The sequence below is a fragment of the Roseibium sp. FZY0029 genome, assembly GCF_036350355.1.
Taxonomy (GTDB): Bacteria; Pseudomonadota; Alphaproteobacteria; order Rhizobiales; family Stappiaceae; genus Roseibium.
This window is the reverse complement of the sequence record NZ_JAZDVZ010000008.1, coordinates 115,344-173,014: the sequence shown is the minus strand read 5'-3', so window position 1 is coordinate 173,014 and position 57,671 is coordinate 115,344. Positions and strand designations below refer to the sequence as shown.

Annotated in this window: 46 protein-coding genes (2 of these 46 cut by a window edge); 26 read left to right on the top strand and 20 right to left on the bottom strand. The window is 59.6% G+C overall.

The features are described from left to right. Both V1T76_RS21980 and V1T76_RS21975 read left to right on the top strand, forming a co-directional pair. On the top strand, positions 1–543 hold the 3' portion of the coding sequence (locus V1T76_RS21980) for an ATP-binding cassette domain-containing protein (RefSeq protein ID WP_330562827.1). The gene continues 249 nt to the left of window position 1, outside the view; the window shows 543 of its 792 coding nt (coding positions 250–792); the start codon falls outside the window, past its left edge; its stop codon occupies positions 541–543. 38 nt (positions 544–581) lie between these two features. After that, positions 582–1,577: a zinc-binding alcohol dehydrogenase family protein gene (locus V1T76_RS21975; RefSeq protein ID WP_442970161.1), complete on the top strand. Its 996-nt coding sequence runs from the start codon at positions 582–584 to the stop codon at positions 1,575–1,577. Between the two features lie 59 nt (positions 1,578–1,636). Here the strand turns inward: V1T76_RS21975 and V1T76_RS21970 are convergent, their stop codons facing one another. The 5 genes from V1T76_RS21970 to V1T76_RS21950 are packed head-to-tail and all read right to left on the bottom strand — an operon-like array spanning position 1,637 to position 6,948. Next, a complete protein-coding gene (locus V1T76_RS21970) occupies positions 1,637–2,548 on the bottom strand; it encodes an SMP-30/gluconolactonase/LRE family protein (protein WP_330562825.1) in 912 nt (303 codons plus the stop codon). Then, positions 2,545–3,507, bottom strand: a complete 963-nt coding sequence (locus V1T76_RS21965; RefSeq protein WP_330562824.1) for an ABC transporter permease — start codon at positions 3,505–3,507, stop codon at positions 2,545–2,547. The genes V1T76_RS21970 and V1T76_RS21965 overlap by 4 nt, the downstream gene beginning before the upstream one ends. After that, positions 3,500–4,441: an ABC transporter permease gene (locus tag V1T76_RS21960; RefSeq protein ID WP_330562823.1), complete on the bottom strand. Its 942-nt coding sequence runs from the start codon at positions 4,439–4,441 to the stop codon at positions 3,500–3,502. Before V1T76_RS21960 ends, V1T76_RS21965 begins: the two co-directional genes overlap by 8 nt. Further along, complete coding sequence (locus tag V1T76_RS21955; protein WP_330562991.1) at positions 4,438–5,889, bottom strand: sugar ABC transporter ATP-binding protein; 1,452 nt, start codon at positions 5,887–5,889, stop codon at positions 4,438–4,440. The genes V1T76_RS21960 and V1T76_RS21955 overlap by 4 nt, the downstream gene beginning before the upstream one ends. Before the next feature lie 42 nt (positions 5,890–5,931). Continuing rightward, positions 5,932–6,948, bottom strand: a complete 1,017-nt coding sequence (locus tag V1T76_RS21950) for an ABC transporter substrate-binding protein (RefSeq protein ID WP_330562822.1) — start codon at positions 6,946–6,948, stop codon at positions 5,932–5,934. Between the two features lie 257 nt (positions 6,949–7,205). On the opposite strand from V1T76_RS21950, the gene V1T76_RS21945 reads away from it, so the two are divergent. Together V1T76_RS21945 and V1T76_RS21940 are read left to right on the top strand one after the other, a co-directional pair. Continuing rightward, entirely contained in the window at positions 7,206–8,444 is a 1,239-nt protein-coding gene (locus V1T76_RS21945; RefSeq protein ID WP_330562821.1) for a GAF domain-containing sensor histidine kinase, read from the top strand. Continuing rightward, complete coding sequence (locus tag V1T76_RS21940) at positions 8,441–9,184, top strand: response regulator transcription factor (RefSeq protein WP_006938475.1); 744 nt, start codon at positions 8,441–8,443, stop codon at positions 9,182–9,184. Before V1T76_RS21945 ends, V1T76_RS21940 begins: the two co-directional genes overlap by 4 nt. A gap of 76 nt (positions 9,185–9,260) precedes the next feature. Here the strand turns inward: V1T76_RS21940 and V1T76_RS21935 are convergent, their stop codons facing one another. Continuing rightward, positions 9,261–10,190 (bottom strand): LysR family transcriptional regulator, encoded by a 930-nt coding sequence (locus tag V1T76_RS21935; protein WP_330562820.1) that lies wholly within the window; start codon positions 10,188–10,190, stop codon positions 9,261–9,263. Positions 10,191–10,274: 84 nt separating this feature from the next. Between V1T76_RS21935 and V1T76_RS21930 the strand changes: the two genes are divergently transcribed. Beyond that, on the top strand, positions 10,275–11,189 hold the full coding sequence (locus V1T76_RS21930) for a PhzF family phenazine biosynthesis protein (RefSeq protein ID WP_330562819.1): 915 nt from the start codon (positions 10,275–10,277) through the stop codon (positions 11,187–11,189). Positions 11,190–11,242: 53 nt separating this feature from the next. On the opposite strand, the gene V1T76_RS21925 is transcribed toward V1T76_RS21930, so the two are convergent. After that, on the bottom strand, positions 11,243–12,421 hold the full coding sequence (locus tag V1T76_RS21925) for a PAS domain-containing protein (protein ID WP_330562818.1): 1,179 nt from the start codon (positions 12,419–12,421) through the stop codon (positions 11,243–11,245). 689 nt (positions 12,422–13,110) lie between these two features. Further along, positions 13,111–13,488, bottom strand: a complete 378-nt coding sequence (locus V1T76_RS21920; RefSeq protein ID WP_330562817.1) for an ArsR/SmtB family transcription factor — start codon at positions 13,486–13,488, stop codon at positions 13,111–13,113. 50 nt (positions 13,489–13,538) lie between these two features. Here V1T76_RS21920 and V1T76_RS21915 point away from each other — a divergent pair, with 50 nt between their 5' ends. Both V1T76_RS21915 and V1T76_RS21910 read left to right on the top strand, forming a co-directional pair. Next, positions 13,539–13,985 (top strand): SRPBCC family protein, encoded by a 447-nt coding sequence (locus tag V1T76_RS21915; RefSeq protein ID WP_330562816.1) that lies wholly within the window; start codon positions 13,539–13,541, stop codon positions 13,983–13,985. Positions 13,986–14,012: 27 nt separating this feature from the next. Continuing rightward, complete coding sequence (locus V1T76_RS21910) at positions 14,013–14,345, top strand: hypothetical protein (protein ID WP_330562815.1); 333 nt, start codon at positions 14,013–14,015, stop codon at positions 14,343–14,345. Between the two features lie 95 nt (positions 14,346–14,440). On the opposite strand, the gene V1T76_RS21905 is transcribed toward V1T76_RS21910, so the two are convergent. Together V1T76_RS21905 and V1T76_RS21900 are read right to left on the bottom strand one after the other, a co-directional pair. Beyond that, entirely contained in the window at positions 14,441–15,187 is a 747-nt protein-coding gene (locus V1T76_RS21905; RefSeq protein WP_330562814.1) for a LytR/AlgR family response regulator transcription factor, read from the bottom strand. After that, on the bottom strand, positions 15,175–16,317 hold the full coding sequence (locus V1T76_RS21900) for a sensor histidine kinase (RefSeq protein ID WP_330562813.1): 1,143 nt from the start codon (positions 16,315–16,317) through the stop codon (positions 15,175–15,177). Before V1T76_RS21900 ends, V1T76_RS21905 begins: the two co-directional genes overlap by 13 nt. A 281-nt stretch (positions 16,318–16,598) precedes the next feature. On the opposite strand from V1T76_RS21900, the gene V1T76_RS21895 reads away from it, so the two are divergent. Beyond that, positions 16,599–23,234, top strand: a complete 6,636-nt coding sequence (locus V1T76_RS21895) for an autotransporter outer membrane beta-barrel domain-containing protein (protein ID WP_330562812.1) — start codon at positions 16,599–16,601, stop codon at positions 23,232–23,234. 74 nt (positions 23,235–23,308) lie between these two features. Here V1T76_RS21895 and V1T76_RS21890 read toward each other — a convergent pair whose 3' ends face one another. Next, positions 23,309–24,151, bottom strand: a complete 843-nt coding sequence (locus V1T76_RS21890) for a universal stress protein (protein ID WP_330562811.1) — start codon at positions 24,149–24,151, stop codon at positions 23,309–23,311. A 251-nt stretch (positions 24,152–24,402) separates the two neighbouring features. Here V1T76_RS21890 and V1T76_RS21885 point away from each other — a divergent pair, with 251 nt between their 5' ends. Beyond that, positions 24,403–27,099 carry a cation-translocating P-type ATPase gene (locus V1T76_RS21885; RefSeq protein WP_330562810.1) on the top strand — a complete coding sequence of 899 codons (2,697 nt, stop codon included), beginning with the start codon at positions 24,403–24,405 and terminating at the stop codon, positions 27,097–27,099. A gap of 91 nt (positions 27,100–27,190) precedes the next feature. Here the strand turns inward: V1T76_RS21885 and V1T76_RS21880 are convergent, their stop codons facing one another. Both V1T76_RS21880 and V1T76_RS21875 read right to left on the bottom strand, forming a co-directional pair. After that, positions 27,191–27,664 carry a fasciclin domain-containing protein gene (locus tag V1T76_RS21880; protein ID WP_442970158.1) on the bottom strand — a complete coding sequence of 158 codons (474 nt, stop codon included), beginning with the start codon at positions 27,662–27,664 and terminating at the stop codon, positions 27,191–27,193. A 253-nt stretch (positions 27,665–27,917) separates the two neighbouring features. Next, positions 27,918–28,469, bottom strand: coding sequence for a Crp/Fnr family transcriptional regulator (locus V1T76_RS21875; protein WP_330562809.1), 552 nt, complete (start codon positions 28,467–28,469; stop codon positions 27,918–27,920). A 64-nt stretch (positions 28,470–28,533) separates the two neighbouring features. Here V1T76_RS21875 and V1T76_RS21870 point away from each other — a divergent pair, with 64 nt between their 5' ends. After that, the gene (locus V1T76_RS21870) at positions 28,534–29,115 is read left to right on the top strand and encodes a hypothetical protein (protein ID WP_330562808.1); all 582 of its coding nucleotides are present in this window, start codon (positions 28,534–28,536) and stop codon (positions 29,113–29,115) included. Positions 29,116–29,146: 31 nt separating this feature from the next. Here the strand turns inward: V1T76_RS21870 and V1T76_RS21865 are convergent, their stop codons facing one another. Together V1T76_RS21865 and V1T76_RS21860 are read right to left on the bottom strand one after the other, a co-directional pair. Beyond that, entirely contained in the window at positions 29,147–30,463 is a 1,317-nt protein-coding gene (locus tag V1T76_RS21865; RefSeq protein ID WP_330562807.1) for an APC family permease, read from the bottom strand. A gap of 66 nt (positions 30,464–30,529) precedes the next feature. Next, positions 30,530–30,736 (bottom strand): heavy-metal-associated domain-containing protein, encoded by a 207-nt coding sequence (locus V1T76_RS21860; RefSeq protein WP_040440994.1) that lies wholly within the window; start codon positions 30,734–30,736, stop codon positions 30,530–30,532. 159 nt (positions 30,737–30,895) lie between these two features. Here V1T76_RS21860 and V1T76_RS21855 point away from each other — a divergent pair, with 159 nt between their 5' ends. From V1T76_RS21855 to V1T76_RS21845, 3 genes are all read left to right on the top strand, one after another. Continuing rightward, complete coding sequence (locus V1T76_RS21855) at positions 30,896–33,403, top strand: heavy metal translocating P-type ATPase (protein ID WP_330562806.1); 2,508 nt, start codon at positions 30,896–30,898, stop codon at positions 33,401–33,403. 453 nt (positions 33,404–33,856) lie between these two features. Then, positions 33,857–34,966 carry a hypothetical protein gene (locus V1T76_RS21850; RefSeq protein ID WP_330562805.1) on the top strand — a complete coding sequence of 370 codons (1,110 nt, stop codon included), beginning with the start codon at positions 33,857–33,859 and terminating at the stop codon, positions 34,964–34,966. 222 nt (positions 34,967–35,188) lie between these two features. Next, positions 35,189–37,684: a DNA translocase FtsK gene (locus V1T76_RS21845; protein WP_330562804.1), complete on the top strand. Its 2,496-nt coding sequence runs from the start codon at positions 35,189–35,191 to the stop codon at positions 37,682–37,684. 72 nt (positions 37,685–37,756) lie between these two features. Here V1T76_RS21845 and V1T76_RS21840 read toward each other — a convergent pair whose 3' ends face one another. Continuing rightward, a complete protein-coding gene (locus tag V1T76_RS21840) occupies positions 37,757–38,215 on the bottom strand; it encodes a MarR family winged helix-turn-helix transcriptional regulator (RefSeq protein ID WP_330562803.1) in 459 nt (152 codons plus the stop codon). 122 nt (positions 38,216–38,337) lie between these two features. On the opposite strand from V1T76_RS21840, the gene V1T76_RS21835 reads away from it, so the two are divergent. From V1T76_RS21835 to V1T76_RS21800, 8 genes are read left to right on the top strand one after another with little or no spacing between them, the layout of a single operon-like run. Then, entirely contained in the window at positions 38,338–39,270 is a 933-nt protein-coding gene (locus tag V1T76_RS21835; protein WP_330562802.1) for a PDR/VanB family oxidoreductase, read from the top strand. Between the two features lie 27 nt (positions 39,271–39,297). Then, a complete protein-coding gene (locus V1T76_RS21830) occupies positions 39,298–40,608 on the top strand; it encodes an aromatic ring-hydroxylating dioxygenase subunit alpha (RefSeq protein WP_330562801.1) in 1,311 nt (436 codons plus the stop codon). Continuing rightward, entirely contained in the window at positions 40,608–41,081 is a 474-nt protein-coding gene (locus V1T76_RS21825) for an aromatic-ring-hydroxylating dioxygenase subunit beta (RefSeq protein WP_330562800.1), read from the top strand. The genes V1T76_RS21830 and V1T76_RS21825 overlap by 1 nt, the downstream gene beginning before the upstream one ends. Beyond that, positions 41,078–42,691: an AMP-binding protein gene (locus V1T76_RS21820; protein WP_330562799.1), complete on the top strand. Its 1,614-nt coding sequence runs from the start codon at positions 41,078–41,080 to the stop codon at positions 42,689–42,691. The genes V1T76_RS21825 and V1T76_RS21820 overlap by 4 nt, the downstream gene beginning before the upstream one ends. Further along, positions 42,691–43,866 (top strand): thiolase family protein, encoded by a 1,176-nt coding sequence (locus V1T76_RS21815; protein WP_330562798.1) that lies wholly within the window; start codon positions 42,691–42,693, stop codon positions 43,864–43,866. The genes V1T76_RS21820 and V1T76_RS21815 overlap by 1 nt, the downstream gene beginning before the upstream one ends. Beyond that, on the top strand, positions 43,863–45,119 hold the full coding sequence (locus V1T76_RS21810; RefSeq protein ID WP_330562797.1) for an SDR family NAD(P)-dependent oxidoreductase: 1,257 nt from the start codon (positions 43,863–43,865) through the stop codon (positions 45,117–45,119). Before V1T76_RS21815 ends, V1T76_RS21810 begins: the two co-directional genes overlap by 4 nt. Then, positions 45,116–45,889: a cyclase family protein gene (locus V1T76_RS21805; protein ID WP_330562796.1), complete on the top strand. Its 774-nt coding sequence runs from the start codon at positions 45,116–45,118 to the stop codon at positions 45,887–45,889. Before V1T76_RS21810 ends, V1T76_RS21805 begins: the two co-directional genes overlap by 4 nt. Continuing rightward, positions 45,886–46,611, top strand: a complete 726-nt coding sequence (locus V1T76_RS21800; RefSeq protein ID WP_330562795.1) for an SDR family NAD(P)-dependent oxidoreductase — start codon at positions 45,886–45,888, stop codon at positions 46,609–46,611. The genes V1T76_RS21805 and V1T76_RS21800 overlap by 4 nt, the downstream gene beginning before the upstream one ends. Before the next feature lie 61 nt (positions 46,612–46,672). On the opposite strand, the gene V1T76_RS21795 is transcribed toward V1T76_RS21800, so the two are convergent. Beyond that, positions 46,673–47,101 carry an acyl-CoA thioesterase gene (locus V1T76_RS21795; RefSeq protein WP_157140044.1) on the bottom strand — a complete coding sequence of 143 codons (429 nt, stop codon included), beginning with the start codon at positions 47,099–47,101 and terminating at the stop codon, positions 46,673–46,675. A 380-nt stretch (positions 47,102–47,481) separates the two neighbouring features. Between V1T76_RS21795 and V1T76_RS21790 the strand changes: the two genes are divergently transcribed. The 5 genes from V1T76_RS21790 (at position 47,482) to V1T76_RS21770 (ending at position 54,718) form a co-directional block, all read left to right on the top strand. Beyond that, positions 47,482–48,498: a TRAP transporter substrate-binding protein gene (locus V1T76_RS21790; protein ID WP_330562794.1), complete on the top strand. Its 1,017-nt coding sequence runs from the start codon at positions 47,482–47,484 to the stop codon at positions 48,496–48,498. A gap of 53 nt (positions 48,499–48,551) precedes the next feature. Further along, on the top strand, positions 48,552–49,049 hold the full coding sequence (locus V1T76_RS21785; RefSeq protein ID WP_330562793.1) for a TRAP transporter small permease: 498 nt from the start codon (positions 48,552–48,554) through the stop codon (positions 49,047–49,049). After that, a complete protein-coding gene (locus V1T76_RS21780; RefSeq protein ID WP_330562792.1) occupies positions 49,042–50,355 on the top strand; it encodes a TRAP transporter large permease in 1,314 nt (437 codons plus the stop codon). Before V1T76_RS21785 ends, V1T76_RS21780 begins: the two co-directional genes overlap by 8 nt. A gap of 113 nt (positions 50,356–50,468) precedes the next feature. Next, entirely contained in the window at positions 50,469–52,817 is a 2,349-nt protein-coding gene (locus tag V1T76_RS21775; protein ID WP_330562791.1) for a cytochrome P450/oxidoreductase, read from the top strand. A 428-nt stretch (positions 52,818–53,245) separates the two neighbouring features. Beyond that, entirely contained in the window at positions 53,246–54,718 is a 1,473-nt protein-coding gene (locus tag V1T76_RS21770; RefSeq protein WP_330562790.1) for a methyl-accepting chemotaxis protein, read from the top strand. Positions 54,719–54,877: 159 nt separating this feature from the next. Here V1T76_RS21770 and V1T76_RS21765 read toward each other — a convergent pair whose 3' ends face one another. The 3 genes in view from V1T76_RS21765 to V1T76_RS21755 are tightly spaced (at most 14 nt apart) and all read right to left on the bottom strand, a layout consistent with a single transcriptional unit that may run on beyond the window. Continuing rightward, positions 54,878–56,398, bottom strand: coding sequence for a tripartite tricarboxylate transporter permease (locus tag V1T76_RS21765; RefSeq protein WP_330562789.1), 1,521 nt, complete (start codon positions 56,396–56,398; stop codon positions 54,878–54,880). 14 nt (positions 56,399–56,412) lie between these two features. Continuing rightward, a complete protein-coding gene (locus V1T76_RS21760; protein WP_330562788.1) occupies positions 56,413–56,850 on the bottom strand; it encodes a tripartite tricarboxylate transporter TctB family protein in 438 nt (145 codons plus the stop codon). Further along, positions 56,847–57,671 carry the 3' portion of a tripartite tricarboxylate transporter substrate binding protein gene (locus V1T76_RS21755; RefSeq protein WP_330562787.1) on the bottom strand. The gene runs 126 nt beyond the window's last position, so 825 of the gene's 951 nt are visible here — the last part of the coding sequence; its start codon lies beyond the right edge, outside the window — the gene reads right to left on this strand; it ends in the stop codon at positions 56,847–56,849. Before V1T76_RS21755 ends, V1T76_RS21760 begins: the two co-directional genes overlap by 4 nt.

Below are 57,671 nucleotides of genomic sequence, written 5' to 3'. Positions count from 1 at the left end.
CGCGATCTGGGTATCGAGACCATTTATCAGACGCTGGCACTGGCAGATCATCTGAACGCGCCCGCCAACCTGTTTCTCGGCCGGGAGCTGAAAACAAGGTTCGGCAATCTGGACGACAGCAGAATGATGGCTGAAGCGGTCCGCGTTCTGAAACGGCTCAACCCGAATTTCAAGAACCTGAACGACCCTGTGTCCAGCCTGTCCGGCGGCCAGCGGCAGGTTGTTGCCATCGCCAGAGCGATCTATTTTGACGTCAAGATCCTGATCATGGACGAACCGACCGCCGCTCTCGGCCCTTCTGAAACGGCCATGGTCGGATCCTTGATCAGACAGTTGCGCGAGGAAGGGATAGGTATCCTTCTGGTCAGTCACGACATGCATGACGTGTTCGAACTTTGCGACCGTGTCATTGTCATGAACAAGGGCCGCAAAGTCGGCTCGCACCGGATTGAAGACGTGACCAAGGACGACGTTCTCAGCCTCATCATCAAGGGCGACCTGCCTCATGACTGGGCTCCCCGGAGCCAGAAAGCCGTTCAATGACACTTGAAAACACCATGTCGCCGGCGGTGGCACAATCGATGGCCTGCGGCACCGTTGTCGAGCCGGGCGTCTTCAAGCTCGAAACGCGGGACTTGCCGAACCATGCACCGGACGGCTGGGTGCTCGTCGACATTCAGGCTGTCGGCATCTGCGGCACCGATTATCACATCCTGGAAGGCAAACATCCGTTCCTGAACTACCCGCGCGTGATCGGTCACGAACTTAGTGGCAGGATCGCGGAGAGCACCGGATCCTGGACGGCCGGCCAGTTGGTGGTGGTCAACCCGTATCTGTCGTGCAACGCCTGCCGGGCCTGCACGCGCGGCAAACCGAACTGCTGCAGCAATATCCAGGTTCTCGGCGTTCATCGGGATGGCGGCCTGTGTTCCCGCATCGCCGTTCCGCAGCAGAACCTCTATCCGGCAACCGGCCTCACCGAACTGCAGGCCGCGATGGTCGAGTTTCTGGCTATTGGGGCCCATGCCGTGCGCCGGGCAAACCTGACAGCCGAGGACAGGGTTCTGGTCACCGGCGCCGGTCCCATCGGCATTGGCACGGCCCTTTTCGCCCGCCTTTCGGGAGCCGAGGTCCATCTCATGGACATGAGCCGCGCGCGGCTGGACCAGGCCACGGCAAAATTCGGCTTCGACAATACGCATCTTGCCGGCACCGATATCCTGTCGAGCCCGCTGCAAGACGGTTTCGATGTGATCTTCGACGCGACTGGCAATGCGGCCGCCATTGAGGCCGGCTTTCCCCTGCTCGCGCATGGCAGCCGCTACGTTCTGGTGAGCGTTGTCAAGGAGACCATCAGCTTCAGCGATCCGGAGTTCCACAAACGCGAAACCCAGATCATCGGCAGCCGAAACGCAACCCGAGAAGATTTCGAGACCGTCATGTCGGCAATTCGCGATGACAGGATCAATACCGATGCGCTGTGTACGCTAACCCTGCGGCTTGAGGATCTACCAAACAAGTTCAGCGAACTTGCGAAGGACCGGGAAGGCCTGATCAAGGCCATCGTCACTTTGTAAGGTCCTGATCGGCGATCCCGGTCAGGACCTCAAAAGGGTGTTTTTCTATCGGCGATCCTTCAGATCGCCGATTTTGCGTTGACTGCAATCTCATAGACCGAGGTGGTTGCGGTGATCAGCAACCGGTTGCCCCGAACGCCGCCGAAACAGAGATTGGCGACCACTTCCGGTACCAGGATCTTTCCGAGGCGTGTGCCGTCCGGGTGGAAGCAGTGGATACCATCGGAGGCAGAACTCCACAGGTGACCGGCAGCGTCGACCCGCATGCCGTCAGGCAGTCCCCGGTCAATCGTGGCAAACACCTCGTCCGACAGGATCCGGCCGGTGTCGTCCAGTTTGAAGGCGCGAATGATGGAGGGGACGTCCGGATCGTGACTGGAACCGGACTCCGCTACATAAAGAACGCGCTCGTCCGCAGAAAACGCCAGGCCGTTCGGCTGGGTGAAATCGGTGATCATCGCTTCCACCTCGCCCGCTGCGGGGTCGATGCGATAGACGTTGCGCGCGGTCTGTTCCGGCTCTGCCAGGAAGCCTTCATAGTCACTCAAGATGCCGTAGGTCGGATCTGTGAACCAGATCGCCCCTGTCGATTGGACGATAACGTCATTGGGCGAATTGAGACGTTTTCCCTGATAGTGGTCGGCAAGCACAGTCAGGCTGCCGTCCAGCTCGGTGCGGGTCACCGACCTTGTACCGTGCTGGCAGGAGAGCAGCCGTCCCTGACGGTCCCGTGTGTTGCCATTGGCATAATCCGACGGCTGGCGATAGGTGCTGACCTGGCCGTCGAGGGTCAGGCGCATCATCCGGTTCGCGGGAATATCGGAGAACAGAAGAAGCTGCTGGTCAGCGAACCAGACAGGGCCTTCCGTCCACTCGAAACCGGTCGCAAGCTGACGCAGCCTGGCATTCTTCTGGATCAGCGCCGTGAACCGCGGATCATCGATCTGATAGGGGGACGAGAAACTGTTCATGCGGATCTGCCCTTTCCGGATGCGGCAGCGACAATGGCGATGATGATTGCGCCGGTCATGATCAGGCGCACGCCTGCGCCAAACCCGTAGGAATTCAACATCGAGACGACCAGGAACATCAGCAGGGCCCCGCCCCAGATGCCCGGCACATTGGAATTGCCGCCGGCGATGGAACAGCCGCCGATAACAACGACGGCGATGGAAATCAGAAGATATTCCGTGCCCATGTTGAGCGCGGCCCCTCCCGAGAAACTTGCCAGAAGGTAGCCGGTGAAAGAGGCGAGCACGGCGGAGGCGACATATGTCACCGCCCGGACCGTCTCCACCGGTATCCCGCTCAAACGGGCTGCACGGGTGTTCTGACCGAAGGCGGACACCCAGCGGCCGAAAATCGACCGTTCCAGAACCACCCAGCTCATGAGCGCGATCAGCACGCCGATGATCGTCAGGTTCGGCAGGCCGGCGATGGAACCGGTCGAGAAATCCGCAAGCACTTCAGGCGGTTTGATCCTGAGGCCGCGGTTCCACCAGATCGCCAGCGACTGGTACAGGAAAGACGCCGACAGGGTCGCGATGATCGGCGGGATCCGCAACAGACGGATCAGCAGGTAATTGAAGATGCCTGCGGCAATGCCGACGGCGATCGCAAGCGCCAGCCCGGGCAGGATAAGATCCGCCGCTCCGTCCATGAACTTGAGAGACAGGGTGCCTGCCAGCGTCATGGTCGCCGGGATCGACAGATCGACATTGCCGGGCCCCAGCGTGATGACGAACATCTGGCCCAGCCCGACAATCGCCGAGAAGGAAGCAAAGGTCAGGGCCGCGGACAGAAGTTCCCCGCTGCCCCGCCCTTCCGTCAGCGAAAGGGTTGCGAGATAGGCGATGGCACTCGCCGCGAAAGCCCAGAACCAGGGGCGCCTGGGGATGGCAAGAACTGTCGAAAGACGGGAGTTATCCATTTTCGGCTCCCTTCCATTTCCGGCTGCGGCGGGAGAAGATCAACCGCACGGCAAGCACAAGGATGAGGATGGCGCCCTGGGCGCCGATCTGCCAGTCAGGGGACAGACGCATGAACGAGAGAAAGCTGCCGGCAAGGGCAAGCGTCAGAGCACCCAGAACTGCGCCAACAGGCGAAACCCGACCACCGGTGAACTCCCCTCCGCCCAGGATCACACCCGCAATGGAAAGCAACGTGTAGCGCAGGGCAATGTTGGCATCAGCCGACGTGGTCAGTCCGACGAGACACACTCCGGCCAGAACGCCGAAGAAACCGGCGAGCGCATAGGCCCCTGCTTTCAGTTTCGTGACCGACCAACCGGAGCGAGCAACGGCCTGGGCATTGCCGCCGACGGCACGCAACAAAGTGCCTGTCGAGGACCGCATGATCAGAAGATGCGTCAGACCGGCTATAAGGACGCAGGCCACCACTGCCATCGGCACCAGCGGTGGCTTGACGGTCATCACGGTCCGGATCCACGTCGGAGCCGCGCCGCCTGGCGAAGGCAGCAACAAAACCGCCAGACCGCCCCAGACGAACGACATGCCGAGCGTCACCACGATCGCTGGAAGCTGGCGAATGTGGATAAGCGCGCCGATTGCCGCATAAGCAAGGATCGACGCCACCAGAATGGCCACGCCCACGAGAGGCGCTTCGTTCAGGAATGTTGCCGTCACACAGGCGACGAAGCTGACGAAGGTGCCGACAGACAGGTCAATGTCGTTGACCATGATGATCATCATCTGCGCAATCGTTGCGAGCGCGATGGGCACGGCGAGATTGAAGAGCAGGTTCAGGCCGAAATAGCTCATCGCCCTGGGCTGAAGGTAGAATACAGCCGCCAGCAGAACCGTCAGGGACAGGACCGGAAGCAAAATGCGGTACTTGCCGTTCATGCGCCGGTTCCCTGCATCTGGAACGAGGCGGCCAGAATGTTTTCTTCCGTGATGCCGTCGCCAGTCAGTTCCGCTGAAATCTGACCGTTCCGGAACACGAATACACGGTCACATTGGCAGACTTCGTCCGTTTCCGTCGAATACCAGAGGAAGGTTCGCCCACTGGCGGCTTCCGTTCGGATCATGTCATAAGCTTCCTGTTTGGTGCCGACGTCGACACCGCGCATTGGATCGTCCATCACCACGATGGGAGCCGTGGAGGCAAGCGCACGGGCAAACAGCACCTTCTGCTGGTTGCCGCCGGACAAGGACAATATGAGATTGTTCAGATTGTCGGTCCGAATGCCGATACGCTTCTTCCAGTCTGCACCCAGGGCCTGTTCCGCGACAGCGTCAACGAGCCCCCGCCGGGTCAGGCTTGGCAGATGGGTCAGGGTAAGGTTTCGAAGGATCGACCAGAGCGGCATGACGCCGTCCCGGCCACGGTCACCGGCAACGAAAGCCACTTCAGGGTCCTTCACCCGTCCGAGCTTTCCCGATCGGGACATGAAAAACCGGGCGAGCGCTTCAGCCTGCCCATGTCCGGCAAGACCCGCCAGACCGACGATCTCGCCTTTTCGCGCGTTGAGGCCTTCAGGGGTTTTCAGAACTTCCCCGCCAATGCGCTGGCTGCTTTCAACCGCGGTCCGGGCCGCGGCCTTTTCGGCAGCGACATGTCCCATGGCATCGATCAGGCCCTGCTGCGTAAACTCGGACGCGGGTCTGCTGGCGATGATCTTGCCATCCTTCATCACGTCGATGCGCGATGCGACTTCGAAAACCTCGCCCAGCATGTGCGAAATGAAAATGACTGCGCCACCCTTGGCACAGAAGCGGCGCACATGCTCCAGCAATTGCCGGGCGATGGAGGCATCAAGCGACGACGTCGGCTCGTCAAGGATGACCAGGCGCGGCGGTGTCGGACCGCCGGCAAAACCGGCCGCGATTTCAACCATCTGCCGTTCGGCCAGGGTCAGGTCGCCAACGATCATGCCCGGTTCGATCCGGTGTCCCGGAAAGATCTCGTCAAGCGCACCAGCAATCCGCTCCGCAGCGGTTTTGCGCCAGCCGAACCCCGTCAGATCACGATGTGGAACCCTCAGGTTTTCCAGGACGGACAAGTTGGGACACAGCGAGAGCTCCTGAAAGACGCTGCGGATACCGCATGCCCTGGCCCGAGCCGCACCCGTACCGTCCTTGCCATCTTCATGCCCGTACCGAACGTGCCCTTCCGTCGGTGTCAAACCGCCGTTGATCACGTTGACGGCAGTCGACTTGCCCGCTCCGTTGTGTCCCATCAGACCGACACACTCGCCGGGACTGACAGTCAGACTGACCCCGTCGAGCGCGCGCACTGCACCGAAGTGAACGCACGCGCCCGATAGGGCAACCAACGGGACATCCGGCATCGACCTGCCGGCGCCAGTTGCCACTTCCAATTCCGTCACTCCTTAATTGGCGGCAGCAATGACGGACTTGGCGTCTTCCTGACTGTATTCGACATTCGCCACCGAACCGGCCGGTGTTGCGGCGAGCGTTTCATCGAGCGTGTCCTGGGTCACTTTCAGGAAAGGAACGGTGAGGTCCTTCGGCACTTCGGCCCCATCGAGAACCTGCTGGGCCACCCAGAAGGCAAGCGTGCCAACACCCGGCGCGATGGAAAGCGACAGGGTTTCATAACCGTTTTCGTCACGGGCTTCGGCCCACCACTTCATTTCGTCCTGACGGTTGCCCATCACGATGATCGGCATATCCCGGCCGGCGGCCTTGATCGCCTGTGCGGCACCGTAGCCATCGCCACCCTGGGTCACGACACCTACGATCTCCGGCAGGCTCGGCAAAACGCCGGCAACCGCTTTTTGGGCGACATCCTGCGCCCAGTCACCGTGGACCGATCCGACGATCTTGAATTTCGGGAACTCCGCAACGCCCTGTTCGATACCAGCATGGATTTCGTCATCCACGAAAACGCCGGCAAGACCGCGGATTTCAAGAAGGTTGCCGCCATCCGGCAGGCGTCCGGAGAGGTATTCAACCTGCTGGCGGCCCATTTCCTTGAAATCGACAGCGATGCGCCATGCGCAGGGTTCGGTGACAATGCCGTCGAAAGAAACAACAGTGATGCCTGCGTCGCAGGCTTCCTTGATTGCACCGTTCAGGGCGGTCGGCGAGGCTGCGTTGACCACGATTGCGTCGTAGCCCTGCAGGATCATGTTCTGAATCTGGGCAGCCTGTTCGGTGGCCTGGTTTTCGGATGTGGTGAATGCGTCGGCCGCTGCGACCACACCGTCTTCAACGGCCTTGTCGCCAACTTTGGCCCAGCTTTCCAGCATGGCCTGCCGCCAGGAATTGCCGGCGTAGTTGTTGGAAAGAGCGATACGTTTGTCGGCGGTGTCCGCGACAGCATGGCCCGGCAGGGCGACGGCAACGAGCGCGACAGCCCCCAGGAGCTTGGCTTTGGTGTTCATGTTTCCTCCCTGACGCCAACAGGCGTCTTTCATAAAGGGACACGGTTCTCCCAACGCATCCCGGGTTCAGATTGCTGAGCTGAAGGAATTGCGTAAAGCAGGAGAAACGCATCACGGTTGCGGGAACCCGCAATCGTGATGCACTTGAACGCCGAACAGATGGGTTGCCGATGCAGGCGCCGTACCGCACACTGGCGAACAAGAAACGGGAGGAGCTTGTTGTTGCCATGCGACAGGAAGCCAATGAAAATCAAGAGATGTCAGAGCCAACGGCTCTGGTCTCGCTGCTGCGCATTTCCAGCCATCTGGCCGGCCAGGTGGAAATCCGGGCCGCCCTGAGATCGGTCAAGGCCGAGATCGAGAACCTGCTGCCGATCGACCACCTGGATGTCTGCCTGGTCGACGACAAGGTTACCTGGAACACAAGTTACGAGGTCGGCATCAAGACACGCTGGAGCCTGTCGCGCACCCCTGTGGTCATCTCGCCCGTGCGCAGCATCTTGCTGGGTGAAACGGATTACATGCTCACCGGCAACGCGATGGAAGACGAACGCTACACCTACGAAGGTGCGCTCGCCCAGCCGATCATCAAGCACAAATTGCGCAGCCGGGTGAATGTTGCCATGAAGGTGCTCGGTCGCACGATCGGCGCGCTCAACTGTTCGTCCTGCACCCCGGATATCTACGACGAGGCAACGGTCGTCCGGGTCAGGCAGATTGCCGACGTGCTCGCGCCCTATTTCTATTCCCTGCGCGCCAACGAAAAAGCCAAGCGCGCCGCTGTTGTGCGAGCGGAAGCCCAGGCCCGTGAAGAAGGCCTGCGGCAAGGCGCGCTGGAGCTGACACGGGTTCTCGAACAGGAACGCCAGCGCATCGGCATGGATCTGCATGACCAGACCCTGGCCGACCTGACCCGGATCATGCGGGATGTCGAGAAAATGGATACGGCTGCGGACAAGGCACGGGTCATCAGCAGCATTCAGCATTGTATAGGCGATCTCCGGCGGATCATTGACACCGCTGTTCCGACGATCCTGGATCTGTTCGGGTTTGCTCACGCGCTGCGAATACATCTGGAGCGCGCAGTGGAGGATGTCTCTTCCACGTCCCTTGAAACGCTGGACGAAACCGACGGGTTGATCGATACACTTGATCCCACCATCCGCATCGCCCTGTTTCGCATTGCCCAGGAAGCCATCAACAATGCCGCCCGCCATTCCGGAGCCGACCAGATCGGCGTCACCGTGAAGCGCCTGAAATCCGGCCTGCAGATGACCATAAAGGACAATGGCATGGGGCTTCCCGGTTCCCGCTTCGGCCGGCAGACCAGCAAGGCAACAGGCGGCATCGCCCATATGCGCACACGGGCCCGGCTAATCGCCGCGGATTTCAGCATGTCGAGCAAGGAGGGCACCACCATAACGGTGAAGCTGCCGCTGACCTGCGCGCCGAGCCAGGAGAATGCACCGCAGACTTTCGAGGAAGAACTGGCATGAAGGTGCTTCTTGTCGAAGACGATCAGTTTCATGCTGGCTACCTGAGCGAGGCTCTGCAACTGGCGTTGCCGGACGTGAAGGACATCTTTCACGCGACCAATGGCCTTGAAGGTGAATTGCTGGCGCGCAAGCACTCCATTCAGTCGGTGGTGATGGACCTGCAAATGAAGGAACGCAACGGTATCGATGCGGCCCGGACCATCTGGCGAGAGCGCCCCCAGACCCGCATCCTGTTCTGGTCCAACTATTCCGATGAGGCCTATCTGCGCGGCATAGCGCGGATCGTGCCTCAGGAAACCTCCTATGGCTACGTGTTGAAGACGGCCACGCAGGAGCGGCTTCACCTCGCGCTTCGCGGCGTGTTCCTGGAATCCCAGATCGTGGTGGATCAGGAAATCCACCGGGTTCAGCAACGCCACATCCGCACCCACGACACGCTCACCGACAGCGAATATGCGGTACTTCTCGACATGGCCCTCGGCCTGTCGGACAAGATCATCGCCGTGCGGCAAGGTCTGTCGTTGCGGACCGTTCAGAACCGGCTTTTGTCGCTCTATGACAAACTCGGCGTCGACAATCTTGAAACAGTCCCCGCCGACTTTGCGATCAACAAGCGGACGCGCGCCATCACGCGTGCCCTGAACCTGCGCGCCATCAACGCCGAAAGCCTGGAAAGTGCAGAGCGGGACCTGCAGAAGTGGCTGGATACCTACCACGACCAGATCGAGAAGGTGCGCTGAAGCATCGGCACGGCACGCAAGCCTCACTGCGGAACCGAGCAGCGCCTGATGGATCGCCCCTGAAAAGAAACCGCGGTCAGAGCCCGGCGATCAATTGCCTGAACTGGGCGCGCGCCATCTCGACCTCACTGACGATCCAGGCGCGCAGGTCCCGATACCCTTCCGTGCCGGCATAGGCGGGCGTGGTGACCAGCCAGTATTTTGCTCTGGATGCGACAGGCTCACCGACGGCCTGCAGAAATCCCGCCTCGATGTCGTTTTCGACCAGAAGTGTTCGTCCGAGCGCCACACCCATGCCACTGATGGCAGCCTGGATCGCCAGATCCGCCCTGGCAAAGGAGCTGAGAGGCCTTGCCGGCGGTTCCATCCAGTTCCTGCCTTTGAAATAGTCGTTCCAACTGAAGCCCGTACCGTCCGACATGCCGGTTCTGTCGGAAAGAAGGGCAGGCTCCTCCCCACCAGGGGTTATCTGCCCTTTCAACAGACCGGGCCGGGCAACCGGGACAAGTTGTGCGGTCACCAATGCTTCGGCATGGAAACCTGGATAAGGCCCGGCACCGTAGCGGATTGCGGCCTGGGCTTCTCCCTCGTGCAGGTCAACAAGCCTGTCCTCCACGTCAACCACCAGATCAAGGCCAGCAGCCTGGGCACGCTGGAGGGCCGGGATGACCCATTTCATGGCAAGCGAGGACGACACGGACAGGCGGATGGTCCTGGAGGTTCTTACGTCCGCTATCCGGGACAGCGCACTCTCCCAGACCTCCTGACAGCGCTTGGAGGCGTCGCAGACAATCCGTCCTGCTTCCGTGGGGACGATTCGCCGGGTTGTCCGCTCGAAAAGCCGGATGCCGAGCGCGGCTTCCAGAGACTTGATGCGATGGCTGACGGCCGATTGCTCCAGCCCGACCGCGACGGCAGCACGGGAGAAGTTACCCTCTTCCGCAATGGCGTTGAGCAGCACTGCGTTCAGCATCAGCCTGCTTTGCAGGTCGCCCCGATCATTCATGAATTTCACTCATGTATTCAGGCATTGAACAATACATATTCCGACATCATTCTTGTGTCCAGATAATGATGGAAGGTGCGTGAAATGAAGGACGCAAAAGAAGTTGTTGCCCGCATCGTGAACGGGTTCGTGACCCGAAAGAACGGTTCGGAAGCCTTTGGCGGAAATCCGGCGGGTGTTGTCCTGGACGCTGACAGCCTGTCGGAAGCGGACATGCTGGCTGTTGCCGGCAAGATCGGGCTCTCGGAAACAGCCTTCGTGTCGAAATCGGCAAAGGAAGGTTTCAAACTGGATTTCTTCACGCCAAACCGGCGGATTGCCCATTGCGGCCACGCGACGATTGCGACGTTCAGCTACATGGCCGAACTGGGCAAGGTGCTGGAAGGTGTCACCTCGAAGGAAACCGTCGATGGCCCACGAAAGATCGTCATCAAGAACGGCGCGGCCTATATGGAACAACTTGCCCCGAAATATGACGGGAGCCCAGCCTGGGCCGACCGCGGTGTCAGTGAAGCCGACGTTCTGGCTTCCCTCGGTCTGAAGGAAGGCGACCTGGATGAGCGCCTGCGGCCAGTGCTCGTGAACACAGGCAACAGTTTTGTTGTCATCGCCGTCCGCGATGCCGCTGTCCTGAAGCAGATCGTACCGGACCAGTCGAAGATCAACGACATCAGCAACAGGCTGGACCTGATCGGATATTACGTCTTCACCACCGATCGGAGCGCGACACGGGCCGACGCCACCACACGCATGTTCGCACCGCGCTATGCAATCGAAGAGGAATCCGCCACCGGAATGGCCGCAGGTCCCCTCGCCTGCGTACTTTATGACCTGCTCGACGAGAAGAAATCCCGGTTCGTCATTGAACAGGGACACTTCATGACCCCCGCTTCACCAAGCGTCATAACCGTGGAGCTTGACTTGGAGGACGGCAAGATCACCGGCCTCATGGCGGGTGGCTATGGATCCGTCATGGAGGAAATGACCGTCACGATCTGAAGGCAACCGACCGGTAATCTGACGGCAAGCTTCGGCGCACAATCGCCGCCGGTTCAATTGAAACTCATGTCCAGCAGACGCGTAAAGAAGTTCTGAGCCTTCTCATTGCCGGGTTTGTCTTTTTCAAGCCGGACAGGCAGAAACTCGAGCACGATTTGCCGGGCCGACTGTTTGCCGATGAAACAGGTGCGGATACGATAATGCCGCTTGAGGCCGATGTGGCTTTGAACCTGCCATACCCGGCCGGCATCCCAGCCGACCTTGTCGAGAACAAGGGTGAGGTCGCGCACATCGTTCGCGCTCATCAGGGTGTCGGAAAGCCGCTCGGTGCCGATCTGCCTGGCGGACAGTCCAAGCTCGCCGCGTCCGGCCTTGTTGGCATATTTGATCCTGCGGGAATCCAGATCAGCAACCAGAATGGGCGTCGGCACCGCATCCAGAACTTCAGAGGCCGAGATCTCCATCGAATGGGCCGCAAGTTCGCCAGCAAAGATGATACCGCCGTTTGGATTGTCGAGCGCCATCGGGTGCAGGTCGTACAGAATTTCGACTGGCTCGCCTGTTGCCTGAGGCAGCTTCAGCGTTCCCTGCGAGGCAAGATTGCTCCTCAGAATATCGGTGAAAGCCGAAGCCAGCTTCTTGCCGATGTAATTGGGGATCGTTCTGGCATCCCGGCCGATGATCTGCTTGACGTTACTGATGCCGAAGAGTTTCAGGAACTGGCGATTGGCGGACCTGACCACACCCTTGGTGTCCGTAATCAGCACGGCACTGGCGTTGGAAATGAAGACATTGGACAGGTTCTGCAAGATGTCCGGCAGTTCCGCGTTAACAGGCGCTTCCGGAAGGCACTCCTTCATCAGCCCAATGATCAGGAACGCCGGTTTGCCTGAAATTCGGGACGCGACCAGATCGTAGGACTTGTAACTGCCATCCGCTTTCATGGTGACGCGGGTGGTCTGCGACAGACCATGCTCTACCGCGTTGGAAATCACCTGCAGAAAGCGGGTTCTGTCACGCTGAATGTAAAACTGGAGCGCCTTGTGAATCGACAGTTTTGCCAGACGATACCCTCTGACCGAGGTCGGATCCGTTCTTTGCCAGCACAGTTCTTCGGCAACAGGGTCATACGCCCAGTAGGAAACACCCATGGCCGTCAGAATGGCGCTCGTTTCCGGGTTGGGAACGAGCTGACGCATGGACCGAATGAGAACGTTGACTTCTGTAGGCATGCTGCGACTTCATGATTGGCGCCAACTGCATCAGATCATTGAGCAACCCAAAGCTGAAGAAAGGCTGAATCCGTCTGATTGAAACCGGTCTTTCGATGCGGAAATGACGAAAAAAGAGTTGGCGCTAGATCGATTTGGCGAAAAGTATCAAGTAACCGATTGTAAAACCCGGGCACCCACCAGAACACGGGCATGCCTTCGAATTATACTTAAGTAGTCCCCCGAATTGAGGTCTCTTCGCAACACTCGTAGAACAGAACAAGCTTTCAAGTGCCCCATCGCCCAAAATAAAAAACAAGGCATTGAAACTGCTTGAGCCAATAGCAACGGTGCGGCCCCATGTCTTGCAACGTAAGAATTCTTGTGCCTTTGGACACAGTTAGCTGCACGACGCTCGAGGATCTTCAGGATAAGGGATATACGCTCAGCAGTTATTGCAAGGCCTGCAATAATCTCGAAAATCTCGAAATTGACTACTGGATTCAAACGCTTGGAAGAGCGTTTCCGCTTTATCTCATCGGAACCAAGATCGATTTGTCCGGCACTGCGCAGTGCCATCCCGAAGCCAGGGTCTGCTGTCTGTCGCGAAGTGCCGATCAAGCGTAAGCACTGGGGGCGGTTGTCTCTTAAAGAAAGCTTCCGCGGCAAGTCACCCACCCCAAAGGGCGTTTGTGCCCGCCTGCGACACGTCACCTGTTTTCACTGTCGTCACTGACACCTTCGGCCGTGACCGGAGGCTTACCGCCTGTTTCAACGTTCTTGCGGAGAGCGCCCAGCATATTTGCCGCGTAAGCAGCGTATGGACCGATCCAGCGCTCATGCACCCCGTGGATCGGGAGCGCATCCAGGTGGTTCCACCGTTCCCGCCCACGCCGCTCAACCACCACCAGGCCAGCTTTTTCCAGAACCTTGAGATGCTGCATCACGGTGCAGCGATCCATCTGCGGAATGGCGTCACAGAGATGGCCGGTGGTTTTCGGACCGTCCTTCAAAAGGTCGAGAATGTGTCTGCGAGCCCTATGGCCGAGCGCCTTGAACAGCGCGTCATCCTGATCGTCTGTTGACATGTTATAATTATATAACATAATAACCCTGAGGGGCAACAAGGAACACGGCGATGGACCTCAAATTCACTGTTGGTGGGCGGATTTCAAAACCAGTCCCAGAGGTGTTCGAAGCTGTCGTCAACCCGGACCAGCTCTCGGAATTCTTCACCACCGGCGGTGCGCGTGGTCGCATCGAGCCGGGAGCCGAGGTTACATGGGACTTTCATGACTTTCCCGGCGCCTTCCCGGTTCTGGTGCAGGAAGTGGTGAAGAACGAAAAGGTCGTCTTGCAATGGGAAGCAGACGGCGACCCCGGAACCTGGACGACGGTCACCATAACCTTTCAAGCCCTTGAAGACGGGCGCACCTATGTTCGCATCAGCGAATACGGCTGGCCGGAAACCGACACGGGTCTGAAATCCTGCCTGGGAAATTGCGAAGGCTGGACGGGAATGCTCTGCGCCATGAAGGTCTGGCTCGAAAACGGCATCAGGCTTAGGGACGGATTTTATAAATAGGGATCATGCTGCGAGAGGTGGTCAAAGATGGAACCTGGAAGAAATATCGCAATCAAGGTGCCTCTCTACAGATGGGACGAAACCGTTGCGTTCTATCGGGATAAAGTCGGATTGAAGGTCACGCGGGAACTGGAAAACAGTACCGGATTTTCCTTCGGGTCGATGACCTTGTGGATCGACCGCGTACCGCACCAAAGCCAGACGGACGTGTGGCTAGAACTGTTCGATGACGCGCCTGAAACTGCGCTGACAGCCTTGGGAACTCCCAAGCGCGATGAGCTGGAACCGTTGGACGGTGTCACCGGTCACTGGACCTGCGACCCGGCAGGAACCATCATTCTTCTGCGTAGGAATGCCTGAGGGTCACACAACGCATCAAGGCATCGGCAAGCGCTCAGACGACGGCACAAAGACGGGGGAGCTTTGGTAAGCCGGGAAGCCTTGTCGCCTTCCTTTCATCTTGCACGTGACCCCAGGATGGCCCGCAATCGTTTTGAAGCCGGACGCCCGATTTCTACAACATGGGCATTGGTGGTGAAGTGAATAGTGCTGCGCCCGGATACCTGCCAATTGACACGCTGAATCTGGGCGCTGTTCACAATGGTGGAACGGTCCAGCCGGTGAAACGGTGGTGATGGCAGTTTCGTTTCGAAGACGCGCAGCAGTCCGCTTGCCAGATGTTGCTGGCCGTTTTCCAGATATATGCGCGTGTAGTCCCCTTCTGCCCTGAGAAAGGAAACTGCGTCGTGGGATAGGAGGATCGAAGCCGAGCTGGTCTTGAGCTGAAGGCGGTCGGCTGCCGTCTCCTGAGAGGGCACTCCAGGTTTATCCGGCGCTTGCGCACGGTCCGGCAACCTGTCGCGCAAGCGACCGATTGCGGTTTCCAGCCGCTCCGGTTTGACCGGTTTGACAAGAAAATCGAGCGCTGCAACGTCAAAGGCCTTGATTGCATAAAGATCATATGCGCTGACCACGATCACGAATGTTTCGGGTGGCAGATCCCCTGCAAGGTCGAAACCCTTGCCATTTGTCAGCTCCACATCCAGGAACACCGCGTCCGGGCGAACCTCCTGCATCAACTGCCGTGCGGAGACGAGATCCCCCGCTTCCCCGGCAATCGAAATGTCGGAAAAGTCGCCAAGCATGCGCCTGAGCCCACGCCTGGCGGAAGGCTCGTCATCGACCAGAACTACACGGAGCATGCGGGGCCCTTCAGAAGGATGCGGGCGACCACGGTTCCCTGATGTTGGCTGAGACTGAATTCATGCTTGTCCGGATAGTGAAGTTGCAGGCGTTTTCGCAGATTTGCATGGCCGATGGACTTTCGCGTGGGATCCGTTTCTGAAATCTCGCCCGAATTGGTAACGGCAATCTCGATGGCGTGTCCGTCCAACTCGCGGATGGTCACCTGGATATCGATCTGGTTCGACTGATGTTTCAGCCCATGCTTGACCGCGTTTTCAACCAACCCCTGAAGCATCATGTGCGGAACAATCGCGCTCCTGACGGATTCATCAATGCTTACAGTGCATTGAAGCTTGTCCTCGAAGCGAATTTCCTGGATGCGCAGGTAGGCATTCATCGCCTCCACTTCCTCCGAAAGCGGACAAAGATCGCGCCGCTGCTGATTGAGGCAGTAGCGCAGGTACCCCGCGATTTCCCGCACCATTTCAAGGGCCGTATCAGGCCGTTCATGAATTTCCGAAGCAACGGAGTTCAGCGCGTTGAACAGGAAGTGCGGTGCGAGTTGAAGCCGCAATTGTTCAAGTTCTGACCGCATGGTTTCCGCGAGAGCCTCGCTTTGCCGTAGCCGCGCAATGCGCGCTTCGTAATCGGACCTCAGACAGAAATAGGCGAGCATCCAACCGAGAAGAACCGAGGTGTAAAAGACCGCAGGCGTGAAGGAATTGTTGAACGGCAGCGCCTCTGGAAAAAACATATCACGGATCACCCATGCCACAGCCATCTGCACTGTGCCACCGATGAGCGAGAATGCCGCGGCTGCCAGAAACACAGGAAGCGTAATGAGCCGTTGAACTTTTCGGAAGAAATAAAGATGTGCCGCGCTTGTCAGCAGAAAGCCCACGGTATCCATCGAAAGCGTCAATGTGAGGGCGAGCTTGGCGTCGGAAAACGTCACCATTCGCGCGAAGAAACCGTAAGTGGCGATGAACAGCCAGCCACCGATCTGCAGCTTCCAGAAGAGATGCTCCGTCTCGGGCTGGAGGCTTTCGCCTGAACGAAGTGCGCCTGCTTCTTGCGGATTTCGAACGACCTCTGTTGTCGCGAAGGTCCCGCGCACCTTGCCCGGCTGGGCTTCGTCTAAGAGCATGTTGAAGGCTATCTCATTTGGAAATGACTTTGTTCAATATAGGATAGCCATGTCGGGGCAGCTTACAACTTCATCGAAGATTTCAGCAGGTTCATCGAATTTGCAGTGAAATTCATGAACCGGCAACCATAGTGCCTCCTGAAGAAGATCAAAAATACCGACCGCAGATATTTCAAGACAATTGCTTCAGGGAAACGACCATGTGCCGCGGCAACGTAACCGCAGGGAAAAAACGGGCTTCTTACCCGCATACCAGGGAAAATAGCCGAAAAAAGTCTCTATTGCTTTCGACCGCATCCCTGGCAAGCCTTTGCCTTGCGTCCCCCGCGCTGGCAAATTCCCTATGCGATCAGTCGGGCGATCCGTGGGTCTGCACATTCGATACAACCTCGGATGTCAGTTACGTAGATCTGACCTCCTCCGGCGCTTCCGCCGGAGCGCAGGCCCCTGGGATTACGATCCAGAACGACGGCCAGCAGAACATGGTCATCCCTACCAGCGAAGGGCTTTACGCAAACTGGTATGTCGAATCCAGAGGCGCGGATGGCGAGGACTCCGGCGCGGCCGGGGCAGGCGGAACGGTTACGATCGTCAATCAGAGCAGTCTCGACATCGATGTGTCGGAAGTCAGCCAGTTTGCCATGGGTATCTTCGCCCGTTCCAGCGGCGGCGAAGGCGACCAGTCCAACGGAGACAACAACTCGAACGGCGGCTCCGGCGGCAATGGTGGTTCCGTTCAGGTCACCAACACAGGCGTTGCAAGCTATTCCGCCGTCGGCTACGCCAACTTCGGATTTGCCATCTTCGTTGCAGAGAGCAACGGTGGGACCGGCGGCAACCAGAACAACAGCATCCTGTCGGACCAATACGGCGGCCAGGGAGGCAGCGGCGGCAGCGTCACCGTCAACAACACCGCCCCGAGCGATTTTACTGTCGGTTCGAGCAGCAACCGCTTTCAGGGGCTTGGAGAAGGCGGCGGGTTCATCGCCAGATCCTTTGGCGGCAGTGGCGGCGATAACAACGGCAACGCCGGTGCTGGTGGAACAGTCACGATCAACAACGCCATGAACGGTGACATCTACTGGGATGTCACCACGGCCGGGGGCGACGGCCTGTTCGTTCTCTATGGGTTAAGCGAAGGCGGTGCCGGCACCGCCTCGACGGACAACAGCGACGACGGCGGCGATGGCGGCAACGGCGGCACCGTCTCGATCACCAACTCTGCCAGGCTCGTCCTCGACGTTACCGGCGGCAGCTACGAACCGAGCGCAGCAATTGGCGCAAAAAGCCTTGGCGGCAAGGGTGGCACCGGCCCCACCAAGGATCATAGCGGCGGCGATGGCGGCACGGCAGGATCCGTGTCGGTGTCTCTTCAAGACGGAAAATCCATCGAAACGAGCGGTGCCAATGTGTACGGCGTGCTGGCACAAAGTATCGGCGGTGAAGGTGGAGACGGCGGCGACGGCACGGCTCTCGCCGGGACCGGAGGTGGTGGCGGTTTCGGCGGCGATGCCGGCACGGTTTCCGTTACCGTTTCAGGTGGCACCAGCATTGAGACAAGCGGCGCTTTTTCCGCAGCCATCGCACTGCACTCCATCGGCGGCGGCGGCGGAACGGGGAGCGATTTCCAGAGTGTTCTCGGCGGTCAGAGCGGCAACGGCGGCAATGGCGGCGATGCCGGAAACGTCACCCTTTCGCTTGGCAGTGCGACGGTCTCAACCGCAGCAGACCATGCCTTCGGTGTCGTCGCGCAGTCGATCGCAGGAAGTGGCGGAACCGGCGGGATCGATGCCTCAACCCTGGTTGGACTGGGCGGCGATGGCGCTGGTGGCGGTGCAGCCGGTACCGTAACGGTCAACTCAAGCGCTGACATTACGACCAATGGCTTCAATTCGCTTGGCATCATCGCCCAGTCCATTGGCGGTGGCGGCGGAGCCGCCGGGTCTTCCAGCGGGTTTGTCAGCATCGGCGGCAGCGCTGCCGGATCAACGGCGTCCAATGGAAGTTACGTCGGCGTTTCGAATACGGACACCATTACGACCAAAGGCGCTTCCTCGGCCGGCATCCTGGCGCAGTCGATTGGCGGAGGCGGCGGGTCTGGCGGCGACAGCACCGGTACTGTCGGCGTGGGCGGCCAGGGTTCAGCAGGCGGAAATGGTGGAACGGTCGCCATTCCGAACATCGGAACCATCGTCACCTCCGGCGGCTATTCTCCTGGAGCCATATTTCAGTCTGTTGGCGGCGGCGGGGGCAACGGCGGCAGCGTGCAGACCCTGTCGACCATCGCCTCCATCGGCGTCGGCGGTTCCGCCGACCTGGGCGGTGACGGCGGCGAAGTCTGCGTCGACAACACCGGCGGATGCGTTTACTCCGGCCTGCCTTCGCTGCAGGCCGCAACGAGCAACGGCAACGCCAACATTACCACCACTGGCGTATTCGCGCCCGGGTTGATCGCCCAGTCCATCGGCGGCGGTGGCGGCAACGGCGGTAGCGTCAAGAATTTCAGCGTGCTGTCCTTCCTCGCCTTTCAGATGGGGGGCAGCGGCGGCGATGGCGGTGACGGGGGAGCCGTTTCCCTAACCCAGAACCAGTTTTCCGCCGCGACCTCAGGCGCTCAGTCGACGGCTGTCCTCGCACAGTCCATCGGCGGCGGCGGCGGCACGGGTGGCAGCGCCAACTACTTCGACGCGACCATCGGCTTCAACGCCGCCTTTGTTCTGGGCGGCAGCGGTGGAGCCGGAGGCAACGGGGACGACGTCACGATCGACCTTTCGAGCGGTACAATCGCCACCGGCCTTTCCGCATCTTCCACCTCCAAGTACGCCCCCAACAATGCGACCGGCATTCTGGCTCAATCGATTGGCGGCGGTGGCGGCAATGGCGGGTCGACATCCGCCGGCGATTTCCTGGTTGCCGCCCCGACAGGCACCGGCGTTCCCCTCGCCTTCAACTATGTGGCAACCGTTGGCGGCAACGGCGGCAATGCGGGGGCCGGCGGCAACGTGACCGTCACGTACGACCAGCCCTCCAGGCTCACGACGATCGGCGATGCCTCTCACGGGATCCTGGCCCAATCGGTTGGCGGCGGCGGCGGCAACGGCGGCGATGCATCCGCGCTGACAGCCACGCTTGGCGACAAGGACACGGTGGAATCCACCGCTACGGTCGCCTTGGGAGGCGGCACCGGCAATGCCCTGAGTGACTTCAATTCGGATTATGCGTTCACGACATCCGGTGGCGGCAATGGCGGGGAAGTCAACGTAACCCTGGGAACCTACGGCTCGTCCTCCAATTCAGGCGGCACCACTGCAACGAAACTGACAACCCTTGCCCCGGAAAGCACGCTTTTCACTTTCGGCGACGGTGCCCATGGCGTTCTGGCGCAATCGATCGGCGGCGGCGGCGGCAACGGCGGTCTGGGCAACAGCAATGCCTATTCGCAAGGTGGTATCGCGTCACTTGAAGCGAAGATTTCCCTGGGCGGCCAGGGTGGTTCGGGCGGTGACGGCTCCTCCGTCGAGATCCATAACTTTGCCGGCTACACGGTCCAGACGCAGGGATCGGGCTCCAAGGGCCTGGTCGGACAGTCCATCGGCGGCGGAGGTGGCAACTCGCAGGGTGGCACCGTCTACCTTGGCGTTGGCGCCAGCAGCGTCTCCGGCAGCATGTCCCTGGGTGTAGGCGCGATCGGCGGCAGCGGCGGCGACGGCGGCACCATCTACGCCGAACAATACGGCCGCATCGAAACCTTCGGCGGCGACTCGGACGGTGTCGTGCTGCAATCCATCGGCGGCGGCGGTGGTATCGGCGGATCGCTCGGCAATGACGCGTCGTCTCACAAGGTTCTCGACGCCATTGGAGCCTTGAAGAAACAGATCAAGCGCCTGTCGGATTCGGGAGCGTCCTATTCGTTCACGGTCGATGTCGGTGGTGGCGGCGGGTCTGGCGGTGACGGCAATCAGGTCAAATATTACCATGATGGCCAGATCATCACGCAAGGTGCCTGGGCGGACGGGGTCGTCCTGCAATCAATTGGCGGCGGCGGCGGTCAGGGCGGTTCGTCCACGGCCAGCGGCAGCGAAGTCAGCGCCTCGATCGAACTTGCAGTCGGCGGCAGAGGCGGCTCTGGCGGGGACGGCGGTGAAGTCGCCGTCTGGCTCAATAGCGGCGACAACAATTTCATCAACACGGCCGGTTTTGCAGCCACCGGTATGACGATGCAATCCATCGGTGGCGGCGGTGGCCAGGGTGGCGACGGCTCGGACAACCAGACCGGCACACTGGCAATCGGCGGGGACGGTGGCGGCACAGGTGGTGCAGGCGGCGATGGCGGCCAGGTTCACACCTATGACACCAGCGCGGTAACGATCACCACCAGCGGCAATGATGCTGCTGCCCTGGTTGCCCAGTCGATCGGCGGTGGCGGCGGCACCGGCGGGGTCGGCAGCAGCGCGGAAACAACGCGCGTCGACGGCAGTGAGCTGAGCGTCTCCGTGGGTGGTTCAGGCGGTGTGGCCGGCAATGGCGGGACAATCGATCTGGCAATGGACACGACGATTGCCACCTACGGCAACCGCTCTCATGGCGTTCTGCTCCAGTCCATTGGCGGCGGCGGCGGGTATGGTGTCACCGGCAGCGTCGAAGGCGGGCTTGATCTGGCCCTTGGCGGCACGGGCGGCGCGGCTGGCAACGGCGATGCGGTGACGTTCCAGCTAACCGGAGGAGCCGGTATCCAGACCAGCGGCGACGGCGCTTTCGGCCTGGTGGCCCAATCCATCGGTGGTGGCGGCGGATTGGCAGGCGATGCGACCGGCGGTTCCATGACCAACACCACCGCGAACCTGACCTCCGGCGGCGCCAGCGGCAACGGCGGGCAGATCACACTGGATATCGATGCGCCGATCACCGTCACGGGTGATGAGTCCATCGGTATTATCGCTCAGTCCATTGGCGGCGGCGGTGGCATTTCGGGCACTGGCTCGGGCGGCTCGGCCGGCCTCATGTCAACGGACAGCACGGGAACCGCAGGCGCTATCAATCTGGACATCGCAAGCCAGGTGGCGGCCACCGGCGCGCGTTCGTCAGGCGTCTTTGCGCAAAGCCAGGGTGCTGACGGCAACGGGACAGTCGGGATCACGGTTGACGGAAACGGCAATGTTCAGGGCGGCACGGACACAGACGCAGCGGCTATCAGGGTCTCCAACGGGCTCAACAACACGCTCGTTCTGAACGACAGTGCGATTGTCCAGTCAGGCGCATCGCGCAACGGCACCGACGACACCGGCTCCTATGCGGTCTGGTACACCGGCACAGGCACGACGGCTGACGGGGCAATCCTCGATGTAACGGTCAATGACACTGCGTCCCTTTACGGAGATGTCGTCCTCACCAATGCCGACGGCGGCAGCGCAGGTACAGTCACCAACAATTCACCCAACACCCTTGCTGACGGCTATCTGTACGATGCAAATGTGATCAACAACGGCCGTTTCGTTTTGGGCCGCGCACGCGACCCCGGCAAGACAGTGATTACCGGCAACTTCACGCAAAGCGCACAGGGTTTTCTGGTCGCGGACATCGACCTGAACAATTTCAATTCCGATTGGCTGGAAGTGCGCGGCGACGCGACGCTGGCAGGAACGCTCGGTCTCAAGACCATCAGCCTTCTTCCGGACAGAAAGACAAAGGTTCTGTCGGTCGGCGGGTCTGTTACAGGCACCCTCACCCCGCAGGACTCTCTCATCTTCGATTACCTGTTCAGTCCGGAAGGCTCCGACTATTATTTCCAGGTAACCGGCGCCGACTTTACGCCCAACGGCAAGGTGAAGCTCAACCGTGATCAGAAGGCCGTTGCGGAAAACCTTCAGGATATCTGGGATCGCGGCGGCAACAACATCTTCGGCACGTTGTTCGGGGCTATTGCCGATGAGGTCGACAATCAGTCTGGAGACTATGCGGACACCCTGAACCAGCTTCTGCCGCGCACCGGGCTCGCCGCCGTTGTTGAACAGACATTCGAAATGCTGTCCTTCGGCGACAGCCTGATGAGCTGCCCCGTCTTCGAAGGCGACGACGCGGGCATAACAGAGGGCTCCTGTGGCTGGGCACGGGCGACCGGCGGCACTGGCCACCGCGCGGCGATCGGCAACTCGCCGAGCTATAACGCCGACGCGCTGACCTATCAGCTCGGCGGGCAACGGGAAATCGCTCCGGGCTGGTTCATCGGCGGCTCTGCGGCCTTTCAGCAGACCTGGATTTCCCAGGCCTCCGGAACCGTCAAGGGAGACGGCAAGTCGGGATATCTCGGGGCAAGCCTGAAACGGGAGATGGGGGCGTGGACCCTTTCTGCCGCCGCCGCCGGCAGCTATGGCAGCACGCGCTTCGACCGCAACCTGTCGATTTCAGACCTAAACGAAACCATCTCAAGCTCGCCCGACGTGCTGGCAGGCTCCATCAGGGCGCGGATCGCCCGCACATTTGCGGCAACAAACGTCTACGTCAAACCCTACATCGACTTTGACGCGATCTATTCCAGGGTCGGCAACTACCGGGAAAGCGGCGACTACGGGCTGGAATTCGACTCCACAGGCCATTGGAATTTCGCCGCAACGCCTTCCGTCGAGTTCGGCAGCCGGCTCCGCTACAAGGATGGCAAGGACCTGCGGGTTTACGGCAAACTCGGCGTCTCGTTTCTGTCCAGCAACGAGTGGCAAACCGATGCCCGCTTCACCAACCGCTCCGGGGGAACCGGGTCTTTCAAGACATCTGTCGAGCATGAAGACCTGTTTGCCACCATTGGCGCCGGCCTGCAGCTCACGTCCATCGAAGGGGTCGACCTGCGGCTTGAGTACAACGGCCGCTTCTCGGAAAAACTGGCCACCAACAGCGGCTCACTGAGGCTCAGCATTCCCTTCTAGGTCCGTGCGTCCTGGGCTGGCGATGTGACCACCTCAAACGTGACGAGCGCCACCTGACGAAAATCGGGTGGCCGTCAGTGCGACAAGAACAGGGGTACGCTGGTTTGCTCCAGCATTTCCCGGGTTGTGCCGCCCAGAATGTTCTGCCGCAGACGCGAATGGCCGTAGGCTCCCATTACCAGGAGGTCGGAACCCAGTTCAAGCAGGCTGTCGAGAAGAGCTTCAGACACGGCTCTGTCCGCAGACACCACGCTTTGAACGTTGACCCCAAGGCCATGGCGGGCAAGCACCGTGGCGATGTCGCTGCCGGGATCTTCGCCGTGATCATTGTCTCCGACGACCGGATCAACCAGCAGCAACGTGATTTCCTCAGCCGCCTTTAGAAAGGGCAATGCGTCGGAAACGGCGCGGGCAGCCTCCCGCCGGGAATTCCAGGCGATGGCCACTTTGGTGCCGATGCGGTCTGAGTTGAAGGAGTTGGGCACATAAAGCACAGGCCGGCCGGAATCGAAAAGCGCTCCATCAATTGCATTTTTTTCGATGCTGTTCAGACCGTTTTCGGCTGACCGAAGGACAACGGCCAGATCGCAATAGATGGCGTGGCGCGCGACAAGATTGTCTTCGCGGGCCTCTGAAGACAAAACAGGCCTGACATCGAAAGAGATGCCCTCGCGCGTGAGCTGATCCTCAAGCCGGGACGCAAGGGTCGTCAACTCGGTCTTCCGCTGATCGAATTCCTTCGCCCAGATATCAATGTAACCGTGTCCCCCCGACCCGTAGAAGGGCAGATGCGGAACTTCGCCGATGGGAAGCAGCGTGAGGTGGGCGTCGAAAACTCTGGCCACACCCAGGGCTTTTCCGATGGTATCGGCAGAGACGTCCCGCTCCGTGATGGCAAGTATCGTCTTGTAGCTCATCGTTCCAACTCCCTCACAGACGCCAACCCCGCGCGCCCTGCCTCACATGATCGGTCCATTTTCTGGGAAATCCCTGTCGAGGCAAGCAGTGGCGACTACGTAGGCAGCCGGCACGCTGTTCCAAGCGGCATAAGCATTGATCCCGACTTGGCGGGACAAGATGAATCCACAACCAAGTGTCATTATCAGCTACGGTATGCCTCATGCGGCGATGCTGCTGTTTAAACGACACTCCTTTGGACCAGGCCCTGTTGATCCAAACCCGCATGGACACTCCCTTCGCACATGACGCTGAAGTGCTTGCCAGAGAGCTTTCGGTTCACCCCGCAACCGGGCTCGGAAGCGATGACGTTGCCAAGCGCCGCGCGTTATACGGTCCCAACACGTTCCGGAAGCTGAAGTCAAAGAGCGCGCTAGCGATCTTTGCCCATCAATTTGCTAGCATCATCGTCTGGCTTCTGGCTGCAGCCGTCGTCATGTCGCTGCTGCTCAGCGACATCGCGGATGCTGTCGCGATTTCAATCGTCCTCGTGCTGAACGGCGCAATCGGATTTTTTACCGAATTGCGTGCAGCCCGGTCGATGGAAGCCCTGCTGCGGATAACAACGACCCATTCCCGCGTACGCCGAAGTGGCAAGGTTTACGAGGTCGAGGCAACGGAGCTCGTTCCCGGCGACATCGTGATCCTCGAGGCAGGAGATGTCGTGACGGCCGATGTTCGTCTGATCGCCGCTTCGGATCTTCATTGCGATGAATCGCTGCTGACGGGGGAAAGCGTTCCGGTAGAAAAACACACCGCAACAATGTCCGCAGACACATTGCTGGCTGAACGCCTCAACATGGCCTTCAGCGGAACCGCAGTCACTCAGGGCCTTGGCGAAGGCATCGTCGTGGCGACGGGAATGACCACTGAACTCGGCCACATCAGCACCCTCGCGCAGGAGGCGGAGGCCGACGTTTCGCCACTGGAAAAGCGACTGGACAGGCTGGGGCGGAAGCTGGTCTGGCTAACCGCGGCGCTGGCGATACTGACCATCCTTGCCGGCATTCTCTGGGGCCATCCGCTTCCGGACATGCTGAAGACCGGGATCGCGCTTGCGGTTGCCGCCATTCCGGAAGGTCTGCCTATCGTCGCCACGCTCTGTCTGGCACGGGGCATGTGGCGCATGGCGGCGCGAAACGCGCTCGTCACGGAACTGTCGGCCGTCGAAACGCTCGGCGCGACAACCCTTATCCTGACCGACAAGACGGGAACGCTGACCGAAAACCGGATGTCGGCCTCGCGTTATCTTCTGGACGGCACCTCCGTCGACATCCTGCAGCAGGACAAGGGCCTGCGCTTTAGTTCGCAAGGCCAGGACGTGGCGCCGGCTACCATGGAACCTCTTTCGGCCGCGGTGAGAATTGGCGCGCTGTGCAACACGGCAGAATATGGCGAGAGCGCCGACGTCGCCCGGATCGGGGATCCGATGGAAATATCGCTGCTGGCCACGGCTGCCGCAGCAGGCCTTTCAAGGTCCCAACTGCTGCAGACCCTGCCCCCTGCCGGCCAGCATGCGTTCACCCCGCTGCGCAAGATGATGGCAACGGTTCATAACGACGGTGAAGGTCGCTTTCTCTATGCGGTCAAGGGCGCCCCGGAAGCTGTCCTCGATGCATCGGCTGACGTTCTTGGGGCTGACGGCACCCGGCATCTGACGGATGAGGATCGCGCCTCGTGGCGCAAGCGTCAGTCGGAGGCGGCCCGGCGCGGGGAGCGCCTCCTTGCCCTCGCCTTCAAAACGGCAGCAACGCCTTCCGAAGATCCCTATGAGGGACTGACCCTCATCGCCCTGGTGTGCTTTGTCGATCCGGTACGCGACGACGTTCCGGCGGCGATCCGGGCAAGCCTGCAGGCAGGTGTGCGCGTTGTCATGATGACCGGCGACCACGCGGAAACCGCGGCGAAGATTGCGGCGGATGCGGGCATCGGCACGTCCGATCTGAAAGTCTTGTCCGGCCGCGACGTAAGCGGGTTCGATTTGGACAGGGCAACGGCCGAGCAGCGCGCGCAGCTCATGACCACCGATGTCTTCGCGCGGGTGGCCCCGGACACCAAACTGAACCTGGTTTCGCTGTTTCAGAAGGGCGGCCATGTGGTTGCCATGACGGGCGACGGTGTCAACGACGCTCCAGCTCTCAAGAAAGCGGATATCGGCATTGCGATGGGCAAGCGCGGCACTCAGGTTGCCCGCGAAGCCTCGGATATCGTGCTCAAGGACGACGACTTCGCGACGATCATCGCCGCGATGCGCCAGGGCAGGATCATCTTCGAGAACATCCGCAAATTCGTCGTCTACCTGATGTCCTGCAATGTGAGCGAGGTGTTGATTGTCGGCATAGCCGTCGGCGTCGGCCTGCCTGTGCCGCTGCTGCCGCTTCAGATCCTGTTCCTCAATCTCGTCACGGACGTCTTTCCCGCCTTTGCCCTCGGGTTTGGCAAGGGCGACGATGGCGTCATGCAGCGACCTCCGAGAGACCCAAGCGAGCCCATTGTCGACCGTTCGCGCTGGATGTTGATCGGATATCTCGGTAGCCTGATTACGATCTCGACGCTTTCGGCATTTGCCGCCGCGCTGTTTCTGCTTGATCTGGAAACCGACAGAGCCATTACGGTGGCCTTCCTGACGCTGGCACTGTCTCAGCTCTGGAACGTCTTCAACATGCGTTTGGCGGCGGGATCCGTCTGGAAAGGTGATGTGCTGCGCAACGGTTATGTCTGGGGCGCTATTGCCTTGTGCCTTGGACTGATCGCCCTCGCCATGCTGAACAAGGATCTGGCGACGCTTCTGGCACTGCCCTGTCCGGGGCAACTCGGCCTTACACTGGCGGTTATGGCGAGCTTTGTGCCGCTGGTCTTCGGGCAGGTCTGGATCTGGCTGATGGCGCGAAACAGCGGTTCGAGGTGAGTTGCCGCCTTTCCATCCGCAGAACCTGATCGTCGGGAGCAGGTCTGCCGGTGCTTGTTTGTGCCCGGCAGACCTGCTTTCCGGGGCCGAATTACATCGGCGGCATGATGACCTTGTCGATCACGTGAATGACGCCATTGTCGGCGGCAACGTCCGCGGTCACGACATTGGCGTCGTTGACCATGACACCGTTATCGAGATCAACCGTGATTTCGCTGCCTTCCACGGTCTTCGCCGTCATTCCATCCGAAAGATCCGTCGACATGACTTTGCCGGGAACCACATGGTACGTCAGGATGGCGACAAGCTTTTCCTTGTTTTCCGGCTTCAGAAGGTCGTCGACGGTGCCGGCGGGCAGCGCGGCAAAGGCTTCGTCGGTGGGTGCGAAAACGGTGAACGGACCGTCGCCTTTCAAGGTGTCAACAAGGCCCGCGGCCTGAACGGCGGCAACGAGCGTGCTGAACGAACCTGCGTCGACCGCCGTGTCGACGATATCGGCGGCTTTGGCGGGAAGAGACATCACGGATGCTACGAGACCGATTGCAAGATACTTGGCGAATTTCATCTGATCCTCCTTGTCACGTACTGAAACTGGCTTTGCACCAGCGACCTCGATACGTGACGTTTCAGAAGGGAGATCTGCGCAAAAGACGGATCTTTGAACACATTAATGTCAGGTTAATTTGATGATCCAAAAGTGAACCAAACCCCGGATAGCGCAATCAGTGATAGGCGCAACGAACGAACGCATCCCCAGTTGCGAACTGCGCGATATCTCCAGCCGAGACCTGGTATCCAACGTGAGGCGAATTGAGCTTTCATCCGATGGACAGTTTCTTGCCGCTTCGGCGGCTTCCGATTTCCCGGTAGAGAGCTTCCGGACTGACGGCGATCTGCCGGGCGATCTGATGCCACTCCCCTTTCCGCGGCAAGGAGCCATGCCATGCCAGCCAGGCATCGAGCCTCTCTGCCACGGTCTTGAGGGCCAGAATTTCGCTCCTCAAACGGGTAGTCTGGATTTCGCGGGCAAGCCGCGCCGCCCAGGCTTCCGCGAGGTTCGGGTCCGTTCGAAACAGCTCCAGAAAGCGAGGTCTGGAAATCCCGCGCACCGATGTGTCCGGCCCGGCAATCGCGTCGCAGTGATAAGCGTCGGCGAAAGCAGAGGCTTCGGCCACGATGGCTCCGGCGAAGGCGCGCTGGAGGACGAGAGGGTTACCCGCTGTCTGGTGACGAACAAGCTGAACCTCACCCGTCATAACCACGAAAAGACTTTCCACCTTTTTTCCCTGGTGGAACAGATACGTTCCAAGTGGGAGCCGGCGCTCAAACGTCCCGGCCGTTCTGAAGAGTGAGGAAATATCAAGTGACATGATAGCTATCATGTTCCAATTGGCGCCACTGAGGCAAGATGTTCGCAAAGCCGGAGGAGCCACCATGAACCGCTACATACTTGCCCTGACAGCCGTCGTTATATGCACAGTTCCGGCACAGGCCCAGACGATGCAGCATCATGATCACTCAGCCATGCAGCATGCCGTGGACGGCACCGGGCCGTCATCCGCAAAGGCGGTCCCCCGTGAACCGGGCCAATCCGCCTTCGCGGCCATACAGGAAATCGTGTCCCTTCTTGAGGCTGATCCGCAGACGGACTGGTCCAAGGTCGATATCGAAGCACTGCGCAGTCACCTTATCGATATGGACAACGTCACCCTCCGCTCAAATGTGCAGACCATGCCTGTCGACGGCGGCTATCGTTTCACCGTGACGGGGGAAGGCAATGTCACCAGTTCGATAAGACGCATGCTGAGCGCTCATGCGGCAACCATGAACGGGGTCCGAGGTTTCAGCTACGAGGTGGCGGAAACCCCGGGCGGTTCAATTCTGACCGTTACTGCCAGCGAGCCCTCAGACTTGCAGATGCTCTCAGGTCTCGGGTTTATCGGTGTGATGACGCTGGGAGCGCATCATCAGGAACACCATCTCGCTCTGGCTTCCGGTCACTCGCCCCATCATTGAACCTGATGCCGCCGGCAAGGCACAATCCGGCTCAGTGCGAGTGCTCCTCCTGCGCCTCCGGCGGATTGAAATGCAGGAAAGCCTTCACGAACACAAAGACGACGGCGATGCCCGCTACAGCATAGACGACAATTGCCGGGTCCTGTCGCCACTTGAGCAAAGCAAAGGTGGCAAGGACGACAGCGTCGAGACCGATTGCGGTGAGCAGCACCCAGCCCCGCGCGCTGATGTCGGAGCGCAGATGCCTGAACACACCCCAATGGATGATGATGTCCATCACGAGATAGAAGAATGCGCCGAGCGAGGCGATCTGGCTGAGATCGAAGAAAACGGCCAGCAAAGCGGCAACAACCACCGTGTAAACCAGCGTATGATCCTGAACCTTGCCCGGCATGCCGAAGTGGCTGTGCGGGATCAGCGCCATGTCGGTCAGCATTGCCAGCATCCGGGAGACCGCAAACATGCTTGCAATCAGACCGGAACTGGTGGCGACAAGTGCCAGCGCCACGGTCAGATAAAAGCCCACCGAGCCGAGTGCCGGCTTGGCTGCTTCCGCCAGCGCATAGTCCTTGGCCTGGATGATTTTCTCCAACGGCAAACTGGACCCGACGGCAAAGGCGACCAGCAGGTAGACCAGGATGCAGATGATGATCGCCACGATGATCGCCCTGCCGACATTGTGGTGCGGATTGGTAATCTCCGCGCCGCTGTTGGTGATCGTCGTGAAGCCTTTGAACGCAAGAATTGACAAGGCTGTTGCGGCAATGAACCCAGTCAGGCCTGCCTGGTCCGCCCCGCCGCCAGTCGCTTCAAAAGAAAATCCACCGGCCCACAAGGCGGCACTTCCGAACAAGGCAATGCCGCCCACCTTCAGCGCCGCCATGACGGTGGAAAACAGACCGACCGACTTGTTTCCCGAGATGTTGACCAGGAAAGCGAACAGGATGACAGCAACGCTGATGGCCGGAAGCAGCCAGCCCGAAGGTGACATGTCCAGGCCGCGCAGGAGATAACTTGCAAAGGTCCGTGCGACGAGACTTTCATTGATGACCATCGAAAGTGCCATCAACAGCGCCGCCCCCGCCGTCACCGCGGTCGGACCATAGGCTTTTTTCAGGATCATGCCGATGCCGCCCGCTGAAGGATAGGCATTCGACATCTTGATGTAGGTGTAGGCGCTGAAGGCGGTGACAACCGCACCGGACAGGAAGACAAAGGGAAAGAGAGGGCCGGCCAGTTCGGCGATCTGACCTGTGAGGGCGAGAATGCCCGCCCCGATCATGACACCGGTGCCCATGGCAACTGCATCAAAGAGTGTCAGGCTGTCCTTCTTATAGTCTGATGACAAGGCCGGTCTCCGTCAAAACAAGGTCCCGGATACGCCGATTGGCCGATCCGGGACGGCTTGTACTCTTCAGCGGGTTTGCTGAAGCAGTTCGGAGCTGTAGCCCGCTTCCTTGAGAACGCCCGCAATTTCGTCTGCAGACCGAGTGCTTGTTACGGTCACTGTCCTGTTTTCCATGTCGAACTCGACCTGGGCAGTGCCATCCGCTTGCTCAATGGACTTGCCTATGGTCGCCTTGCAGTGACCACAGCTCATGTCTGGAACGCTGAACTTCATGATTGGCTCCATGGTTGATTGATTTTCCGGTTCTCGCACTTCCAGCGACTGGAGGGTCAAGACGAAAAGTTCAGAAAATTTTGGAGCAGGTTCTTGACCTTCCAGTGACTGGAAACCCCATTTGAGAGACAGTGAATAATCCATGCCGGAGTCGGACCCATGTCTGGGCAACAGAAAATCTCCTTGTCGGTTCAGGGAATGTCATGCGCTTCCTGTGTGGGGCGCGTCGAGCGCGGCCTTGCGTCTGTCGAGGGCCTTGAAGATGTCGGCGTGAACCTGGCAACTGAAAGTGCACAGTTTACTGCCGCCCCCGACAAGATTGCGGCGGCCGTCGCCAAGCTGGACGATCTCGGCTATCCCGCGCGAACGCAAACGGTCACGCTGACCATTCAGTCCATGTCCTGTGCGTCGTGCGTCGGCCGCGTCGACAAGGCGTTGCAAGCTGTTCCCGGTGTCATCAGTGCCAGTGTAAACCTTGCGGCCGAGACGGCGACAGTCGTCTTTGCGGAAGGTGCAACGACCGTTCAGGATCTGATCAAGGCCAGCACCGATGCCGGCTATCCGGCAAGCCTCGCAGACGCGGGCTCGTCACAGGATCGGAGCGAACGCAAGGCGGAAGAAGCACGGGAACTGGTGCGCAAGATGGCACTTGCAGCCACCTTTGCCCTGCCCGTGTTCCTGATCGAAATGGGCGGGCATCTGGTCCCCGCCTTTCATCATCTGATTGCAGCGACAATCGGTCAGCAGGCAAGCTGGATCCTGCAGTTCGTGCTGACAAGCATTGTGCTTTTCGGCCCGGGCCGATCTTTCTACCAGAAGGGCATTCCGGCCCTTTTCAAAGGCGCTCCGGATATGAACAGTCTGGTGGCTGTAGGCACCGGCGCCGCCTATCTCTATTCGGTGGTTGCCACGTTCCTGCCGGAGCTCGTTCCCGCCGAAGTTCGCGCGGTCTATTTCGAGGCCGCGGCCGTGATTGTCGTCCTGATCCTGCTCGGGCGTTTCCTTGAAGCGAGAGCAAAGGGGCGTACCGGTGCGGCCATTCAGAGCCTGTTGGGCCTGCAGGTCAAGTCGGCCCGCGTGCTGCGGAATGACGAGATTGTAGAAGTGCCCATTGAAACGCTGGCTATCGGCGACATCGTCGTCGTGCGTCCTGGAGAGCGGCTCGCGGTTGACGGCGAAGTGGTCGAGGGTTTCTCGCACGTCGATGAAAGCATGATCACGGGTGAGCCCCAGCCTGTCGCGAAGACGGCCGGCAGCGCGGTGACTGGCGGAACGGTGAACGGCAGCGGTGGACTTCAGTTCAAGGCGACTCGTGTCGGCGCCGACACGACGCTGTCGCAGATCATCCGCATGGTCGAAGAGGCTCAGGGCGCCAAGTTGCCTATTCAGGGGCTGGTGGACCGCATCACGCTGTGGTTCGTGCCCGCTGTCATGGCCGCTGCCCTGGCGACGGTCCTGGTGTGGCTGATCTTTGGTCCGAACCAGGCGCTGACACTCGCCCTGGTGGCCGGTGTGTCGGTGCTCATCATTGCCTGCCCGTGTGCCATGGGCCTTGCGACACCCACCTCCATCATGGTGGGCACAGGCAGGGCCGCCGAAATGGGCGTTCTGTTCCGCAAAGGCGACGCGCTCCAGCAGCTTGCCGACGTCGACATTGTCGCCCTGGACAAGACCGGCACTGCCACGGAAGGCCGGCCGGAACTGACGGATCTGATTCTGGCCGACGGCTTCGAACGCGCGTTCGTGCTGTCGCGCATTGCTGCGGTCGAGGCCCGCTCGGAACACCCGGTCGCCGAGGCTATTGTGCGGGCAGCCGGCAAGGAAGGCGTTGAGAGGCTGAGGGCCAGTGAGTTCAACTCCATCACCGGCCATGGCGTTTCCGCTGTCGTAGACGGTCAACGGGTGCTCGTTGGCGCCGACAGGCTGATGGCGCGCGAAGGGATTGTGACCGACGCCCTCTCTGACGAGGAGACCAGACTGGCAAAACGCGGTCGCACGGCGCTCTATGCAGCCATTGACGGCAGGATTGCCGCTGTTGTCGGGGTTGCCGACCCGGTCAAATCCTCAAGCCGCGCCGCAATTGCAGCTCTTCACCAGCTGGGGTTGAAGGTCGCGATGATTACCGGCGACAAGCGGGAAACCGCAGAGGCGATTGCCGCGGAAACCGGGATCGACACCGTGATTGCCGGCGTCCTGCCCGACGGAAAGGTGGACGCCCTGACAGAACTGAAGGGCAACGGCGGCCGCATTGCCTTCGTCGGGGACGGTATCAACGACGCTCCTGCCCTCGCTCATGCGGATGTCGGCATAGCAATCGGCACCGGCACGGATGTGGCCATTGAATCGGCCGATGTCGTCTTGATGTCGGGCGATCTGAGGGGTGTCGTGAATGCTTACGAGGTCTCCCGCCGGACCATGCGCAACATCAAGGAAAACCTGTTCTGGGCGTTTGCCTACAATACGGCCCTGATCCCCGTGGCTGCGGGTGCGCTCTATCCAGCCTTCGGCGTGTTGTTGTCGCCCGTGCTGGCGGCCGGCGCCATGGCCTTGTCATCGGTCTTCGTGCTGACGAACGCGCTTCGGCTCCGCCGGATATCACCGGTGATGGATGAAGCAAGAACCAGCACCGTTGCCGCCCTAGGTGCAACGGCGGTGGCTGCCGAATAGGCGGCTTTCTGCCTCAGTCAGCCAACGCCATTTGTACCAAAAAAGAACATGCGCCATCAGACCGCTCTAAACGGAATGTTTGTCGCGGGCGATCCGCGACTGCCGTCTGTGTTCGGCTTGCTTTCCGTGCGGCAAGGACGAAGGTGCTTGCAGTGATAGCTCATCAAGTCGGCAATTTGACCCTAAGACGGCCGACGTGCTGGCGCTGCCATATGATGAGCAGCTGAGCATCCCGAACCACTCGGTTGGGCGCAGGGCACTCCAGATCAGGGTTGTTGAAACTCGTTTTTCCTACCCTGTTTTTCCGGTCACGTTTTGGAAAAACGATCTCTTTTTTAAAAAGACACGGCCCGAGGGATTCGCGTCTTGCCCTGATTTTTCAGGTTCTCTTTAATGAGGACGTTGTTTTGTGTTTTGACTGTTGTTCAGGGCCTGAAGGTTCAGGGAAGCGAAATGAAGACATCTTTGGGGCGGTTTGCTGCCGCACACAGTTGGCGGGCGGCAATGCTCGCGGGTATTGCCTGTCTTGCACTGATTTCAGGTGCTGCTCTTGCAGAAAGCATGACATTCGAAAACGTGTGCAAGGGCAACAACGCGGCAAGCTGTTATGTGCGGGCTGAAGGGCAGATTACCGAGGAAACACCTGCGCAGTTTTCCAGCTATCTCGAAAACGAGCATTCCGACGGCAACAAGGTCCTGCTGCACAGTCCCGGCGGCAGTCTGATTGCCGGGCTAAAGCTGGGTGAACTGATCCGCGCCAGGGGGATGGAAACCGAAATCGGCATCTGGAAACCAGACGGTGCATTCGGCGAGACCGCTGATGGCGGCTACTGTATGAGCGCCTGTTCCTATGCGTTTCTGGGCGGCGAAGTCAGGCGTATTCCCGCCGGCAATCGTCTGGGGTTTCACCAGTTCTTCTTGTCCGGAGAGAGGACCGGTCAGGTGTCGTCGAGCCAGGTGGATCAGGCCCTGATGTCTGCGCAGGAACTGTCCAGCCGGATCGTGCGTTACCTGCTGGAAATGGGGATTGATGCCCGAATTTTCGTTCTTGGAACAGGGGCGAAGCCAGACGACATGTTTGTCCCCGACGCGGCACAGCTTGAGGAATTTGCCCTTGTCACACCGGAGGGGTTCGGAGCTTTTTTTCTGGAGCCCTACAAACAGGGCCTTGTGGCGGCAAGCAAACGCAAGAGCGCCACGCGCCTTTACGATCTCGCCAGCCAGTTCTCCAGCTACTGCCGCAACAACAAGCCCTATGTGCTGATTACGACCGATGGCGGCATTCTGAACCCGGATGACCTGCCGGAAACCAGAATCAACATGTATTCAAAGGGCCGCGGCATCACGGCGACGGCGACGAAGGACCTCCTGAGGGTCGTCGGCGATCGCAGCGTCGAGGTGGAAATCAACGACAAGGTCGTAGACTTGTTGTCGGCGTCCGAGCGCATCGAGTTCAACATGTTTCTTGGAATGGCGTCCGGCGGTGAAGTGCGCGGAGCTATTGATCTGAGCGACATGGACCGCAAGATCATTGCCGCCAGCTTCCGTTTTTGCATCGGCTAGACAGGCGCAGCCCGGCAAAAACTCTCAACATATAAAAGCGGCACCTATAACGCTGATCTCAAGGCACTTTTCTTTGGATTTCCGCCGAAAAGTGCCTGTCAAGCGAGCAGGCAGAAAGGGCTTTCAACACACGAAGGACACGGTTTGGATAGAGACTGTTAACCTAAATTTCCTACATCTCTCTCAAAGGCGTTCAACCCGAAACATTAGTCTTCTTTGTCCATGCGTATTTCCCGGAAGAATTTCTCAATTTCGAATTCGAACGATGCCGGCCAGCCTGCTCCCGACGATGAAACCAATCGGGAAGCTCAGGGTGGACCTCTGCTCGGACAAAGCGGCCCCCTGGAACATGAGCGGGCCGCAGAGGCGCGCCGGATGCCGCACGTTACCGGCAATCCGCAACAGACGGCAGCAGACTCAAACCGGGCAATAGACACATCTTCGGACGAGTCCTGCCAGAGTTACTTCTATCTCGCGCCCAACGTCCGGTTCACCCGGACGCCGGACCGTGGCGCGAAACAGCGGTCCGTTCCAGCGGAAAATACGAGCGAAGTCACGACCCCTGATGTGGTTTCACCGGTCGAGGCAGCCCCTCTGACGCAGCCTCCCGTGCCCGCACCAGCGCCTTCCCAAGCTATCACGCCGGCTCTGCCGGTCGCGCACATGCGCGGTCCCGCCACTGATGGCCGACCGGTGGACGTGCAAGCTGTCGCCAACGATACCGGGTCCGGTGTGGCCCCTCTTGGCTTCCTGTCCGATCACGCCTTCTTTGAATTCATGTCTGACGATGCCCTTGCCCCGCAGGCGAGCACCGCGGCACCGGTTCCGAAAGCCGCAGAACCGGTGCGCACCGTCAGGACAGTTTACGAGGAGGTTCCCGTTACCGGACAAGCTGCCCGGCCCGCGGAAGGCATCGTGTCTCTTTACAGGGTCGTCGAATGCAACGGGTCCGCACCGCCCGCTGCAGAGCCTGTGTCTGACGGACAGTTTGCGGCTAAGCCATCAAGTCCGGCAACACAGCCAGCAGGCCAGAGGCCGGAAGCGGTTTCCGTCGCCGAGAGCACCAACCCTGCACCTGCTCCATCGAAGGTGCAGGTCTCGATGCCGAGCCCCACATCCCGGTCCCTGTCCTCCAGCACGCACGCTCTTCCGCCAATTGGCGCAAGATCTGGGCAGCAATCGATGTTCGGCAGCTACGAATTTCCGTCGGGCGATCTTCTGCAACTGCCTCAGGATGGCCCAGGCTTCCAGATGACGCAGGAGCAGCTGGAACGGAACGCAGGGCTCTTGGAAAGCGTTCTGGAAGACTTCAAGGTGCGCGGCGAGATCATTCACGTCCGGCCCGGCCCTGTTGTCACCCTATACGAGTTCGAGCCGGCTCCGGGCATCAAGTCCTCGCGCATCGTCAACCTGGCCGATGACATCGCCCGCTCCATGTCGGCCATCTCGGCACGCGTTGCAGTCGTCCCCGGCCGCAATGTCATCGGGATCGAGCTGCCGAACACGGAACGCGAAACCGTCTACTTCCGCGAGATGATCGATTCCAACAGTTTCCGTGCCACCAATTGCAAGCTCGCACTGAGCCTCGGCAAGACAATCGGCGGTGAGCCCGTTGTCGCCGATCTGGCAAAGATGCCGCATCTGCTGGTGGCCGGCACGACCGGCTCGGGCAAGTCGGTTGCCATCAACACCATGATCCTGTCGCTGCTCTACCGCCTGAAGCCGGAAGAATGCCGATTGATCATGGTGGATCCGAAGATGCTGGAACTCTCGATCTACGATGACATTCCGCACCTTCTGACACCGGTCGTTACCGATCCTAAAAAAGCCGTGACGGCGCTCAAATGGGCCGTCCGTGAAATGGAAGACCGTTATCGCAAGATGGCGCGCCTCGGTGTGCGCAACATCAACGGCTTCAACCAGCGGGCTGCTGTTGCTAGTCAGAAGGGTGAGCCGGTTGTCGTGACTGTTCAGACCGGGTTCGACCGGGATACGGGAGAGCCGCTCTACGAGCAGCAGGAGATGGATCTCGCTCCGATGCCCTATATCGTCATCATCGTTGACGAGATGGCCGACCTGATGATGGTCGCCGGCAAGGAGATCGAAGGCGCGATCCAGCGGCTGGCGCAGATGGCCCGCGCCGCAGGCATCCATCTGATCATGGCAACGCAGCGCCCGTCGGTGGATGTCATCACCGGCACGATCAAGGCGAACTTTCCGACGCGGATATCCTTCCAGGTGACCTCGAAGATCGACAGCCGCACGATCCTGGGTGAACAAGGCGCAGAGCAATTGCTGGGCATGGGCGACATGCTGCACATGTCCGGTGGTGGCCGCATCAACCGTGTCCACGGAGCTTTTGTCTCGGATGAGGAAGTCGAGCAGGTTGTCGCTCATCTGAAGAGCCAGGGCCGTCCCGCCTATCTCGAAACCGTGACTGCGGAAGAAGAGGAAGAGCTGGAAGAAGACGAAGCTGTCTTCGACAAGGGGGCGATCGCTTCCGAAGACGGTGATGACCTCTACGACAAGGCGGTGAAGATCGTTCTACGCGACAAGCGCTGTTCGACCTCCTACATCCAGCGCCGTCTCGGCATTGGCTACAACCGAGCTGCCACCCTGGTGGAGAAAATGGAAAACGAAGGCCTGGTGGGTGCGCCCAACCACGTCGGCAAGCGCGAAATTCTGGCAACAAAAAAAGAGCCGCCTTCCGAAGAATAGGAAGCCCGGCTCGCTTGCCGGTATGGGCTCAAGGTGTCGGTTCAAGGTGTCAGGCAAACTTCCGCCTGGCACCTACTCCTTGGTGCTGTTCCAGCTATTGAGGGACGCCAGCAGGCGTTCCAAGGACGGCTTGATCCGGTCCGCATCCGCCTGGTTCAACGCCGAGAGCAGGGTTCTTTCGTGCTCCATTGCCTCTTCGACCACGTCTGAGCTCAGTTTCTGCCCTGTATCGGTCAGATGGACGCGAACACGGCGGCCGTCGCCCTCGTCGTTTTTTCGAACGACCAGCCCGCGTTTTTCCATCTGGTCGACAATACGCGTCATTCTGGATTGTTCCATCAGCGAGTATCGCGCCAGCTGCGTGATCATCAGTCCGTCCTGATCGTAAAGGCAGGCGAGGACGCGCCATTCCGGAACTCGCAGGCCCAACTCACGGACACGGATATGAAACTGGTGGCTGGCCGCTTCGCTCGACGCCGCCAGCAGGTACAGCAGATAAGAAGAAACGAATTTTCCCGGCGTCTGGGTCAAAACCCTCCCCCCAATTATGTACCTCTTTTGAAGGTGTCCTTTAGCCCGGACCGATCGGGAAAAAAAGAGGCTTGACTCATATTATATGAAATTTCATATTTTTTACAGGAGGAGGCATTGCGGTGAAACTTGTTCTTGAAAATGTGGAACCGGAAACCGATCAGATCCGGGTTTTCAGGTTTCGGGCGGAAGCAGGCGGGCCATTGCCCGGCTATGAACCCGGTGCGCATGTCAAATTCGATCTCGGCCCCCTGGGGGAACGCGAGTATTCGCTGATCGACTGGCCGGAACCAGATGAGCTCTACGCCGTTGCGGTACAGCGGGAAGACGGTGGCCAGGGCGGTTCCAAGGCGATGCACACCTTGAGTGTCGGCCAGGCGATCTCCGCAAGCGAGCCCAAGAACGACTTTCCGCTTGCAGAAGACGCGGCCCACGCCCTGCTTCTGGCAGGCGGCATAGGCATCACGCCGCTGATCTCCATGGCAACGCGCTTGAAAGCGACAGATCGGTCCTTCGAGCTGCATTATTCTGCCCGCACGGCAGCCCGGATGGGGTTTGCCGATAAGCTGAAAGCAGCCTTTGGCGATAGCGCCCGCTTTTATTTTGACGACACGGATCCCCTCGATCTGGTTGCACTGATGAAAGCGCAGCCGTCCGGGACACATCTTTATGTCTGTGGTCCCAAGGGAATGATCGATGCCGCACGCACGGCCGCAGCCGATGCGGGGCTTCCGGAAGACGCCATTCATGTTGAACTCTTCAGTGCACCGCAGGCGCAATCAGGTGACGCGGCATTCGAAGTGGAGGTTAAAAGCACGGGACAGGTTGTGACCGTTGCCCCGGACCAGACCATCATCCAGGCACTGGAGGATGCCGGCCTCGACCTGGTGTACGACTGTCAGCGCGGCGACTGCGGCATTTGTCAGACGGATGTGATCAGCGGCACGCCGGATCACCGCGATGTCGTGCTGTCGGATGCCGAGAAGGCATCGGGAAAGGTCATGCAGATTTGTGTCAGCCGTGCGAAATCCGCGCGGCTTGTCCTCGACCTATGAGGTTTCGCATTCCAGGGAGGAGCCAGCATGCGAACGGCCAGCCAGATCGCCGCTCTGTTTACAGGGCCGCAGGTCCATCGGGACGTCTACACGAGCCCGGAAATCTACAAGCTGGAAATGCAGCACCTGTTCGCAAACACATGGGTGTTTGTCGGTCATGAAAGCCAGACCCCGAACAAGGGCGACTATTTCACCACGCAGATCGGCGACCAGCCGGTCATCCAGGTGCGCCACTCGGATGGCGAGATCTACGTTCTTTACAATCGTTGCCCGCACAAGGGCACGAAGATCGCCATCGACAGGGAAGGCAACACGGGCAAGTTCTTCCGTTGTCCCTATCACGCCTGGTCGTTCAAGACCGATGGCTGCCTGCTCGCGATCCCCTTGAAGAAAGGCTACGAGGACACCGGCTTCGAAACCACGGAGAATGCAAAGGGCATGACACCCGTCGGCGCGGTGCGGAACTATCGCGGGTTTGTTTTCGCGCGTCAGGCCGCAGAGGGCATTGGTTTTGAAGATTACTTCGGCAACAGCCTCAGCTCCATCGACAACATGGTCGACCGCTCCCCGGAAGGACGGCTTGAGATCGCCGGTCCGCCGCTGCGTTACATGCACAAGTGCAATTGGAAGATGCTGGTCGAAAACCAGACCGACACTTGCCACCCGATGGTCGCGCATGAAAGCTCCGCCGGAACCGCGGTGAACATCTGGAAGGAGATGGGCAATCCGGAGCCGCGCCCGCCCGCGATGGAAATCATCGCGCCTTTCATGTCGCCCTACGAGTTTTTTGAGAACATGGGCATCCGCACCTGGCCGAATGGTCACGGGCATACGGGCGTGCATCACTCGATCCATTCCGACTATTCCGCGATCCCTGGCTATTTCGAGGCCTTGAGCGAAACCCTCGGCGAGGAGCGCGCGAAGGAAATTCTAGGCGAGAACCGGCACAATACGGTCTATTTCCCGAACATCATGATCAAGGGCCCTATCCAGCAATTGCGGAACTTCATTCCGCTGGGGCCCGACAAGACGCTGGTCGAAAGCTACATCTACCGGCTGGTCGGAGCGCCGGACGAACTCCTGGCACGCACGGCCATGTACAACCGGATGATCAACGCCCCGACGTCGATGGTCGGGCACGACGATCTGGAGATGTACGAGCGCGCCCAGGAAGGCCTCATGTCGAACGGCATGGAATGGGTGAACATTCAGCGCCTGAGAACCGACGAGGAAGACTTCACCGAGGAAGTCGTGGAAAACGGCACCACGGAACGGCAGATGCGCAACCAGTTCGATGCCTGGGTGAAATTCATGACAGCGACGATGGAGAAGGCGTGATGGCGGTTTCCAGAGAAGAGGTCATCGACTTCATCTATGACGAAGCAAGAATGCTGGACGAGGGGCGCTACAGCGAATGGCTGGCGCTGTGGCTGGAGGACGGCCACTACTGGATGCCGCTCGACTACAAGCAGACCGATCCGCATCTCGTGACTTCCCTGCTCTATGAAGACATGTTCATGCTGCGCTTGCGTGTGGAACGGTTGAACGGGGCCAGAACCTTCAGCCAGAAGCCCAAGAGCCGCTGTCACCACGTCATCCAGCGGCCCTTCATCGACGAGATGGACGGGGACCGGATCATCACCAATACATCCATGCATTATGTCGAAACGCGCCTGGACGAGCAGTTCCTGCTGGCGCTGACGGCAACGCACGAACTGAAAGTGGTCGATAGCGAGATCAGGATCGCCAACAAGCGGGTCGACATCCTCAATTGCGACGCCGCCTTCGGCAATATTCAGTTGCTGCCATGACAGCCATGACAGTTGAAACAGTTTATGAGGCCTTCGCTGCAACGGCGGAGAAATATCCGGACCGGCCGTTTCTGAACGTTCTGCCCGGCACTGCAGACATCTACGGCATACCGCCCGGCGAGTTGACATATGGCACCGCGCGCCAAGAGGTCGACACGCTCGCACGGGATCTCGCGGAGGCCGGCTATGGTGCGGGCATGCGCGTTGCCCTGCTTCTGGAGAACCGGCCAACGTTCTTCCTTCACTGGCTCGCGGTGAACCGGATCGGAGGGTCAGTGGTTCCGATCAACCCGGATCTGAGGGCCGCGGAGCTGGAATATCTCATCGGTCATTCCGAACCGGCGCTGATCGTTTCGATTGCGGACCGCAAGACGGAGCTTGAGACCGCTGTCGCCGCTGCCGGGATCGACGCGGCTGTGATTGCTCCCGGAGAGCCGATCCCTCGACCACGGGATGAAGCGGTGACCGCCCGACCGCTGGAGGGCGAGGCCCGCGAGGCCGCCATCCTCTACACCTCGGGCACCACCGGCAAACCGAAGGGCTGCGTGCTGCCAAATACCTATTTCCTGCTCGCAGGACGCTGGTATGCCGGTGTCGGCGGACTGGCGACGCTGACGGAAGACGGTGAGCGCATGATCACGCCCCTGCCCGTCTTTCACATGAACGCCATGGCCTATTCCTTTATGGCCATGGTCACGGTCGGCGGCTGTCTTACCGTTCTGGATCGCTTCCATCCACGTGCGTGGTGGCAGGATGTTGCCGCGTCCCGGGCAACCTGCCTGCATTACCTGGGCGTGATGCCGTCCATGCTGATGGGCTTTGACCCCTCCCCTTCGGATCGCGCGCATCAGGTACGCTTCGGCTTTGGCGCGGGCGTGGACCCGAAGCTGCAGATCGCCTTCGAGGACCGTTTCGGCTTTCCGCTGGTGGAAGCCTGGGCGATGACAGAGACCGGCGCTGGCGCCGTGATTGCCGCCTCTGGCGAAGATCGGCTGGTGGCCCAGGCAAGCATCGGCAAGCCGAGCAAGGGCGTGGACTGCCGGATTGTTGACGAGAATGGCGAGGAGGCAGTTCAAGGTGAATTGCTGGTGCGCCATGCGGGCCCGGATCCGCGCTACGGCTTCTTTTCGGAATACTACAAGGACGCGGACGCGACGGATGAGGCCTGGAAAGACGGCTGGTTCCACACCGGCGACATCGTGCGCAAGGGTGCCAACGGCAACCTGTTTTTCGTCGACCGCAAGAAAAACGTCATCCGGCGGTCGGGCGAAAACATCGCCGCCGTGGAGGTGGAATCCATCCTGATGCGTCATCCCGACATCGAGGCCGCAGGTATTGCTCCCGTTCCCGACCCTGTGCGCGGCGACGAGGTGTTTGCCTGCCTGAAGGTGAAAAACCCGAGCCGAGACAAGGCACAGGCGATCACACGCTGGTGTCTGGAGCAGATGGCCTATTACAAGGCTCCCGGCTACATCGCCTTTGTCGACAAGCTGCCGTTGACGCCGACACAGAAGATCCAGCGAGCGGCCTTGAAGGATTTGGCCCTGCAGCTTCTGGACCATCCCGATACAGTCTTCACCGGTCACATGAAGAAACGGCAGGCCAGTTGATGGGAAAACGACAGAGCTATGAGGGTGTCGCGGTCACTGCGCCGGTTTCAGTGCCCTATCAGCGTTATTCCATCGAGACAGCCCATTGGTGGATCGCAAGCGCGCTGCGCGGATCCCTTCAGGCAGCAGGGGTCAGACCGGCGGAGATCGACGGGTTTTCGGTCGCCAGTTTCACCCTGTTTCCGGATACGGCAGTCGGGCTGACCCAGCATCTGGGCCTGTGCCCCAGGTGGCTGGACAATATTCCGATGGGCGGCGCCAGTGGCGTGATCGCCCTGCGCCGCGCCGCGCGTGCGGTCCAGGCGGGCGATGCCGACATCGTCGCCTGCGTTGCCGGCGACACCAATCACATCGACAGCTTCAGAAACTTGCTGTCGAGCTTTTCCCGCTTCGCCCAGGACGCCTCCTACCCCTACGGTTTTGGCGGCCCCAATGCCAATTTCGCGCTGCTGACTGACAGATACATGCACGAATATGGCGCAACACGGGAGGATTTCGGCAGGATCTGCGTGGCACAACGCACCAACGCCCTGCACAATCCGAACGCGTTGATGAAGTCGCCGCTGACGCTCGAACAGTATCTTCACGCCCGCCCGATCGCCGATCCGATTGCGCTGTTCGACTGTGTCATGCCCTGCGCCGGGTCCGAGTGTTTCCTTGTCATGTCGGTTGAAGAGGCCGAGCGGCGGAACCTGCCCTACGCGGTGATCGGCGGCACGATCGAGCGTCACAACGCCCATGCAGAAGATCCCGTGCAGTTGCGCGGGGGCTGGACGCTCGACGTGGAAGAACTTTACGCCATGGCGGACTGCACGCCGGACGACATCGATCTCCTGCAGACCTACGACGATTACCCCGTGATTTCGATGATGCAGATCGAGGATCTCGGTTTCTGCGACAAGGGCAGCGCCCCCGATTTCGTCAGGAACCGAGACCTGACGATTACCGGAGATTTTCCGCACAACACGTCCGGCGGACAATTGTCTGCCGGTCAGGCTGGCGCTGCGGGCGGGTTCATCGGTCTTGTGGAATCCCTTCGCCAGGTTCTGGGCAATGCTGGCGGCACGCAGGTGGCAGATGCGACGACCGCGATGGTGTCCGGCTTCGGCATGATCAATTACGACCGCGGTGTCTGTACGAGCGCGGCCATTGTCAAAACAGGGAGCCCGGCATGAGCACACCGCTTCCCCCTCCCCTCAAGAAAGATCCGCAGAAGCGCACGCAGTCTCCGCTACGTCCCCCGGAGCCCCGCTCCCGTGCTGCCCTCGGTCTGACCGCGGCAGCAGCGGAGGGCCGCTTCGCGCTGCAGGTCTGTGAGGACTGCGGCACGGTGCAGTATCCGCCACGGGACGTTTGTGGCAACTGCCTGTCAGCCGCGCTCAATTGGCAGGACGTCTCGCCGGCGGGCACGCTGCTGGCAGAGACGCGGATCCGCACGTCGATCAATCTCTACTTCCGGGAACGCACGCCCTGGCGCATGGGGTCGGTTCAACTGGAGGCCGGTCCCGTGGTGCTGTGCCATGTACATGGCGACTGCGAGCGCGGTGGGGCAGTCACCCTTCTCAACCGTCTGGACGCGTCGGGCCAGGGCGTTTTGCTGGCAGTGCCAAAGGACAGGACAAGCAATATGGAAGACGATCCGCAAATGCGTGCCCTTTCAGCCGACCCGAAGCACAGGCGCATCCTGATCACGGACCTGCGAAACCCGAACACGCCAGCTCTTGTAACCGCGCTTCTTGAAGCGGGAGCCTCAACCATCTTTGTCGGCGAGGCCGAAAGCTGGCGCCCGCATGCCAACCGCGATCTGATTTCCGGGTTGGAAAAGGTCAGCGTACTGCCGCTCGATGTCACTGACACGGCCTCAGTGCAGCGATTGGCCGGGGAGATTGGCGGCAAGACGGACATTCTGGTCAACAATGCCCGGTTCCTCAGGCCGGGCGGCGTTCTGGCAAGAGGCGACACCGCCTTTGCGCGCGAGGAAATGGAGACCAACTATCTCGGCCTTATGCGCCTTGCCCAGGCTTTTGGACCGAGTATGTGCGCCCGCACCAACGATGGCGTCAATTCGGCGGTGGCCTGGGTGAATGTCCTTTCCGTCTTTGCCCTGTCCAACACTCCGGATTTCGGCTGTTTTTCCGCCTCCAACGCGGCTGCCTATTCGCTGTGTCAGTCCCTGCGCGGTGAATTCCGGTCATCGGGCTTGCGTGTGATGACCGTCTTCACCGGGCCGGATGACGACGACTGGACCCAACCGGTGCCGCCACCCAAGGTCACGTCAAAGGCGTTGGCAAAGGCAGTCGTCACGGGGCTGCAGCAAGGCCTTGAAGATGTGTGGTGCGGCGACGTTGCCATGGAGATCCGCGAGCGTTGGCGGCGGGACCCGAAAGTGCTGGAACGTGAACTCACGCAAGTGGGAGAAGGCGCATGAGCAGTCTGAACCAGCTGGTCTCCGACCTTGCCTCCGGAACTGTGAGGATAGTCGATCTGACCCACACGCTTGATCCGGACTTTCCGGTAATTGTTCTGCCGCCTGAATTCGGTCAGTGCGCACGTTTCCGGATGGAGGAAATCAGCGCCTATGACCACCGTGGTCCGGCATGGAAATGGCACAATATTTCCATGAGCGAGCACACAGGCACCCATTTTGATGCGCCCTCGCACTGGATTTCCGGCAAGGACGTGCCGAACGGCTCGGTTGACGAGATCCCGGTAGAGGCCTTTGTCGGTCCCGTGGTGGTAATCGATTGTTCGAAGGGCGCCGCAGAGAACGACGATTTCGAACTGACGCCGGAGATCATCGCGGGCTGGGAAAGTGCGCATGGCCGCATTCCGGAAGATGCCTGGGTGCTGATGCGTACCGACTGGTCCAAGCGTAGAGGCGCCGAGTATCTTAACATGCGCGCGGACGGGCCACATTCGCCCGGACCAACGCCAGAGGCCATCCGCTTCCTGATCGAGGAGCGGAACATCCGCGGTTTCGGCACAGAGACGGTCGGAACGGATGCAGGCCAGGGCGCACATTACGTTCCGCCCTACCCCGCTCACTACTTTCTCCATGGCGCAGGAAAATACGGCCTGCAATGTCTGGCCAATCTGGATCAGCTGCCCGCGACAGGCGCCGTGCTGATTGCAGCTCCCCTTAAAATCAAGAATGGAACCGGTAGCCCGCTTCGGGTTCTGGCGATGGTGACGGAATGAGTGAGTTTACGGCAGTCGTTACCGGCGGCAACAAGGGGATCGGTGCGGATCTGGCCGAGCGGCTTCTCGGGCGCGGCTACAGGGTGGTGTCCGTTGCGAGATCCGCCCCGGAAAAGTCTCACCCGAACCTGCACTCGGTAGAAGCCGACCTGCTTGATGCGGATGCCGTTGCAGCCGCCGCCCGCACCATTGCGACGGAGTTCGAAGTCACCCACCTCATCCATAACGCCGGCCTGATCTGGCCCAACCTCGTTGAAGATGCCAAGCCCGAGGACATCACCGGACTTGCGCAGTTGCACCTGGGATCGGCGTTGACGCTTCTGCAGGCCGCCCTGCCGAACATGAAGGCCCGCCAGTTCGGCCGTGTCATGTTCAACGCCTCCAGGGCAGCGCTCGGTGCGCCGACACGTACGGCCTACAGCGCCAGCAAAGCCGGCATGATCGGCATGGCCCGCACCTGGGCCCTGGAGCTTGCCCCTCACGGCATCACCGTCAATGTGGTCGCCCCCGGACCGATCCTGACCGACAATTTCTGGGGCATCGTCGAAAAGGACAGCCCGCAACAGGAAGCCCTTGCCAAGCGCATTCCGGTCGGTCGCATCGGCAACGTGCGCGACGTAACAAATGCCTTCCTGTTTTTCTGCGATCCGGAAAACAGCTTCGTGACCGGACAGACGTTATACGTCTGCGGCGGTGCGAGTGTCGGAACCCTGACGATCTAGCGCGGGTCGCGATTGACGGGAAACAACTTGCAACGCGATTTGCTCTGAAGCGTCTGTACGCTCAGCTATCGTTTTGATCTTGCGGCATGCAGGCCAGCAGGGCTGCCTTCACGTCGTCCGGCCAGGGGATGGAGCAATGCTTGTCGAGATCGCTGGCCGCCAGCACCTGGGTGCTAGACCAGCGCTTTTCGCCCTTGCAGCTAATCTCGTGATGCATGGTGACTGACGACCGCCCGACCCGCTGCACGGTTACCTCGAATTCCAGCTCTTCGCCGAAAAACGAAGGGCTTGAGAAGTCGCTGGAAAGATGGACGGTGGGCGTGCCCCAACGTTCCTCCCAGATGATCTTGTGCCATGGATAGCCGAGTTTCAGCCAGAATTCCTCGTTCACACCATTGAGAATGTTCAGATACGACGGGAAATAGGCTGTCCCGGAGATATCGCAGTCTCCGAAGTTGAGCATGCGGGTGGTTTTGAATGGAACGTCCAAGTTGCCTGTCTCCCTGCGTGTGGCCAGCCTGCCTCACAAGGGCGGCCGGACTGTAATTTATTTGATTTTGCACATATCGCAGACAGGCTTCAACACAGGTCTCATCCTCGAAACGGGACCTCCATGCACAAGCCAGTCTGATCCAAGGTTATGAAGTCACTGCAATTCATTGATTTCTTGTAACAAACCGGAACCATGCCACGATTCCTTCATCCAAAAAATCTGATTGTATACTTTTCATTCATTCTATCTTTGATTGCAAAAAATACATGCAGTTTCATATTTATTGACAAGACATGCTCATCAATGAAAGTATTCGTAACGGTCTCGGCATGCGGAGGAGCCTAGCCAGACAGACGCATCATTCAAGGGAGAGGAAGATGAAGTCGCTTTTCAGGATTGTTGGCGCTGCCGCAGTTTCACTGAGCCTCAGCGTTTCGGCGCTTTCGGCAGAAACCGTTCTCAAGATTTCAAGCTGGCTGCCGCCAACCCATAGCGTGAATACCGGCATTTTTGCCAATCTGATCACCATGATGGAAGAAGCCACAGGCGGCGAAGTCTCGGGTGAGCTGGTCTTTGGTCTCGCCCCGCCGCCAGCCCAGATGGATCTGGTTCTCGATGGTGCCGCAGACATGGCGATCATCTTCCACGGGTATCAACCGGGCCGTTTCGTCGGGACGAAGCTGATCGAACTGCCGGGGTATGAAGGCAACGCGGAAGCTGCATCCGTCGCCTATTGGCGCGTCTATGAAAAATACCTCGCCGACCTGAACGAGCATCGCGGCGTCAAGGTCATTTCGCTCAACACCCATGGCCCCGGTCAGATCCATTCCAGCAAGGAAGTCAGCAGTCTTGCAGACATGAACGGCCTGAAGACGCGTATCGGCGGCGGTGTTGCCGGTGACGTTGGGTCGGCCCTCGGTCTGATCGGCATCAACGTTCCGGCTCCGAAGGTTTATGAAACACTGGAATCGGGTGCAGCAGATGCCGTTGCGATGAACGTCGGCGAGCGTGTCGGCTTCAAGCTGAACGAAGTGGCCAAGTATCTTTATGACATGCCGGGCGGTCTCTATCGCGGCTCCTTTGCCGTGATCATGAGCCAGGAAAAATTCGACAGCCTGCCGGAAGATGTCCAGAAGGCCTTGGACGAGCAAGTGTTTGGTGAGCCCGCCAGCCGGATGGCAGGTGCGTCCTGGGACGAGTCTGACACCATTGCCTATGAAGCGACCAAGAACGCAGAAGGCACGAAAATCACGCCTGCGAGCGACGATGACATCGCCAAGTTCAAGGAAATCAGTAAGGAAGTCACGGACAAGGTTCTGGCCGAATTGCAGGAAGCCGGGGTGGACGCGAAAGCCGCTTACGACATGGTCAAGAAGGAAATGGCCGGAAACTAACGAGACCGGGCGGTCTGGTTTGTCCGGACCGCCCGTAGCTGAAGGATCTGGACGTGTCCCGTCTTCTCAAGTTTGCGGCAAGTCTGCCGGCACTGCTTGCCTCGCTTGCGTTGTTCATCCTCATGGTCATGACGTTTTGCGACGTGGTACTCCGGTCGGTATTCAATGCGCCGATCGAAGTTGCCGCCGACATGACGCGCCTGCTCATGGCAATCATGGTTTTCTCCGTTCTGCCGGTCGTCTCCGCAAAGGATGGCCATATCTGCGTCGACCTGACGGATGGCATGTTCAAGCGGGCCGGACTGACCCGCTGGCGCAATGCCTTTACCGATCTCTTTTGCGGCCTGATGCTGATCCTGCCGGCCATGCGTGTGTTTGATCTGGCCGAGCGGAGCCGCTCTTACGGCGACGTCATGGAATATCTGCGTCTGCCCCTGCACTATGTCGGATGGTTCATTGCCATCGTCACGGCAATTACCGCCGCAGTCCTGATCATTCGCGGGCTCGGCCATATTTTTGCACCGAAATTGATGGGCCCCCGGCATGCTTGAAGGACTTCTCGGATTCGCAGCGGTTCTCACACTTGTCCTGCTGCGCGTTCCCATCGCCTTTGCCATGGGCTTTGTGGGCATGATCGGCTTCATGATTGAATCGGGCTACCGCGCCTCGATTTCCATGACCGCCCGCCTGATCATCGATACCAGTCAGGACTACGGCCTTTCAGTCGTGCCGCTGTTCATCCTCATGGGCCTGTTCGTCAACAAGGCCGGGATCAGCCGCGAGCTTTACGCCGCCTCCAATGCCTTCCTCGGTCACTTCCGGGGCGGACTGGCCATGGCGACCATCGTGGCCTGCGGCGGCTTTGCCGCCATTTCCGGGTCGTCCCTCGCAACCGCTGCCACCATGTCGAAGGTTGCCATGCCGGAAATGCGCCGGTTTGGCTATGCCGACAAATTGTCGACGGCCTCGATCGCCGCAGGAGGCACGCTCGGCATCCTGATCCCGCCCTCGGTGATCCTGGTCATTTATGGCCTTTTGACCGAAACCTCTATCGGCAAGCTGTTTGTCGCCGGCATCCTTCCCGGACTTCTGGGTGTCGTGCTCTATCTGGTTGCCGTCCAGTTCACCGTCTGGCGCGATCCGGAAGCCGGTCCGGCAGGTGAACGTGTCAACCTGAGCGGCAGACTGTCCGCCTTGAAGGAAGTCTGGGCCGTGCTGCTGCTGTTCTTCCTGGTGATCGGCGGGCTCTATGGTGTCTTCGACGTGCCGCCAATCAACCTGAGCTTCTCGCCGACGGAAGCCGCCGGCATGGGCGCCATGGGGGCTTTTCTGATTGCCCTTGCCCGCAGGCGCCTGTCCCTTGCCGATGCCCTCGAAGCCTTGCGTGAAACGGCCATGACCGCTGCCAGCCTGTTTGCTGTTCTGATCGGCGCCTGGATCTTCTCGAACTTCGTCAACATTGCAGGCCTGCCCACCGCACTCAGCGACATGGTGACCGCCTACAATCTGCCGCCGTGGATGGTTATGGGGTTGATCCTGTTGATCTACATTGCGCTCGGCTGCGTCTTCGAAAGCCTGTCGATGCTGCTGTTGACCGTGCCGATCTTCTTTCCGGTCGTGACCGGGCTTGGCTATGATCCGATATGGTTCGGCATTATCGTCGTCGTGGTGACGGAAATCAGCCTGATCACACCTCCGGTCGGCCTCAACGTCTTCGTGTTGCGGGCTGTGGTCGGCGATGTGCCGACGGCCACAATCTTCAAGGGTGTCACGCCGTTCTGGATGGTCGACATTCTTCGGCTGATCATCTTGCTGACGCTGCCGGGGCTTGTGCTCTTGCTGCCAAACCAGATGTAGGGCCAGATCCAACTGGCATCTGCCAGCAGCCTCTGGTTTCGAAGCTGACAACGATCGCGCAATCGGCGTATCTTTCGGTTTGCGCGAGCTAAAAATTTTCCTGGGAGGAGAAAATGGAACGCACTGCGCCCCCCGCAGACGTGCCGGCAGGCGGAGAATCTTCGGAAGGCAAAGGGGACACCCCGGCTGCTGCCGGAGCCCAGTGCCCGTTTTCAAGGATGGCCGCAGACTTCGATGCCTTCGCCGGCCCCTATCAGGCAGACCCGGCAGAGGCGCTACGCTGGTCGCGCGACCAGTTGCCCGTCTTCTACAGCCCCAAGCTCGGCTATTGGGTAGTCAGCCGCTATGACGACATCAAGGCTGTCTTTCGCGACAACATTCTTTTTTCGCCCCGCAACGCCCTGGAAAAAATCACGCCGGCAACACCGGAGGCCATGGAGGTTCTGAAAGGCTACGGCTATGCCATGAACCGAACCATGGTGAACGAGGACGAGCCTGCGCACATGGCACGGCGGCGCGCCCTGATGGGTCATTTCCTGCCGGACAATCTGGAAGCCAGGCAAGACATGGTGCGCCGGCTGACGCGCGAAAAAATCGACGCCTTCATCGACAGCGGCAGGGTCGATCTTGTCGAGGCCATGCTCTACGAAGTTCCGTTGAACGTTGCCCTGCATTTTCTCGGCGTGCCGGAAGACGACATTGCCGTCCTGAAAAACTTCTCGGTCGCGCACTCGGTCAACACCTGGGGCAAGCCCACCGACGAGCAACAGGTCGCCATCGCACATGACGTCGGACAGTTCTGGAACTATGCGGGCAAGATCATCGAAAAGATGCGCAAGGAGCCGGACGGAACCGGCTGGATGCATGAAACGATCCGCAAGAATGCGGAAATGCCTGATGTCGTGCCGGACAGCTACGTGCATTCAATGATGATGGCGATCATCGTTGCCGCCCATGAAACGACATCGCTGGCCTCGGCGGGAATGTTCAAGACAGTGCTCACCCACAGGCAGGCCTGGCAGGACATCTGCGAGGACCCGAGTCTCATCCCGAATGCGGTGGAAGAATGCCTGCGCTATTCAGGCTCCATCGTTGCCTGGCGGCGGCAGGCGACGGCGGCGACCAGTATTGGCGGCGTGGACATCCCTGAAGGGGCGAAGCTGCTCATCGTTCAAGCGTCCGGCAATCAGGATGAACGGTACTTCGAAGATGGTGACAAGTTCGACATCTACCGCGACAACGCCGTCGACCATCTGACGTTCGGTTATGGCAGCCACCAGTGCATGGGCAAGAACATCGCCCGCATGGAAATGCGGATCTTCCTTGAAGAGATGACCCGCCGGTTGCCGCATCTACAGTTGGCGGAACAGGAATTCACCTACCTCTCCAACACCTCCTTCCGAGGTCCCGATCATGTCTGGGTCGAGTGGGATCCGGCAAGGAACCCCGAGAGGGCGAATCCATCGATTGCCAACGGGAAGCATCATTTCCCGGTCGGAGCGCCTGCACGCCGTGACATCGCGCGCAAGATCCGCATCAAGAATGTCCGCCGGGAAGCTGACGGTATCTTCGGGCTGACGATTGAAGACGCCAAGGGGCGTGCCCTGCCGCGCTGGAGCGCCGGGGCTCATATCGAAGTGTGCGTGGACGGCTTTGACCGCAAATATTCGCTGTGCGGCAGAGCCGATAGCCGGGACTACGATATCGCCGTGCTTCTGGAAGAAGACGGTCGGGGCGGGTCGCGCCGTATTCACGAAGTTGCCGCAGAGGGGCTGGAACTGCGCCTTCGCGGCCCGAGCAACCTCTTTCGGCTCGACGAACAGGCCAAATCATACGTCCTGATTGCCGGAGGCATCGGCATCACGCCGATCCTCGCGATGGCAGACCGTCTCAAGGCATTAGGACGGGATTATGCGATCCATTACTGCGGGCGATCTCGCCGAAACATGGCGTTTCTGGATCGGTTGCTGGCCGACCACGGTGAGCGGCTTTCGGTTCATGCCGGAGACGAAAACCGGCGCGCCGAGTTGTCAGCCATTGTCGGCAGCTTGCCGGAAGGCGGGCAGATCTATGCCTGCGGGCCGGAACGCATGATTTCAGAACTGGAAGATCTCACCGCCAAGCTTCCGGACGGGACGCTGCATTTCGAGCATTTCTCGGCGCAGGAGACCGCACTCGACCCGTCGAAGGAAAACGCCTTCCAGGTTGAACTGAAGGACTCCGGCCTGACGCTAGACGTCGCCGCCAATGCTACGCTGCTCGATACGCTTCTTGCTTCAGGTATCGACATCTCCTGCGATTGCCGCGAGGGCCTTTGCGGCAGTTGCGAGGTCGAGGTTCTCGAAGGAGAGGTCGATCATCGCGACGTGGTGCTGACACGCACCGAACGTGCGGAAAACCGGCGCATGATGTCCTGCTGTTCGCGTTCGGTGAAGGGTGGAAAGCTCAAGCTGGCGCTCTAAATCCGGACGATCCAGGAACATGCTGGCACCTCCGCCCCGGCTAAGGGGTTTGAAGGCCGTGAAGAACATTGCAAATTTGGTAAGTGCCAGGACAGCCGCGTTCTAACAGACTCGCTTTCCACTCTCTGACATCAGAATTTTCAAGGTAACGAGCGATGCAAGATATGTTCAGCGAAACGCGACACGCTCCAACCGCCGGACGCGCCAACACAACCCATTTAAGCCATATCACCAAAAATACCACCATTGGTAATTACCTGACGTTCAGCCAAATCCATTTTTATTGTCAATTCCTGCAGGAAACACCCATTTTTACGTTCATCGTGTAAAATAAACAAAGCTCTTTTACGGAAATTTACGTATGGTCAGTTTTTTAATACATGACTGGCAAAATATAAATTATAGATTCGGCTTTATGGAGCTTGGGGATGTTTGGAAAAGCGCAAGGCGCACTTGTTGCTGCTGCCGTGGAAAAATTGACCGCCAATGTAATGATCGCCGATGGCGACTATAACATCACCTACATGAACTCGGCGGTACAGGAGCTTTTGCAGGAAGCTGAAGAAGAAATTCGGAAGCAATTTCCCGATTTTCGTGCAGATCAACTCCTCGGAAAGTCAATCGACATCTTCCACAAGAACCCTGCCCACCAGAGAAACATGCTCGACAGCCTGACCAAGACGCATCGAGCAACCATCAAGATTGGTCGGACGTATTTTGACCTCATCGCCAATCATGTCTGGTCGGGCAAGAAACGGATCGGCACTGTCGTCGAATGGGCCAACGCGGAAGAGCGGCTTCAAAACCTGGAATTCAAGGAAAAGCTGAATGCTATCGGACGGTCGCAGGCCGTTATCGAATTCGACATGGAAGGTACGGTTCTCCATGCAAACGAGAATTTCCTGAAAGCACTCGGCTACACGCTCAACGAGATTGCAGGCAAACACCACAGCCTGTTTATAGACCCGAAAGAGCGCGAAACGGCGGATTATCGTCGCTTCTGGGAGGATCTGAGAGCGGGACAATTCCAGTCGAACGAATTCAAGCGCATCGGGAAAGGCAATAAGGAAGTCTGGATCCAGGCAACCTACAATCCCATTTTTGATCCCGAGGGAAACCCTTACAAAGTCATCAAATTTGCCACCGACATAACCGAACAGGTTTTGGAGCGTCAGCGCCGACTTGTCCTGCAGGAACAAATCGACAAGGACCTTTCGGAGATCGCGATGGCGATTTCAAATGCGAAAGATCAGGCCACGAGCTCGGCCTCGGCTTCGGAAGAGACGTCCTCCAGTGTGCAAACCGTGGCCGCTGCCGCCGAGGAACTGGTTGCCTCGATCCAGGAAATCAGCCGTCAGGTGCAGACCGCTCTCGATGTATCAAGAGACGCCGCCAATGAAGCGCAGCGCTCCGGAGAAATCATGTCGGGGCTTTCCGAGAATGCCAAGACAATCGGCTCTGTCATTGAGTTGATCGATGGCATCGCCAGCCAGACCAATCTCCTGGCCCTGAACGCGACGATTGAAGCCGCACGCGCCGGTGAGGCAGGTAAGGGCTTTGCCGTGGTCGCCTCCGAGGTCAAGAACCTGGCCTCACAAACAAGCAAAGCGACCGAAGAAATATCCAGTCAGATCAATTCGATGCAGGACACGACCGGAAGTGCCGTGATTGCCATCGAAGCCATCATGGCGGTGATCACAAAGATCGGTGATATTGCCGCCAGCATCGCTTCTTCCGTGGAAGAACAAACAGCGGTCACCAACGACATTTCCGCCAATATGCAATCTGCGGCGCAAGGGGTTGAACATATCACCGCCAGCATGCAGTCGATTTCCTCGGCAACAGCTCAAATCGATGTCGCAACACAGAATGTCAGGGAAGCATCCCAGTCATTGATGTAACAAAAAGGCAAAACACCCGTCACAGGCGTGTTTTGCCTTGAAGTTTACCTTTGCCTGCTACGGGCAAGAGCTGAATGAATTGCGGCCCCCTCTGAACAAGGCCCGCAGTTCAGCAAAACAAGCCTGACAAGTGGCGTTGCACCACCTTCCGCGATGGGGCTAGTCCTGCCCGTCTCCGTCCAGCATTTCGCGTGCCGCTTTCCTGCGCCGGAAAAGCGCCGAGCCGATAGGCCACACGATAAGGCCGAGGGTGGCGATCGCGATGGTAGCTGATATCGGCCGCGTCACCAGGTCACTGAAGTCCCCCCGACTGATCAGAAGAGCGCGGCGGATGTTCTGCTCGGCCATCGGCCCCAGGATAAGGCCAAGCACGATCGGCGCGAGAGGCACTTCCATCTTTTCAAGGAAATAGCCGCAAGCGCCGGCTGCAAACATGATCCACAGATCAATGACACGGCCATTGATGACATAGACACCGACAGCCATCAGAACGAGAACGGTTGGAACGAGAAGCACCCCGGGTAGACGCTGAACCTGCGCGAAGACGCGCGTCGCCGCCGCGCCCCCGACGATGAGGATGATCAGCGACGTGAGCAGCATTTCGACCATGAACCCGCCAACCAGTTGGGGATTCTGGTGGAACAATTGTGGCCCCGGCTGCAAGCCGTGGATCAGAAGAGCTCCAAGCACGAGGGCTGCCACGACGTTGCCCGGAATACCGAGTGCAAGCGCAGGGATCATCGACGCCGCGTTGTCGGCGTTGTTGCCGCATTCAGCCGCAGCGACGCCCCTGGGATTGCCTTCGCCGAAGCTCTTCGGGTCGTCACTGGCGTTCTTCGTCGCATTGTAGCTCAAGAAAGCCGCCACGTTGCCGCCAGCACCCGGCAGAATGCCCACGCTGATGCCAATCAGAGACGAGCGGATCCAGGTCGGGATCAGCGATTTGACTTCACTCCAGGGAACCCGAACGTTGTCGAGCTTGAGATCGCTGGCCGACAGGCCGGACAGATCCGCCTTTTCGGCGAGCGAAAGAACAGGCGGTAGCGCATAGAGACCGACGAGGATCACGATCAGGTCCAGTCCGCTCAGCAGCCAGGTCTGGTCGAAGGTGTAGCGCGGCACGCCGGAAAGCTGGTCGAGGCCGACCGTCCCGAGCAGAAGGCCGAATACCGCGGCCATAAGGCCCTTCACCGCGTCGCTACCAACGAGAACGCCGACGGAGGCCATGCCGAAGACGGCTATCCAGAAATATTCGGCCGGACCGAAGGCGAGCGTGGCCCGGGCAAGCAGAGGTCCGACGGTGATCAGCGCAATGGCAGATGCCGTGCCGCCGATCGCGGAAGACCAGCAGGCGATCTTCAGCGCGCGTGCGGCTTCGCCCTTCTGCGCCATCGGGTAGCCGTCAAAGGTGGTCGCGATTGCAGCCGGTGTGCCGGGAATACGCAGCAGGATCGCGGGGATCGCGCCACCGTACATCGAGCCGTTATAGATACCGGCGACCATCGCAAGAGCAACCAGCGGATCCATGGAATAGGTCAACGGCAGCAGCAAGGCGATCGCCATCACGGGGTTCAATCCCGGCAGCGCGCCGATGAAGACACCGAGAATGGAAGAGCCGATCATGGCCAGGAACGGTCCCGTGGCCAGAACGCTGGAAAGTATAGATGCAATCATTTCCATGAGGGTTTCCAGACCTAGAACCGCATCCAGATTTCAGCGGGCAGCGGCTTTTCGAGCAATAGCGAGAAGACCGACCAGACGATGCCGATGAAGACGACTGTGACCACGCCCAGGTAGACTGGTTGCCGGAAGCCAAGCACAAGGGGCAAGGCGATCACGACCAGTGCCGACGTGGTGTAGAAGCCGAGAACGGGAACGAGTGCAAGGTAGAGCGCACCGCACACGAGCGTCAAAAGCATACGCGGCATATGCTCGGTAAGCGGCCTCGCATCGAGCCGCTTTTCCTTGAACGCTTTCAGAGAAACAAGGCCACCGAGCCCGGCCAGGACCAGTCCCAGCACCATCGGATATCCACCCGAGGCCCCGGGATAAGTGGCGGCTTTAAAAGCCGCCGCCGCCCCGATCACCGCAAAAACGGTGCCAAGCAGTATATCTTGCCGCTGCTCGGTCACTGCGAGAGACCGAGTTTTTTGGCTGCTTCCGCCAGACCATCGAATTCGGTCTGCAGCCGCGCCGTGAGTGCCTCTCCGGCAACGACGTTCGGAAGCTCGCCCTTGGTTGCAAGAAACGCGACATATTCCGGATCATTCACGGTTTTTTCCAATGCGGCGACGAGCCGATCGGCGATAGCCTGGTCAAGCCCGGCCGGTGCAAGGAACATACGCCACAGCAACGTTTCCTGAGCCCCCAGGCCAAGGCTTTCAAGACCGGCTGCCTGCGGGAGTGCCTCAACCGGGGCCGCCGACTTGACAATCAGGCATTTTGCCTCGCCGGATTCCACATAAGGGAGAACCGGAGAAATGGAACCGCCATAGATGTCGATATGACCGCCGAGGAAGTTCTGCAGCGTTTCACCGGCTCCGCCAAAGGGAATGGCCACGGCCTTGATGTCACGCTGCTGGAAGATACGTTCTGCGGCGAGCTGCATGGTGCCGCCGATGCCGTCGTTTCCATAGGTGTATTTGTCCGGATTGGCTGCCAGTTCATCCAGGAACTGCGTGCCGTTTTCCGCCGGAAAATCCGGTTTGACACACATCGTGTATGCGGTTTCCGAAGTTGACGCGATGGGCGTGAAACTGTCGAGACCATAGGCGGTCTTCTGGACCTGCGGCACCGTGGTGATCGGGCTGTTCCAGGTTGCCAGCAGCGAGTAGCCGTCGGGTTTAGCCTGCATGAACTGCGTCACGCCAACCGAGCCGCCGCCACCGGCGACGTTCAGGATCGCCAGCGAGGCGCCGAGTTCCTTTTCGAGCAGGATCGCCAGCTTGCGGGC

Coding starts and splice junctions, on each gene's coding strand:
- V1T76_RS21975 (WP_442970161.1), top strand. CDS start 582: ATGGCCTGCGGCACCGTTGTCGAGCCGGGCGTCTTCAAGCTCGAAACG.
- V1T76_RS21970 (WP_330562825.1), bottom strand. CDS start 2,548: ATGAACAGTTTCTCGTCCCCCTATCAGATCGATGATCCGCGGTTCACG.
- V1T76_RS21965 (WP_330562824.1), bottom strand. CDS start 3,507: ATGGATAACTCCCGTCTTTCGACAGTTCTTGCCATCCCCAGGCGCCCC.
- V1T76_RS21960 (WP_330562823.1), bottom strand. CDS start 4,441: ATGAACGGCAAGTACCGCATTTTGCTTCCGGTCCTGTCCCTGACGGTT.
- V1T76_RS21955 (WP_330562991.1), bottom strand. CDS start 5,889: ATGCCGGATGTCCCGTTGGTTGCCCTATCGGGCGCGTGCGTTCACTTC.
- V1T76_RS21950 (WP_330562822.1), bottom strand. CDS start 6,948: ATGAACACCAAAGCCAAGCTCCTGGGGGCTGTCGCGCTCGTTGCCGTC.
- V1T76_RS21945 (WP_330562821.1), top strand. CDS start 7,206: ATGTCAGAGCCAACGGCTCTGGTCTCGCTGCTGCGCATTTCCAGCCAT.
- V1T76_RS21940 (WP_006938475.1), top strand. CDS start 8,441: ATGAAGGTGCTTCTTGTCGAAGACGATCAGTTTCATGCTGGCTACCTG.
- V1T76_RS21935 (WP_330562820.1), bottom strand. CDS start 10,190: ATGAATGATCGGGGCGACCTGCAAAGCAGGCTGATGCTGAACGCAGTG.
- V1T76_RS21930 (WP_330562819.1), top strand. CDS start 10,275: ATGAAGGACGCAAAAGAAGTTGTTGCCCGCATCGTGAACGGGTTCGTG.
- V1T76_RS21925 (WP_330562818.1), bottom strand. CDS start 12,421: ATGCCTACAGAAGTCAACGTTCTCATTCGGTCCATGCGTCAGCTCGTT.
- V1T76_RS21920 (WP_330562817.1), bottom strand. CDS start 13,488: ATGTCAACAGACGATCAGGATGACGCGCTGTTCAAGGCGCTCGGCCAT.
- V1T76_RS21915 (WP_330562816.1), top strand. CDS start 13,539: ATGGACCTCAAATTCACTGTTGGTGGGCGGATTTCAAAACCAGTCCCA.
- V1T76_RS21910 (WP_330562815.1), top strand. CDS start 14,013: ATGGAACCTGGAAGAAATATCGCAATCAAGGTGCCTCTCTACAGATGG.
- V1T76_RS21905 (WP_330562814.1), bottom strand. CDS start 15,187: ATGCTCCGTGTAGTTCTGGTCGATGACGAGCCTTCCGCCAGGCGTGGG.
- V1T76_RS21900 (WP_330562813.1), bottom strand. CDS start 16,317: ATGCTCTTAGACGAAGCCCAGCCGGGCAAGGTGCGCGGGACCTTCGCG.
- V1T76_RS21890 (WP_330562811.1), bottom strand. CDS start 24,151: ATGAGCTACAAGACGATACTTGCCATCACGGAGCGGGACGTCTCTGCC.
- V1T76_RS21880 (WP_442970158.1), bottom strand. CDS start 27,664: ATGAAATTCGCCAAGTATCTTGCAATCGGTCTCGTAGCATCCGTGATG.
- V1T76_RS21875 (WP_330562809.1), bottom strand. CDS start 28,469: ATGTCACTTGATATTTCCTCACTCTTCAGAACGGCCGGGACGTTTGAG.
- V1T76_RS21870 (WP_330562808.1), top strand. CDS start 28,534: ATGAACCGCTACATACTTGCCCTGACAGCCGTCGTTATATGCACAGTT.
- V1T76_RS21860 (WP_040440994.1), bottom strand. CDS start 30,736: ATGAAGTTCAGCGTTCCAGACATGAGCTGTGGTCACTGCAAGGCGACC.
- V1T76_RS21855 (WP_330562806.1), top strand. CDS start 30,896: ATGTCTGGGCAACAGAAAATCTCCTTGTCGGTTCAGGGAATGTCATGC.
- V1T76_RS21850 (WP_330562805.1), top strand. CDS start 33,857: ATGAAGACATCTTTGGGGCGGTTTGCTGCCGCACACAGTTGGCGGGCG.
- V1T76_RS21845 (WP_330562804.1), top strand. CDS start 35,189: ATGCGTATTTCCCGGAAGAATTTCTCAATTTCGAATTCGAACGATGCC.
- V1T76_RS21830 (WP_330562801.1), top strand. CDS start 39,298: ATGCGAACGGCCAGCCAGATCGCCGCTCTGTTTACAGGGCCGCAGGTC.
- V1T76_RS21825 (WP_330562800.1), top strand. CDS start 40,608: ATGGCGGTTTCCAGAGAAGAGGTCATCGACTTCATCTATGACGAAGCA.
- V1T76_RS21820 (WP_330562799.1), top strand. CDS start 41,078: ATGACAGCCATGACAGTTGAAACAGTTTATGAGGCCTTCGCTGCAACG.
- V1T76_RS21815 (WP_330562798.1), top strand. CDS start 42,691: ATGGGAAAACGACAGAGCTATGAGGGTGTCGCGGTCACTGCGCCGGTT.
- V1T76_RS21810 (WP_330562797.1), top strand. CDS start 43,863: ATGAGCACACCGCTTCCCCCTCCCCTCAAGAAAGATCCGCAGAAGCGC.
- V1T76_RS21805 (WP_330562796.1), top strand. CDS start 45,116: ATGAGCAGTCTGAACCAGCTGGTCTCCGACCTTGCCTCCGGAACTGTG.
- V1T76_RS21800 (WP_330562795.1), top strand. CDS start 45,886: ATGAGTGAGTTTACGGCAGTCGTTACCGGCGGCAACAAGGGGATCGGT.
- V1T76_RS21790 (WP_330562794.1), top strand. CDS start 47,482: ATGAAGTCGCTTTTCAGGATTGTTGGCGCTGCCGCAGTTTCACTGAGC.
- V1T76_RS21780 (WP_330562792.1), top strand. CDS start 49,042: ATGCTTGAAGGACTTCTCGGATTCGCAGCGGTTCTCACACTTGTCCTG.
- V1T76_RS21775 (WP_330562791.1), top strand. CDS start 50,469: ATGGAACGCACTGCGCCCCCCGCAGACGTGCCGGCAGGCGGAGAATCT.
- V1T76_RS21770 (WP_330562790.1), top strand. CDS start 53,246: ATGTTTGGAAAAGCGCAAGGCGCACTTGTTGCTGCTGCCGTGGAAAAA.
- V1T76_RS21765 (WP_330562789.1), bottom strand. CDS start 56,398: ATGGAAATGATTGCATCTATACTTTCCAGCGTTCTGGCCACGGGACCG.